55 protein-coding genes and 2 tRNA genes (2 of these 57 running past the window's edge) are annotated in these 57,254 nt (G+C 39.7%); 25 read left to right on the top strand and 32 right to left on the bottom strand.

Annotated features, from left to right (window positions below):
• Both BVC88_RS16490 and BVC88_RS16485 read right to left on the bottom strand, forming a co-directional pair.
• On the bottom strand, positions 1-644 hold the 5' portion of the coding sequence (locus BVC88_RS16490) for an amidohydrolase (RefSeq protein WP_075351818.1). The gene continues 1,063 nt to the left of window position 1, outside the view; the window shows 644 of its 1,707 coding nt (coding positions 1-644); it begins with the start codon at positions 642-644; the stop codon falls past the left edge of the window.
• A gap of 260 nt (positions 645-904) precedes the next feature.
• Positions 905-2,989, bottom strand: coding sequence for a T9SS type A sorting domain-containing protein (locus BVC88_RS16485; RefSeq protein WP_075351817.1), 2,085 nt, complete (start codon positions 2,987-2,989; stop codon positions 905-907).
• Positions 2,990-3,082: 93 nt separating this feature from the next.
• Here BVC88_RS16485 and BVC88_RS16480 point away from each other — a divergent pair, with 93 nt between their 5' ends.
• From BVC88_RS16480 to BVC88_RS16470, 3 genes are all read left to right on the top strand, one after another.
• On the top strand, positions 3,083-4,378 hold the full coding sequence (locus tag BVC88_RS16480; RefSeq protein WP_075351816.1) for a UDP-N-acetylmuramoyl-tripeptide--D-alanyl-D-alanine ligase: 1,296 nt from the start codon (positions 3,083-3,085) through the stop codon (positions 4,376-4,378).
• A 93-nt stretch (positions 4,379-4,471) separates the two neighbouring features.
• Positions 4,472-5,002, top strand: coding sequence for an REP-associated tyrosine transposase (locus tag BVC88_RS16475; RefSeq protein ID WP_075351815.1), 531 nt, complete (start codon positions 4,472-4,474; stop codon positions 5,000-5,002).
• A gap of 191 nt (positions 5,003-5,193) precedes the next feature.
• Positions 5,194-5,871 (top strand): DUF2461 domain-containing protein, encoded by a 678-nt coding sequence (locus BVC88_RS16470; RefSeq protein WP_075351814.1) that lies wholly within the window; start codon positions 5,194-5,196, stop codon positions 5,869-5,871.
• Positions 5,872-5,927: 56 nt separating this feature from the next.
• Here the strand turns inward: BVC88_RS16470 and BVC88_RS16465 are convergent, their stop codons facing one another.
• The 7 genes from BVC88_RS16465 to BVC88_RS16435 form a co-directional block, all read right to left on the bottom strand.
• Positions 5,928-6,737 (bottom strand): Cof-type HAD-IIB family hydrolase, encoded by an 810-nt coding sequence (locus BVC88_RS16465; protein WP_075351813.1) that lies wholly within the window; start codon positions 6,735-6,737, stop codon positions 5,928-5,930.
• Between the two features lies 1 nt (position 6,738).
• Positions 6,739-7,011 (bottom strand): hypothetical protein, encoded by a 273-nt coding sequence (locus BVC88_RS16460; protein ID WP_075351812.1) that lies wholly within the window; start codon positions 7,009-7,011, stop codon positions 6,739-6,741.
• 20 nt (positions 7,012-7,031) lie between these two features.
• Positions 7,032-7,457, bottom strand: a complete 426-nt coding sequence (locus BVC88_RS16455; RefSeq protein WP_075351811.1) for a hypothetical protein — start codon at positions 7,455-7,457, stop codon at positions 7,032-7,034.
• Positions 7,458-7,500: 43 nt separating this feature from the next.
• Positions 7,501-7,923 (bottom strand): hypothetical protein, encoded by a 423-nt coding sequence (locus tag BVC88_RS16450; RefSeq protein WP_075351810.1) that lies wholly within the window; start codon positions 7,921-7,923, stop codon positions 7,501-7,503.
• A gap of 296 nt (positions 7,924-8,219) precedes the next feature.
• Positions 8,220-8,296, bottom strand: a tRNA-Ala gene (locus BVC88_RS16445).
• A gap of 111 nt (positions 8,297-8,407) precedes the next feature.
• Positions 8,408-9,028 carry a recombination mediator RecR gene (recR, locus tag BVC88_RS16440; RefSeq protein ID WP_075351809.1) on the bottom strand — a complete coding sequence of 207 codons (621 nt, stop codon included), beginning with the start codon at positions 9,026-9,028 and terminating at the stop codon, positions 8,408-8,410.
• 14 nt (positions 9,029-9,042) lie between these two features.
• Complete coding sequence (locus BVC88_RS16435; protein ID WP_075351808.1) at positions 9,043-9,336, bottom strand: ATP-dependent Clp protease adaptor ClpS; 294 nt, start codon at positions 9,334-9,336, stop codon at positions 9,043-9,045.
• A 52-nt stretch (positions 9,337-9,388) separates the two neighbouring features.
• Here BVC88_RS16435 and BVC88_RS16430 point away from each other — a divergent pair, with 52 nt between their 5' ends.
• Entirely contained in the window at positions 9,389-10,831 is a 1,443-nt protein-coding gene (locus tag BVC88_RS16430; protein ID WP_075351807.1) for a sodium:solute symporter, read from the top strand.
• Here BVC88_RS16430 and BVC88_RS16425 read toward each other — a convergent pair whose 3' ends face one another.
• Both BVC88_RS16425 and BVC88_RS16420 read right to left on the bottom strand, forming a co-directional pair.
• The gene (locus BVC88_RS16425) at positions 10,832-11,170 is read right to left on the bottom strand and encodes an MGMT family protein (RefSeq protein ID WP_075351806.1); all 339 of its coding nucleotides are present in this window, start codon (positions 11,168-11,170) and stop codon (positions 10,832-10,834) included.
• Positions 11,151-12,044 carry a mechanosensitive ion channel family protein gene (locus BVC88_RS16420; protein WP_075351805.1) on the bottom strand — a complete coding sequence of 298 codons (894 nt, stop codon included), beginning with the start codon at positions 12,042-12,044 and terminating at the stop codon, positions 11,151-11,153. The genes BVC88_RS16425 and BVC88_RS16420 overlap by 20 nt, the downstream gene beginning before the upstream one ends.
• A gap of 59 nt (positions 12,045-12,103) precedes the next feature.
• Between BVC88_RS16420 and BVC88_RS16415 the strand changes: the two genes are divergently transcribed.
• Genes BVC88_RS16415 through BVC88_RS16405 form a run of 3 tightly spaced genes read left to right on the top strand, consistent with a single transcriptional unit; the run spans position 12,104 to position 13,714 of the window.
• Positions 12,104-12,781 carry an SDR family NAD(P)-dependent oxidoreductase gene (locus BVC88_RS16415; RefSeq protein WP_075351804.1) on the top strand — a complete coding sequence of 226 codons (678 nt, stop codon included), beginning with the start codon at positions 12,104-12,106 and terminating at the stop codon, positions 12,779-12,781.
• Between the two features lie 11 nt (positions 12,782-12,792).
• Positions 12,793-13,254, top strand: coding sequence for a nuclear transport factor 2 family protein (locus BVC88_RS16410; RefSeq protein WP_075351803.1), 462 nt, complete (start codon positions 12,793-12,795; stop codon positions 13,252-13,254).
• Positions 13,255-13,258: 4 nt separating this feature from the next.
• Positions 13,259-13,714 carry a hypothetical protein gene (locus BVC88_RS16405; protein ID WP_075351802.1) on the top strand — a complete coding sequence of 152 codons (456 nt, stop codon included), beginning with the start codon at positions 13,259-13,261 and terminating at the stop codon, positions 13,712-13,714.
• On the opposite strand, the gene BVC88_RS16400 is transcribed toward BVC88_RS16405, so the two are convergent.
• Positions 13,711-14,133, bottom strand: a complete 423-nt coding sequence (locus BVC88_RS16400; RefSeq protein ID WP_075351801.1) for an META domain-containing protein — start codon at positions 14,131-14,133, stop codon at positions 13,711-13,713. The genes BVC88_RS16405 and BVC88_RS16400 overlap by 4 nt on opposite strands.
• A 407-nt stretch (positions 14,134-14,540) precedes the next feature.
• On the opposite strand from BVC88_RS16400, the gene thrA reads away from it, so the two are divergent.
• Genes thrA through thrC form a run of 3 tightly spaced genes read left to right on the top strand, consistent with a single transcriptional unit; the run spans position 14,541 to position 19,269 of the window.
• A complete protein-coding gene (gene thrA, locus BVC88_RS16395; protein WP_075351800.1) occupies positions 14,541-16,991 on the top strand; it encodes a bifunctional aspartate kinase/homoserine dehydrogenase I in 2,451 nt (816 codons plus the stop codon).
• Positions 16,991-17,923 (top strand): homoserine kinase, encoded by a 933-nt coding sequence (locus BVC88_RS16390; RefSeq protein WP_075351799.1) that lies wholly within the window; start codon positions 16,991-16,993, stop codon positions 17,921-17,923. The genes thrA and BVC88_RS16390 overlap by 1 nt, the downstream gene beginning before the upstream one ends.
• A 44-nt stretch (positions 17,924-17,967) precedes the next feature.
• A complete protein-coding gene (thrC, locus tag BVC88_RS16385; RefSeq protein WP_075351798.1) occupies positions 17,968-19,269 on the top strand; it encodes a threonine synthase in 1,302 nt (433 codons plus the stop codon).
• On the opposite strand, the gene BVC88_RS16380 is transcribed toward thrC, so the two are convergent.
• Both BVC88_RS16380 and BVC88_RS16375 read right to left on the bottom strand, forming a co-directional pair.
• Complete coding sequence (locus tag BVC88_RS16380) at positions 19,264-20,232, bottom strand: Fic family protein (RefSeq protein ID WP_075351797.1); 969 nt, start codon at positions 20,230-20,232, stop codon at positions 19,264-19,266. The two genes, thrC and BVC88_RS16380, sit on opposite strands and share 6 nt — an antisense overlap.
• Before the next feature lie 82 nt (positions 20,233-20,314).
• Positions 20,315-21,289: a polyprenyl synthetase family protein gene (locus BVC88_RS16375; protein ID WP_075351796.1), complete on the bottom strand. Its 975-nt coding sequence runs from the start codon at positions 21,287-21,289 to the stop codon at positions 20,315-20,317.
• 151 nt (positions 21,290-21,440) lie between these two features.
• On the opposite strand from BVC88_RS16375, the gene BVC88_RS16370 reads away from it, so the two are divergent.
• From BVC88_RS16370 to BVC88_RS16360, 3 genes are all read left to right on the top strand, one after another.
• Positions 21,441-21,920 carry a DUF4199 domain-containing protein gene (locus BVC88_RS16370; RefSeq protein ID WP_075351795.1) on the top strand — a complete coding sequence of 160 codons (480 nt, stop codon included), beginning with the start codon at positions 21,441-21,443 and terminating at the stop codon, positions 21,918-21,920.
• A gap of 85 nt (positions 21,921-22,005) precedes the next feature.
• Positions 22,006-23,700: a 1-acyl-sn-glycerol-3-phosphate acyltransferase gene (locus BVC88_RS16365; protein WP_075351794.1), complete on the top strand. Its 1,695-nt coding sequence runs from the start codon at positions 22,006-22,008 to the stop codon at positions 23,698-23,700.
• Positions 23,675-24,733: an NAD(P)H-dependent glycerol-3-phosphate dehydrogenase gene (locus BVC88_RS16360; protein WP_075351793.1), complete on the top strand. Its 1,059-nt coding sequence runs from the start codon at positions 23,675-23,677 to the stop codon at positions 24,731-24,733. The genes BVC88_RS16365 and BVC88_RS16360 overlap by 26 nt, the downstream gene beginning before the upstream one ends.
• 109 nt (positions 24,734-24,842) lie before the next feature.
• On the opposite strand, the gene BVC88_RS16355 is transcribed toward BVC88_RS16360, so the two are convergent.
• From BVC88_RS16355 to fbp, 3 genes are all read right to left on the bottom strand, one after another.
• Positions 24,843-26,003: a PQQ-dependent sugar dehydrogenase gene (locus tag BVC88_RS16355; protein ID WP_075351880.1), complete on the bottom strand. Its 1,161-nt coding sequence runs from the start codon at positions 26,001-26,003 to the stop codon at positions 24,843-24,845.
• A gap of 138 nt (positions 26,004-26,141) precedes the next feature.
• Positions 26,142-27,305: a PQQ-dependent sugar dehydrogenase gene (locus tag BVC88_RS16350; RefSeq protein ID WP_075351792.1), complete on the bottom strand. Its 1,164-nt coding sequence runs from the start codon at positions 27,303-27,305 to the stop codon at positions 26,142-26,144.
• A gap of 60 nt (positions 27,306-27,365) precedes the next feature.
• Complete coding sequence (gene fbp, locus BVC88_RS16345; protein ID WP_075351791.1) at positions 27,366-28,412, bottom strand: class 1 fructose-bisphosphatase; 1,047 nt, start codon at positions 28,410-28,412, stop codon at positions 27,366-27,368.
• A gap of 56 nt (positions 28,413-28,468) precedes the next feature.
• Here fbp and BVC88_RS16340 point away from each other — a divergent pair, with 56 nt between their 5' ends.
• Positions 28,469-29,743 carry an aspartate kinase gene (locus BVC88_RS16340; RefSeq protein ID WP_075351790.1) on the top strand — a complete coding sequence of 425 codons (1,275 nt, stop codon included), beginning with the start codon at positions 28,469-28,471 and terminating at the stop codon, positions 29,741-29,743.
• Positions 29,744-29,897: 154 nt separating this feature from the next.
• The gene (locus tag BVC88_RS16335) at positions 29,898-31,016 is read left to right on the top strand and encodes a Gfo/Idh/MocA family protein (protein ID WP_075351879.1); all 1,119 of its coding nucleotides are present in this window, start codon (positions 29,898-29,900) and stop codon (positions 31,014-31,016) included.
• A gap of 8 nt (positions 31,017-31,024) precedes the next feature.
• Here BVC88_RS16335 and BVC88_RS16330 read toward each other — a convergent pair whose 3' ends face one another.
• Genes BVC88_RS16330 through BVC88_RS16320 form a run of 3 tightly spaced genes read right to left on the bottom strand, consistent with a single transcriptional unit; the run spans position 31,025 to position 32,875 of the window.
• Complete coding sequence (locus tag BVC88_RS16330; protein ID WP_245803662.1) at positions 31,025-31,519, bottom strand: GNAT family N-acetyltransferase; 495 nt, start codon at positions 31,517-31,519, stop codon at positions 31,025-31,027.
• A gap of 2 nt (positions 31,520-31,521) precedes the next feature.
• A complete protein-coding gene (locus BVC88_RS16325; RefSeq protein ID WP_075351788.1) occupies positions 31,522-32,397 on the bottom strand; it encodes a fructosamine kinase family protein in 876 nt (291 codons plus the stop codon).
• On the bottom strand, positions 32,390-32,875 hold the full coding sequence (locus tag BVC88_RS16320) for a low molecular weight protein-tyrosine-phosphatase (RefSeq protein ID WP_075351787.1): 486 nt from the start codon (positions 32,873-32,875) through the stop codon (positions 32,390-32,392). The genes BVC88_RS16325 and BVC88_RS16320 overlap by 8 nt, the downstream gene beginning before the upstream one ends.
• Before the next feature lie 183 nt (positions 32,876-33,058).
• On the opposite strand from BVC88_RS16320, the gene BVC88_RS16315 reads away from it, so the two are divergent.
• From BVC88_RS16315 to panB, 4 genes are read left to right on the top strand one after another with little or no spacing between them, the layout of a single operon-like run.
• Positions 33,059-34,300, top strand: coding sequence for a 3-deoxy-D-manno-octulosonic acid transferase (locus tag BVC88_RS16315; protein ID WP_075351786.1), 1,242 nt, complete (start codon positions 33,059-33,061; stop codon positions 34,298-34,300).
• Positions 34,297-35,220, top strand: a complete 924-nt coding sequence (rsgA, locus tag BVC88_RS16310) for a ribosome small subunit-dependent GTPase A (protein WP_075351785.1) — start codon at positions 34,297-34,299, stop codon at positions 35,218-35,220. Before BVC88_RS16315 ends, rsgA begins: the two co-directional genes overlap by 4 nt.
• Positions 35,221-35,279: 59 nt before the next feature.
• Positions 35,280-35,774 carry a phosphoribosyltransferase family protein gene (locus tag BVC88_RS16305; RefSeq protein WP_075351784.1) on the top strand — a complete coding sequence of 165 codons (495 nt, stop codon included), beginning with the start codon at positions 35,280-35,282 and terminating at the stop codon, positions 35,772-35,774.
• A 4-nt stretch (positions 35,775-35,778) separates the two neighbouring features.
• Positions 35,779-36,600, top strand: coding sequence for a 3-methyl-2-oxobutanoate hydroxymethyltransferase (gene panB / locus BVC88_RS16300; protein ID WP_075351783.1), 822 nt, complete (start codon positions 35,779-35,781; stop codon positions 36,598-36,600).
• 71 nt (positions 36,601-36,671) lie between these two features.
• Here the strand turns inward: panB and BVC88_RS16295 are convergent, their stop codons facing one another.
• The 6 genes from BVC88_RS16295 to BVC88_RS16270 form a co-directional block, all read right to left on the bottom strand.
• Positions 36,672-37,757 carry a hypothetical protein gene (locus BVC88_RS16295; protein ID WP_075351782.1) on the bottom strand — a complete coding sequence of 362 codons (1,086 nt, stop codon included), beginning with the start codon at positions 37,755-37,757 and terminating at the stop codon, positions 36,672-36,674.
• A gap of 293 nt (positions 37,758-38,050) precedes the next feature.
• Positions 38,051-39,262 carry a glycoside hydrolase family 57 protein gene (locus BVC88_RS16290; protein WP_075351781.1) on the bottom strand — a complete coding sequence of 404 codons (1,212 nt, stop codon included), beginning with the start codon at positions 39,260-39,262 and terminating at the stop codon, positions 38,051-38,053.
• On the bottom strand, positions 39,259-40,548 hold the full coding sequence (locus BVC88_RS16285; protein WP_075351780.1) for a glycosyltransferase family 4 protein: 1,290 nt from the start codon (positions 40,546-40,548) through the stop codon (positions 39,259-39,261). The genes BVC88_RS16290 and BVC88_RS16285 overlap by 4 nt, the downstream gene beginning before the upstream one ends.
• Positions 40,549-40,558: 10 nt before the next feature.
• On the bottom strand, positions 40,559-42,475 hold the full coding sequence (locus BVC88_RS16280) for an amylo-alpha-1,6-glucosidase (RefSeq protein WP_075351878.1): 1,917 nt from the start codon (positions 42,473-42,475) through the stop codon (positions 40,559-40,561).
• A gap of 341 nt (positions 42,476-42,816) precedes the next feature.
• Positions 42,817-42,892: transfer RNA gene (locus BVC88_RS16275), tRNA-His, on the bottom strand.
• Positions 42,893-42,970: 78 nt separating this feature from the next.
• The gene (locus BVC88_RS16270; RefSeq protein ID WP_075351779.1) at positions 42,971-44,314 is read right to left on the bottom strand and encodes a dihydroorotase; all 1,344 of its coding nucleotides are present in this window, start codon (positions 44,312-44,314) and stop codon (positions 42,971-42,973) included.
• Between the two features lie 50 nt (positions 44,315-44,364).
• Here BVC88_RS16270 and BVC88_RS16265 point away from each other — a divergent pair, with 50 nt between their 5' ends.
• Genes BVC88_RS16265 through BVC88_RS16255 form a run of 3 tightly spaced genes read left to right on the top strand, consistent with a single transcriptional unit; the run spans position 44,365 to position 48,066 of the window.
• Positions 44,365-45,738: a DEAD/DEAH box helicase gene (locus BVC88_RS16265; protein WP_075351778.1), complete on the top strand. Its 1,374-nt coding sequence runs from the start codon at positions 44,365-44,367 to the stop codon at positions 45,736-45,738.
• A gap of 58 nt (positions 45,739-45,796) precedes the next feature.
• Positions 45,797-46,906 (top strand): DUF4221 family protein, encoded by a 1,110-nt coding sequence (locus BVC88_RS16260; RefSeq protein ID WP_075351777.1) that lies wholly within the window; start codon positions 45,797-45,799, stop codon positions 46,904-46,906.
• On the top strand, positions 46,903-48,066 hold the full coding sequence (locus BVC88_RS16255) for an alpha/beta fold hydrolase (RefSeq protein WP_075351776.1): 1,164 nt from the start codon (positions 46,903-46,905) through the stop codon (positions 48,064-48,066). Before BVC88_RS16260 ends, BVC88_RS16255 begins: the two co-directional genes overlap by 4 nt.
• Before the next feature lie 37 nt (positions 48,067-48,103).
• Here the strand turns inward: BVC88_RS16255 and BVC88_RS16250 are convergent, their stop codons facing one another.
• Positions 48,104-49,600 (bottom strand): M28 family peptidase, encoded by a 1,497-nt coding sequence (locus tag BVC88_RS16250; RefSeq protein ID WP_075351775.1) that lies wholly within the window; start codon positions 49,598-49,600, stop codon positions 48,104-48,106.
• Positions 49,601-49,792: 192 nt separating this feature from the next.
• Between BVC88_RS16250 and gcvP the strand changes: the two genes are divergently transcribed.
• A complete protein-coding gene (gcvP, locus tag BVC88_RS16245; RefSeq protein ID WP_075351774.1) occupies positions 49,793-52,690 on the top strand; it encodes an aminomethyl-transferring glycine dehydrogenase in 2,898 nt (965 codons plus the stop codon).
• Positions 52,691-52,760: 70 nt separating this feature from the next.
• Here the strand turns inward: gcvP and lipA are convergent, their stop codons facing one another.
• Together lipA and BVC88_RS16235 are read right to left on the bottom strand one after the other, a co-directional pair.
• A complete protein-coding gene (lipA, locus tag BVC88_RS16240; protein ID WP_075351773.1) occupies positions 52,761-53,639 on the bottom strand; it encodes a lipoyl synthase in 879 nt (292 codons plus the stop codon).
• 53 nt (positions 53,640-53,692) lie between these two features.
• Positions 53,693-54,421, bottom strand: coding sequence for a hypothetical protein (locus BVC88_RS16235; protein WP_075351877.1), 729 nt, complete (start codon positions 54,419-54,421; stop codon positions 53,693-53,695).
• A 72-nt stretch (positions 54,422-54,493) separates the two neighbouring features.
• Here BVC88_RS16235 and BVC88_RS16230 point away from each other — a divergent pair, with 72 nt between their 5' ends.
• Together BVC88_RS16230 and sdaAA are read left to right on the top strand one after the other, a co-directional pair.
• Positions 54,494-54,898, top strand: coding sequence for an OsmC family protein (locus BVC88_RS16230; protein WP_075351772.1), 405 nt, complete (start codon positions 54,494-54,496; stop codon positions 54,896-54,898).
• 57 nt (positions 54,899-54,955) lie between these two features.
• Positions 54,956-55,864 (top strand): L-serine ammonia-lyase, iron-sulfur-dependent, subunit alpha, encoded by a 909-nt coding sequence (gene sdaAA, locus BVC88_RS16225; protein ID WP_075351771.1) that lies wholly within the window; start codon positions 54,956-54,958, stop codon positions 55,862-55,864.
• On the opposite strand, the gene BVC88_RS16220 is transcribed toward sdaAA, so the two are convergent.
• The 3 genes in view from BVC88_RS16220 to upp are tightly spaced (at most 7 nt apart) and all read right to left on the bottom strand, a layout consistent with a single transcriptional unit that may run on beyond the window.
• On the bottom strand, positions 55,853-56,311 hold the full coding sequence (locus BVC88_RS16220) for a hypothetical protein (RefSeq protein ID WP_075351770.1): 459 nt from the start codon (positions 56,309-56,311) through the stop codon (positions 55,853-55,855). The genes sdaAA and BVC88_RS16220 overlap by 12 nt on opposite strands.
• Entirely contained in the window at positions 56,308-57,237 is a 930-nt protein-coding gene (locus tag BVC88_RS16215; protein WP_075351769.1) for a calcium/sodium antiporter, read from the bottom strand. Before BVC88_RS16215 ends, BVC88_RS16220 begins: the two co-directional genes overlap by 4 nt.
• A 7-nt stretch (positions 57,238-57,244) precedes the next feature.
• Positions 57,245-57,254, bottom strand: the 3' end of a protein-coding gene (gene upp / locus BVC88_RS16210) for a uracil phosphoribosyltransferase (protein ID WP_075351768.1). It continues 635 nt past the right edge of the window; only the last 10 of its 645 coding nucleotides appear in the window; the start codon falls outside the window, past its right edge; its stop codon occupies positions 57,245-57,247.

The following is a 57,254-nucleotide window of genomic DNA, read 5'->3' as shown; positions in this document are numbered from 1 at the left end:
ACACCCGTAGGATTTCCCAATTCATCCAGAATGATTTCACCACCTTCTACTTCACCCGGTCGTTCGCCTTTAAGATTGGAGATGCCTGCCAATTCCAATGCTTTTGCATTGGTAAAGGAAGCATGTCCGGAAGCATGACTGAGGTAGACTGGATTATCGGCAGAAACTTCGTTTAGTTTGTCGTTGGTTTGGAATCCTTTCACCATTTTTTCGGGCTTTTCGATCCACTTGTCCTGATGCCAACCCCGCCCGGTGATCCAGTCGCCTGGTTTTGCTTTGGCCACAGCCTCGGCCACTTTCTCGACCAGTTCATCGTAGGTTTTCACGTACATCAGATCAAGTTCCAGCTTGTTGTATCCAATACCCATAAGGTGTGCATGGGATTCGATTAGGCCTGGAGTCATGGTTTTGCCCTGTAGATCGATCACTTCGGTTTGGTCACCGATATGCTCGCTAATTTCTGCAGTAGTACCTACAGCTAGGATCAGTCCGCCTTTTACGGCTACCGCTTCAGCAGTTGGATTAGCTTCGTTTACTGTGTAAACTATACCATTGGTAAAGACTAGATCGGCCGGTTCGGCTTTTTTGGAGGAGCAGGAAAAAAGGATTATTCCTAATATTCCTAATAAGTAAAAATACTTCATGTGTTTTTAATAATTGTTTTTGAATGGTCACAAGGAAACTCGCAGAATATAATCATCAGTGTGTGATTTTTTAGTCATGCTCGATTTCTTATGGTTATAATTTGTTTTCTATGGTTCATATTTCTCGTCAAGAGAATTGGGAGAATCTCGCATTTTTAATACATCTCAGTTGGACTATCCGAGTTATGCTCGATTTCATGTTTGGTTTATTTGCTGAAAGCTAAAAGTTTTGGATCAATCCCCCAAAACCAATCCTATAATTACCGAATCCAAACCTTCCGGGATTCGGTAAATCTTCCATCCACTTCTAAGTTCAAAATATAAAGCCCTGGAGTTAAAAATTGAGCTTGAATTTCTACTGTAGTATTGGCGGGGATTTCAATATCCGCTAAAAGTATTTGCCCCAAGGCATTAACCAAGCGACCTTTTGCAGCTAAGTTGGAGATAATTTTGATTGGACCCTCGCTTGGATTGGGATAGACTTTAAGTTGGAATTCATCTCCACCGGAATTGGAGTCTCCTACAGCTTTGAGGTAGATCATCCCTCCAGCTTTTGTTCCCAAGATTAAATCAGGAGCCTCACTGAAAAGTGGATTCACTACCGCGATCCAGTTATTTCTCCCAAGACGGGTTGGGAAATTTTGAATTCCCAATGTCACCAAAACGTCTTTTCGCGAGTCAGAATTCATAAAGTCTTCCACTTTCACCAAAAGCCCTCGCTGGTCGATTGCATAGAGGTCAGGATTGTCTTTTTGGAGTACGGCTACATTCAAATTCCGATTGGCAGGATTATCCGCAAATCCCAAGAAGTCCCGTTCCTGAATAGTTGCGGCTAAGGAATTGAAATTGACTTCATACAAATCCAAGCCTCCATTTTGCTTTGCTACGAGTAGGTAATCATTTTGAGAATATCCAAAAAACTGGAGATAGTCCCCAATTCTTGGTTCGTATCCGGAAATGGATATCGGCTGAATTCCATCTGAAAAAACTTCAAAAAGTTGCTGTTTCGGAACATTTCTTTCAAAAATAACCCCATTGTAAAACTGGTAGGATTGGTTGGTCTTATCTTTATATTCTAAATACTGGGCATCGAGGAGTTTTAGATTGCTTGGTAAATCGGAGCCAACGGTTTGGCTTTTAAAACTTTTATTTTGAAAAACAAATGTGGAAAGAGCGGATTTGATTTCTCCATTTTTGAGCTGATTGCTAGTGAAAATCAGCGTTCCTCCATTTTTATTTCCTTTGAAAAAAGGCCGGGAATTCTCCCCTAAATCAAGAATTTGATCTTGGAGAAGAGGTTTAATTAAATCTCCATTTGGAGCCAATTTGACAATTGAATTCTGGAAATCGATATCATAATTGAAAGCAGATTCATTTGTGTTTAGGGAAATAATCAGTTCCTTATCGATCAACTGACCAATGTGGAAAAGTGGAAATTCGGGAAATTTACCAAAGTCGGGAATTTCAGTTTTGAAGCTTTCAAAAATTGGATTTGCATTTGTGCCAAGATTGGGAAGGAAATAAAGACTGCTGCACTCATCTCTTCCGAGCACTAAATCATAAACCCCATCTCCGTCAAAATCTTGGTAAAGAATTGAATGTCCGCCAGCATGCTGAATGCGCTGACTTTCATCGATCCGGGAGTTTGGGGCTAACGGCGAGCCTTGGCAAGTCTGCCCAAAGGTGAATTCGCTGCAACCACAAAAAACAAAATTCCCCCAGAATCGAACCGGAAAAGCAAAGCCATCGATGTCACTAACGCCCTTTCGCTCAATGGACGTGTTTTTGTAAAACTCCAAAAAATCACCTGAAGCAAAATTGAAGATCACTAAATCCAAATCCCCGTCGGAATCCAAATCCTGAATCAATGGTGTATCCAGATTATTCACTTGAATATTGCCAGAGCCATCTAATCTCAGGAAATTTTGTGCGATTGTCCAAGAAAGTTGGTTCCCCTGGCTGGTATTTTTGTAGGCTTTAATCCCTAATGCTGTGGCTGTAAACAAATCCTTTTTTCCATCTCCGTCATAATCTACCAATTTCAAAAAACCTGAAATATCTGCAGGGAATAAATAGCTGAGGTCTGGTAAATGTCTGAAAGTATCACCTGACTTTTCAAAGACCTGAAGTTGTCGGGAATTGATGTCCCAGATCACCCATTCCTCGGTCCCATCACCTGTGAGGTCGATGGTCTGAATCTGAGCTGAATTGATCCCTCCTGCGAAAGGAGCCGTCAGGATTTCGCCAGATAAATCTATACTTAAGTCATTTTTGAGGTTATAATTTTCTTGCGCTTTTACCCCAGTCGAAAGAAGGAAAAGAAATACAAGATAAATTTTGCGCATAAATTGGAGGTATTCAGACTAAAATTAATACGGCTGTCAGGCCTCAAAGATGTGAATGATTCGTTTATTTTGAGAATAATTTTTGAAAAACCTATGAATATCTCCGACCTCTATCAACGCTATTTAGCCAGTACTGGCGTCAGTACGGATACTCGAAAAATCAATCCAGGAAATATCTTCTTTGCCCTAAAGGGGCCAAATTTCAATGCAAATGATTTTGCTGCAAAAGCTTTGGAGATTGGGGCAAGCACAGTAGTGATCGATGAAGCAGCGTATTTGATCGAAGGGGACGAGCGGTACTTTTTGGTAGAGGATGCCTTGATTGCCTTGCAAAAACTGGCAAATCATCATCGGCATCAGTTGAATATTCCGATTATCGGTTTGACCGGTTCGAATGGGAAAACTACCTCAAAAGAACTGTTGAATGCGGTTTTAAAGCAAAAATTCAATACGCTTGCCACAACAGGGAATCTGAATAATCATATCGGAGTGCCTTTGACTTTGCTTCAGATTAAGCCGGAGCATGAAATTGCCATTGTCGAAATGGGGGCAAACAAGCAAGGCGATATTCAAGAGCTTTGTGAGATTGCTGAGCCCACGCATGGTTTTATCACCAATATTGGAAAAGCGCATTTGGAAGGAATGGGTGGCCCCGCGGGTGTTTTGAAAACGAAGACTGAGCTTTACCAACATTTGTTAGCAAATCAAGGAACAGTGTTTATCAATTCGCAGGATCCAATTTTGTCCAATATGATCAAGCGATTTGAAAAGCCGGTTTTGTATCCTGCCAAAGGGGATTTCTGTGAAGTGGAGTTTAAGGGAGCAGATCCATTTGTCAAGTTTTCTGCTGAGGGCTCAGAGAAGGTTTTTCTGACTTCGATGATTGGGGCTTATAATTTTGGGAATATCGCTACGGCGCTGACTTTGGGAAAATTCTTTGGTGTCCCAATGGATAAAGCTATTGCAGGAATAGTGAATTACCGGCCAGAAAATATGCGGTCTCAGTTGGTTGAGAAAAGAAGCAATTTGATCATTCTGGACGCATACAATGCCAATCCTTCGAGTATGGAAGTAGCGATTCGTACCTTTGGGGCGATGACTGGCCGAAAGCATAAGATGATTATCCTAGGCGATATGTTTGAGTTGGGGGATCATGCTGAGGCTGAGCATCGAAGGCTAGGAGAGATCGTGAGCGAGTACGCGATAGATAAGGTTTGTTTTACTGGAAACTTGATTGTTTCAGCCTTGGAGACTGCGCCGAAAGCACTTTATTTTCCTGATCCATTTTCATTTCGGAACTGGCTTGAGGATAGTAAACTTGAGGATTACCTGATTTTAATCAAAGGCAGCCGTGGAATGAAACTGGAGACTTTGGTTGACTTTATTTAAACCTGTGAGTCTTTGCCTTGTTAATACGCAGCTCCTCGAAATTTGTAATTTCGAGGTCCTATCATTAGATTTTTAATCTTTTTTTTAAGACTTATGGGGAATGAATATGTCGTTAAAGATCAAGGGGGAGTTTATTTTGTGACATTTACGGTTCATCAATGGGTGGATATTTTTACAAGAAAAATATATGCTGAAATATTGCTAGATAGTTTGAAATACTGTCAACTTTCCAAGGGCTTGGAGGTGTTTGCTTGGGTCATCATGAGTAATCATTGTCATTTGATTTTAAGAGCTAAAAATGAGGATCTATCAGATATAATCAGAGATTTGAGAAAATTCACTGCTAAAAAAATCTTTAAAGAAATTCAGCAGAACCCGGTTGAGAGTAGGAAAAAGTGGTTAGAAATGACACTCCGTTTTGAAAATCAAATTTGGTTTTGGGAAAAGGGTTATCATGGAGAGGAGATTTTTTCTAATACCTTTTTTCAGACAAAAGTGAATTATATTCATGAAAACCCAATTCGAGCTGGGATTGTGGAGAAGGCTGAAGACTATTTATTGAGCAGTGCAGGAGATTTTCATGGAGTTAGAAGAGGTCCTTTGGTCTTAGCTCATTTTGGATGATTGGATCTAGGATTGCAAATCTTTTGATAGGTTCTCGAGGTTACAAACCTCGAGTAGCTTAGGACTACCTGATTTTGATCAAAGGCAGCCGTGGAATGAAACTGGAGACTTTGGTTGACTTTATTTAAACCTGTGAGTCTTTGCCTTGTTATTACTTCTGAATTTCACATTCTTCAATTTAAATTAAATCTATGCGGCCCTATCTCAAATTTTTGTCAGCCTTAGCAGCCAACAATTCCAAAGAGTGGATGGATGATAATAAGAAATGGTATCTCGATTCTAGAGAAGAATTCATTGAGGATGTGGCTGTAATGCTAAAGGGTGTGGAGGCATTTGAGCCTGCAATGGCTACCTTTAAGCCAAAGGATTGCATATTCAGGATTAATCGGGATGTTCGGTTTTCAGCCAACAAAAACCCGTATAAAAATAACTTTTCAGCTTATTTCTCTGCCAAAGGGAAGAAAGTAGAATGGCCTGGGTATTATGTTCATGTTCAGCCCGGAGCATCTTTTATTGGCGGAGGACTATGGATGCCGAGTTCGCATTCTTTGAAAAAAATTCGAAGGGAAATTGACTACTCTGGAGCTGAGCTGAAAAAAATATTGGAGAGTAAGGCAATTGCTGAAGTTTACACTGGAATAGAAGGAGAAAAATTAAAAACCAGTCCTAGAGACTATGATGCAGATCACGAATTCATTGAATTTTTAAAATTGAAAAGCTTCATCCTTAGCAAACCGATGACAGATCAAGATATTAATTCGGGAAATTTTATCAATGTGGCTTTGGATGGATTTCAGCGAATGAAACCTTTTCAAGAATTTTTAAGCCGTGCTATTGAAGATGTGGAAGATGGATCAGGTATTCTTTAAAGTTAGAAAGCTAAAGTTAGAAGTCTGAAAATTTCAGATTTGTAATTTCAGACTTCTCATTTTTCCAGTAGTTTCTCGAGGATTGCGGCGACACCGTCTTCTTTGTGATGTAGTGTTATTTCCTTTGCTACTGCTTTTACTTCCGGTCTGGCATTGTCTACCGCTACTCCCCATCCCACAGATTGAAGAAGGTCTATGTCATTGTAATTGTCTCCGAAGGCAATGACAGATTCCATTCCAAAATCAAATTCATGAGCTAAGATTTTTTTCAGCCCTGTTGCTTTGGAAATTGCTTTTGGAGCGATTTCTAAATACGTATCACTGGATCGGTAGAGATGCAGATCCAATGCATGTTCGAAATGTAATTCTCCAAAAAGCCAAGAGATGTCTTGAGATGAGCCCATGCACATAACTTTATGAGCTCCTGAAACCCCTTTGCTCCACATATCGACTACCTCAAAGCCCTTCATCCAAGTGCATTGTACTTTGGTGTTTCTCACTTCACGCTGAGACCAATAGTCATCTTTCTCTTCGTACCAATTTTCTCCTTGATATAAGCTGATATGTATATCAGATTTTTCTGTGAGGCGCAGGATTTTCTCCACCAATTCAATTGGAATTGACACGTCTTCCAAGACCTCGCCTTTTGAACTCAATACAAAGCCACCATTGTAGGCTATCAAAGGTTGGGGATTCTTTCCGAGATCATTGACCAAATGCCGCATTGCATCTGGCATTCGCGAACTCGCTAGGATGACAGGGAAGTTTGCCGGAAATCGGTTCACTACATCTTTCAATCGAGGAGAAAGATCCCGAATTGAATTCAGCAGTGTCCCATCAATATCAGAACATAACGCTTTAATCATATTAATCGAAGTCTGACCAATCCACTTGATCAGCAAAGTTGGTGAAGAAGCCAATTCCTATAATGGCTATGAAAATGATTACGATCAAAAAGCCAATCAACTTTACGATCAATTCTGCTTTTGCCCAATTAGCTTTGTTTGGATCAGTATTCTTATCTACTGCCCAAACTATGAGCATAATAAATCCTATAAGGGGGATTTTTGTAACAATTACAGATATTATCCAATCGCCTAGAGTTACGGGAGGCTTTTTAAATTCTTCTGGAATATTCATAGCGCTTAGTGGTTAAGTTTTTAAAAATCGGAGGTATCAAAGGTGTATTCCTGCATTGCAAAATTTTCCGGGTTGGAAGGGTCACCTTGAAGGAATTGCACTGTAATCTGTTTATAATTATCAGCGTTTTCAAAACCGCTGAGGTAGATCTCAGCACATTTTCTGGCTAGGACTTCAGGTTGATTCCCAAGGATAAGCGGATCTCCATTTTCGAGTTTGAGAAAAATAGTAGACTCTACAGTGTCATCTGTTTTGTTGGTGCTTAAGTTGACACTCATACTTTGGAAGTCACCCAGTTGCCGGATTTCATCTGAAGGAAGGAAACCTTCCCCGATCATGGATTCCATTCCTTTTGCAGCAAACTTGATTAGACCTTCAGGATTGCAGGAGCAGGAACCTAAAACCAATAGCAAGGGAAGAAGAAAAATCAAATTTGAAGTTTTCATTAATTTGGTTTAGATGAAATTGAAACTTCAAATTAATAAAAAATCAGGAAGAAGCTTTTTCTACCAGTAAGACGACCCTAAATTGATTCGGGTCAATTCTGACATTAGTGGCTGGGTAAGGAGTCACATCGATCAGTTTAATGGAGTAATCGCCAACCTTATTTTGGACAGGTAAGCCTGATACATTTGGCTCTGTAGATAATTTCAACATGCTTTCCTTGCCTTTTTGATTGATCAGTAATTCTACTTCTACAAATCCAGCCCAAATGCAAGTGACATCAGAAGGGCATCGGGAGTCATTGGGATAAGCATTGAAGGTGATCGAAAGGTTTTCACTGCAATAGGCAGCGGTATCAAAAACTTGAATCGAAATCTCCTCCCCAATCTTGTTATCAATGCAGGCTGGATCTTCAGCACATGAAAAGAATAGTAGAATTGAAAAAAGGATTGCCATCTGTGCTTTCATTGGGTTTTGAGAATTAGCTTTTAGACGAAATCTGGCTTAGTTAAGTTGCTCTAATTATTGAAGTGAAGTGGTAAATCTCAGGGTCATATCTCATACAAATATACTTTTTGCATGATCTTATAAACAAAAATAGCAAGTGCGAAGGCTTGCTATTGTGGAGCCCCGAAAGCTTTCGGGGGAAGTCGAACCGATAGCCTGTCCCGATTGATCGGGAACCTTCCCGCTAGCTAGCGAATCGCTTTAGTCAATAATTAATCTTCTATGGAAAAAAAAAAGGCAAGTCAAAAGACTTGCCTTGGTGGAGGATAACGGAGTCGAACCGATGACCTCTACACTGCCAGTGTAGCGCTCTAGCCAGCTGAGCTAATCCCCCTTGTATTTTAATGTTTGCCGCTCTAGCCTCCCGATAGCTATCGGGATGAGCTAATCCCCCTTTTTATGGTTTGCAAATATAGACCTCAGTTTCTTGTTTACAAGAGAATATTTACTCCGTCGAATAATTTATTCTAGTTAGAATGCTTCGACCCAGAGTTACCTCATCGGTAAACTCAAGTTCGCCACCAACAGGGATTCCCCTTGCTATCGTACTTACTTTTATAGATTTTTCCTTTAATCTTTTAGCTAGATAAAATGAAGTTGTATCACCTTCCATAGTAGCAGAAAGTGCCAAAATAACCTCTTGAACCGGCTGATCTTGTGATGCTTTTTCGATTCGATCCATTAAAGATTCAATCTTCAACTCTTCTGGACCTATCCCCTGAATAGGAGAAATGACGCCTCCAAGAACATGGTATTTTCCTGAAAATTGGTTGGTGTTTTCAATGGCCAAAACATCTCTAATGTCTTCAACCACACAGATTAAACTTCCGTCTCTTCGATGACTAATACAAATACTGCATTCTTCATCGTCTGAAATGTTGTGGCATGTTTTACAATACTGTATTTCAGATCGCATCCGTGTGAGGGCTAATGCAAGCGCCTCGGTGTTCACTTCGTTTTGCTTTAGAAGATGTAAAGCAAGCCTCAATGCAGTTTTTTTACCGATACCGGGAAGTCTGGAGATTTCGGTTACCGCGTCTTCGATGAGTTTGGAGGGGATGTTCACTAGATAGGGATTAATTAAACTATTGCAGCTTGAATTCCAGCGTCTAAAATAGCTTCACAAAGTGGTTTTAACTCTTCGTAACCTCCTTTTTTCACGGCGCATTTCCCTTTATAATGGATAATTAGGGTGCATTGTTCTGCTTGTTCGACAGTATGCTTGCAAACTTTTACTAAAATATTGGCGACATGATCAAATGTGTTGAAATCATCATTATAAACAACCAAATCATAGGCGTCCAAATCGACTAATTCCTCCACTAATACTTCTTCTTCCTCAAACATCGGATGGGGTGTGTTCATTTGATTCATTTTGCAAAATTAAGAATATTAGACAACTTAGCGAACCGTCAGCTCCTCATTTATGAATCCCCAAATAGTTCTCGTAGTAATCTCATGTTATTTCTTACTGCTTTTTCTGATTTCCTGGTTTACATCCAGGAAAGTTTCTGCTGACACTTTTTTCACAGGGGACCGCCAATCACCCTGGTTTTTGGTCGCTTTTGGAATGATCGGAGCATCGCTTTCCGGAGTGACTTTTATTTCTGTTCCAGGGGAGGTGGGTAATTCTAACTTCTTTTACTTTCAAGTTGTTTTAGGCTATACATTAGGTTATTTCACCATTGCCAAGGTTTTACTACCGCTTTATTATCGCTTAAATCTGGTTTCGATTTACTCTTACCTAGAAGATCGATTTGGGTTTTGGTCTTATAAGACTGGTGCTTTTTTCTTTATTCTCTCCCGGACTTTGGGTTCATCCCTTCGGGTGTTTCTAGTCGCCTCAGTATTGCAGTTGATTCTTTTTGATTCCCTTGGCATTCCATTTTGGGTTTCTGTATTGATTACCGTTGGGTTGATTTGGCTTTATACCCATCGTGGAGGAATCAAAACGGTGGTTTGGACAGATACGCTTCAGACTTTCTTTATGCTTGCAGCAGTGGTGGTTTGTATTATTCTGATTGGGAACGAATTGAATTTTGAGGGCGTCAAAGACTATTTTACCGCAGTTTCAAATGACCCGAGATCGAAGATTTTTAATTGGGATTGGAAAGCAGGAACCAATTTTTTCAAGCAGTTTATATCAGGGGCATTCATTACAATCGTGATGACTGGACTTGATCAGGATATGATGCAGAAAAACCTGACTTGTAAGAATATCGGAGAAGCACAGAAGAATATGTTTTGGTTTACCATCATTCTTGTAATCGTGAATTTGCTTTTTCTCTCACTTGGGGTCATGCTTTATTTGTATTCGGAGACGAATGGGATTTCACTTCCAGCTAAAACAGATGAGCTGTTTCCAATGCTTGCAACGCAGCATTTTTCCGCTTTTGCAGGGATTGTTTTTGTACTTGGAATCACCGCCGCAGCCTATTCCAGTGCAGACTCTACTTTGACCGCATTAACAACTTCTTTTTGTATTGATTTCTTGGAGCTTGAGCGAAAATATCCTGCAGAAAAGCGAGTGAGTATCCGCAAAAAAGTACACTTGGTATTTACTTTTGTGATGTTTTTAGTGATCCTTTTATTCTATTGGATCAACGATCAAAGCGTCATTAATTCAGTATTTATAATTGCGGGCTACACCTATGGGCCCCTTTTGGGATTATATTCATTTGGGCTTTTTACAAAATGGCAAGTTCAGGATCGTTGGGTTCCATACATAGCAGTAGCAGCTCCGGTTTTAGCCTATATCATCAGCTCCAATTCAGAGGCTTGGCTTTGGGGCTACAAATTTGGCTTTGAAGTACTGATTTTGAACGGACTCCTAATGTTTACTGGATTGTTTTTGCTTCGCAAAAAATAATTAGACTGTAAGTTCAATCTCGGGATTCCAAAAATGCTTTTCAAAATTCTGAATTTGATCATTCTCAATTTTCACGCCTTCTTTTTCGAGCAATTCCTGCATTTCTGTTGGGGTGGAAAAATGATTTTTCCCCGTCAATAAACCAACTCGATTTACCACTCTATGCGCTGGCACATCGGCCATGGTATGGGCTGCATTCATAGCATAGCCCACCATTCGGGCTCCACTTTTCAGTCCCAGATAATGTGCAATTGTGCCGTAGCTAGTTACTCTGCCTTCTGGGATCAATCGCACCACTTGGTACACTAAATCAAAGTAATTAGGCTTTTCTTCTTTCATCGGACCAGTTTAGTATGGCTTGGTTAATTGCTTTTTTTGCATTTTTTTCGATTTCTTTTTCCCCCGATTTGATTGGGAATTGGAAACGGACTACCAGACTTTCGGGCTTTCTTTCCAGGACATTTAATTGAGCTCCATCTACAAAAACCCGCTCTGAAAATGGGGCTAATTCTTTGGAAAGAAATACCTCTAGCTCTTGTAATTTGATATTTGAATGAAATGGAATTTCTGAATCAATAATAACTTGATGTGAGTCGTTTTTGGAGTAATTCACTACGTCAGAGCTGAAAATCAGGTTATTTGGCACCAAGATAATTTCCCCCGACTCTCCTTTCAATACCAGGTTGACCAAAGTGATGTCTCGAATAAAACCGGTATTCTTCCCTACTGTGATTTTATCGCCTATCTCCAGCTGCTCAGAAAACATGATGATTAACCCGTTGACAATATTAGTGATGTAGTCTTTTGTCAAGAGGGCAATAGCTGCAGCGACAATAGTGATGCTCGTCAGAAACTCTAAAGGTTTAATATTGAAGGCAAGCATAATTGCTATCAATAAGATATTCACATTCAGAATCCAGCTGATCCGGTCTATTCCGATCATAAAATTTGGCTGGACTTTGTGATCATCAGTTTTTTGAAGGTAAAATTTCAATACTGCAATCCTTCCCAAAGAAATGATAAGGTTTGCACTCAGCAAGAAAATTAAAGCTCGGAGTCCTGCCTGGATGAAAACGCTTTCTGAAATGTACCTAGTCAAAAAGGAATTTCCTTCATACAAAAATTCCAATCCGAATAAAATAGTGAGTTTTATTACGAAGTTTCGTCTCCTTACATTTTCCTTACTCTTTATGATCGATTTAAGTTGGTTCATGCCTTTTTTTAAAAATTAAGCCTAATTTTAGGAATAATACGAGACAAATTTTAATTAGTATGAGCAGAAATATAATCATAACTGGAGCAGCCGGAAATCTTGGAACAGCCGTAGTGGAAAAGTTTAAGCGTGAAGGTTATCATATCATCGCTTTGGTTCAGCCCAATAAAGATGAACAAGTAGAAGAGGCTGACGACATCTACGAGGTGGATGTGACGGATGAAAATGCTGTGGCTGAATTCATTAAGGAATATCAAATGCAATATGGTGAATTGGATGCGCTGGCAATGATCGTTGGGGGATTTGCAATGGGCTCTATTACGGAGACTAATCAGGAAGATTTTGAAAACATGTTCAAGCTCAACTTTTTTAGCGCCTTCCATCTTGTAAAAGGCTTTTTACCAATCATGAAAAATCAGAAAAAAGGAACAATGCTTTTTGTTGGGGCTCGTCCGGCATTGCAATTAGAAGATGCAGTCGGCAAACTCGCCTATGCGATGAGCAAGAAATTAATTTTCGATTTGGCGGAAATAGTAGGAGAGGAGACCAAAGAGACTTCAATTCGATCCCATATCTTTGTGCCAAGTATTATAGATACTCCACAGAATAGGGACTCGATGCCTGATGCGGACTATAGTAAATGGGTGACTCCAACCGATATCGCAGAATCCATGCATTTCGCAGTGAATACTCCAGCACTTCAAAACACTACTTTCAAACTTTACGGTGAGGTCTAACTTATTTTAAGATGAAAATTAAACTAATTTTAGCATTTGTATTTGCAGCTTTCTTTTCAAATATCTGTCTAGCCCAAACTGCCGAGCAGGAAGTTCAGCATCTGATCGAATCGCTTTTTGATGGAATGAGAGCCAAAAATACGGATCAAATTGCTGCTGTTTTCTCAGGAAATGCGATTATGCAGACTATTGCTATGTCAGCTGATGGGCCTCAAGTTAACGCGGGCTCTGTTCCAGATTTCTTAAACCGGATAGGTACGACCCCAGCAGATACCCAACTTGATGAGCGGATTTTAGATTATCAAATCAAAATAGATGGTCCGATGGCAACAGCCTGGACACCTTATGAGTTTTATGTCAATGGTGATTTTAGTCATTGTGGGGTGAATTCCTTTCAGTTGGTCAAATTTGCCGAAGGCTGGAAAATAGTATACATCATTGATACCCGTCGCAAGGAGCCTTGCAACCCCTAAGAATATGAATGAATTAAAGGCAAAGGTTTATGAGACCGCCATTTCCAAGGTGAAGGAAAAAATTAAAATGCTTGATGAAGAACGTCGAGCGATTAATCTTGGGATTCTCGAAGACACCAAAAGTAGTGCAGGAGATAAGTTTGAGACTGGTCGTGAGACTATGACTCAAGATTTACTTACAGTTGAAAAACAACTGAAGCAAGCTAAATTTGAGTTTGACGAACTCTGTAGACTCCAATCTATAAAGGGTATATCTCCAACTGTGCAAGAAGGTAGTTTGGTCCAATTGGGAAATGATGTTTTCTTGATTTCTCTAAGTCTTGGTCAGCTTGATGTGGATGGACAAAAAATCTTTTTACTAAGTGAAAGCTCTCCACTTGGACAAACTTTGATCGGGCAGAAAAAAGGTGGAGAGGTCAATTTTAGAGGTAAGATGATGAAAATCGAAGGCCTATTTTAATCATTCTTTGGAATAAAGCTCATTAATTCTTCTTCTCCATCAAGAAGAGTTAGTTTGTCTTTTCCAATTTTCAAATTTCCCACTTTACTCAAAGCTCCCAGAAAATCTTGTTCACCAGTTCCCGGACAAGCTTTTCTGGTAACTGCACCCGGATCGAGTTTGATAGATGTGCCCTCAAGAGCAAAGCTGCCGGATAAATTGTTGCAGCCCGTGAAACCTGCTAGTTTTCCGCCTTCAAGAAAATTAAGGGAAGGAACGCCATCTGCAAATTGACTTAGATCCAGACTCTTTCCCATTAGGGAAGACAGTGCCCATGAATTTCCCATCAAAAGACTGAGAGGGTTTATAGCGTTTAAACTTCCACAGCTACTTACAACAAAGAAAATTAATCCTATACTGAATGACTTGATTGCTTTCATAGTGTTTTATTTTGATGGGAAAGTTGAAAATGTAAAGATCTAATTTAGCCAAAATTCAGATTAATGGAATTCCCCAAATAAGATCTTATAGTAATAATTGACTCCTTTTTTGATTTTTTTCTAATGTTTAGGCTATTTTTTTTAAAAAACTCTAATGAATTGTTTGGCTAATTGAGATTTAGGCAGTAAGATTGTCAAGTCAATTTTCCAATCATGGTATTTGCAGCGAAATTTTCTTCCAATGAAACCCAATTTCCGATCTCGGCGACTGGCGCATGCACATTTTTTTCTATGACCACCGGAATGTTCACGATGATTACGGGTTGATCCCGTTCGATCTATAAAGTACCCGCCTCCGAGGCCTGAAAAGGCATAATCAATTACAGAAATTAATTTCCAGTTTATTTATGAAAATCATCAAGTTTGGTGGCTCATCCGTAGCGAACCATGATAACATTAAACGAGTTTTTTCAATTCTTCAGGAAAAACTGAAACGGAGCGAAATCGCTGTTGTTTTTTCAGCTTTTGGGGGTGTTACTGAGAGCCTTTTAGAGATTGCCAGATTGGCTAGGGAAGGCGATGAAACGTATCGAGACCTTCTTCAAACCTTGGAAGAAAAACATTTGATGCTTGTCAGGCAGCTCATAGGAGTGCATAATCAGTCTACTGTCATGACTTATGTCAAGGTCCGATTCAAAGAATTAGAGGATCTCTTTCACGGTATCTATTTGATCAAGGAAAACTCACCGCGTACACTAGATTATGTCGCGAGTTTTGGAGAGCGTTTGTCCGCATTTATTCTGGCAGAGGCCCTTTCGGCTCAGGGAGTGCGAACTCAGTTTTTGGATGCAAGGGATGTGATCCGGACAAATGATCGATTTGGGCAGGCAAAAGTGGATTTTGAAACTACCAACTCTCAAATCAAATCCTACTTTGGAAAACATGAAGGTCTGAAAGTGATCACAGGATTTATTGCTTCTACAGCAAAGGGAGAAACTACCACATTGGGCAGATCTGGTTCAGATTATACAGCAGCAATTTTTGCAGGGGCTTTGGAAGCCACAGATTTAGAGATTTGGACCGATGTTTCCGGAGTTTTAACCTCGGACCCAAGGTTGGTTTATACTGCATTTACCATTCCCCAGTTGAGTTATAGTGAGGCTATGGAGCTTTCGCATTTCGGTGCCAAAGTGATTTTCCCTGCAACTATGCAGCCGGCGATGAAGCGGAGTATTCCGATTTATATCAAGAATACTTTTGAGCCAGAAAATCCAGGAACCCTGATCAATGGTGAAGTAAGTGCAGGACCTTTGATAAAAGGGATCAGCTCTATTTCAAACATTTCCATGGTCACTGTCCAAGGCGCTGGACTGATGGATTCTGCCGGAGCAAGTAGTAGGGTTTTTAAGGCTTTGGCAGAAGCAAAAGTTACTATACTTCTGATTTCACAAGCATCTTCAGAGCATAGCATTTGTCTTGCGATAAAGTCTCACGAGGCATTACTGGCCAAAGAGGCAGTAGAAAAGGAATTCTACTATGAGATCAAATCCGGCGAAATGGATGAGGTGACTTTGCTTCATAATCTAGCAACTATCGCGGTGGTAGGAGAAAATATGAAGCATAATCCGGGAGCTTCTGGAAGAATGTTTCGTGCCTTGGGAAGAAATAATATCAACGTCGCTGCGATTGCGCAGGGAAGTTCGGAATTGAATATTTCCGCGGTAATTCCACAAGCAGATCTTCAAAAAGCGCTGAACGCCTTGCACGAGGCATTTTTCCTCTCTGAGAATAAAGTTCTTCACGTGTTTCTGGTAGGGACAGGCTTGATTGGGCAGGCATTAATTAAAATGATTGCTAATCAGCAGGAGAAATTGCGTGGCGACAACGAATTGGATATTCAAATTCACGGCTTGGCCAATAGTCGGTTTATGGCTTTTCATGAGGATGGATTCGACCTGAAAAACCCGTATCAACTCAGTGAGGCAGATGAGAAAACTAATCTCAATCGATTTATAGCAAAGATGGAAGAGATGAACTTCTCCAATTCTGTTTTTGTGGATTGTACCGCGAGTCAGGATGTAGCTGAGCTTTATTCTGAAATTCTGGAAGCGAAAGTTGCTATCGTGACTCCAAACAAAAAGGCAAATTCCGGATCGATGGAGAATTACTTGGCCTTAAAAAGAATCGCAAAAAAGCGAGGAGTCAAATTTCTCTATGAAACGAATGTCGCGGCTGGTCTTCCGGTGATTAATACACTACAGGATTTAATGCTTTCTGGTGATAAAGTCATTCGGATCGAAGCAGTATTGAGTGGTTCGATGAATTTCATTTTCTCTGAACTCGAAAAAGGGGACCCATTCTCCGAAGTAGTGAAGCTTGCCAAGGAAAAAGGGTATACAGAGCCCGATCCAAGAGACGATCTCAGCGGAATGGATGTTGCCCGAAAAATATTAATTCTGGGTAGAGAGGCTGAGCAGACTTTGGAGTTTGATAATATCACGATTCAAAGTATGGTGCCTGAGGACTGCCAAAAGGCTGATACAGTGGCTGAGTTTTTCGAAAAACTAAAAGGGCACGATCAATCCTTTTTAGATCTATTGAAGTCCGCCGAAGCAAATGGAGAAAAACTTCGATTCATGGCGACTTTAGAAAATGGTGAGGCTAAAGTAGGTTTGAATTCCCTTCCAAATTCGCATCCTTTCAGTTCCTTGAGTGGAAGTGATAATATGATTCTTTTAACCACAGATCGGTACCTTGATCGACCGATGATTATTCGAGGGCCAGGAGCGGGAGCAGATGTGACCGCTGCAGGAGTTTTTGCAGATGTGATTCGAATCGGTAACTATACTCGAGAATAATGAAATCTGTCAAAGCCTTTGCCCCAGCCACTGTAGCCAACGTTTCCTGCGGTTTCGATATTCTTGGATTTGCCATCGATGCGATGGGAGATACCGTAGAGCTGGTGCTCAAAGATGAGCCTGGACTTCGGGTAGTTTCTATCGAAGGAGATCAAGGAAGGTTGCCTTTGGAAACTTCCAAAAACACCTGTGCAGTAGCAATTCAAGCTATGCTGGACGAGATGGGGATAAATCCCGGAATAGACATATATCTTAAAAAGGGTTTGCCGCTAGGATCAGGAATGGGATCGAGTGCAGCTAGTGCAGTGGCAGCAATAGTGGCTGCAAATGAACTTTTGGGAAATCCATTTGAGAAGAAGGATTTGCTTCCCTTTGCAATAGTCGCTGAAAAAGTGGCTTGCGGAGCTGCTCATGCAGATAACGTGGCCCCGAGCTTATTAGGAGGATTTGTATTGATTCGAGATTATCATCCTTTAGATGTAATCAAATTACACGTACCTGATCAGTTGTATTGTACCTTGTTGCATCCGCATTTTGAATTGAATACCGCTGATTCCAGATCGGTATTGCGGGATCAGATTCCAATGAAAGTATCCACTATTCAGTCTGGCAATGTGGCCGGTTTGATAGCAGGACTGTATCAGGAGGATTACGATTTGATTTCAAGATCACTAAAAGATGTGATTGCGGAGCCCTATCGGGCAGTTTTGATTCCCGGGTTTTATGAGATCAGAGAAACCTTAAAAGATGCAGGTGCATTAGGTATGGGTATTTCAGGATCAGGACCAACTTTATTTGCCCTTTCCAAAGGGGAAGAGAACTCCAAGAAAATTGCAGCCGCCGCACAAGAAATCTATCAAACTATCGGTTTGGAAGTAGATACCTATTTCTCAAAAATCAATACGCAAGGGTCATATGTGATTCAGGATTAATCCTGAAAAATCTGATCCATTTTTTTTAGAAGCACCAAATACAAATGAAATTTTATAGCACTTCCAATCGATCTAATCAAGTTTCACTGTCTGAAGCTGTCATCAAAGGTTTGGCTCCAGACCAAGGGTTATATATGCCAGAAGAGATTCCTGTTTTGGAAGAATCGTTCTTTGTTGACTTTTCGAAAATGACTTTTCGAGAGATTGGTTATAAAGTCATTGGTGCGCTTTTTTCTTCTGCGTTAAGCGATTCTCAAATCAAGGAATTGGTAGATCATACGCTGGTCTTTGATGCGCCGCTGGTGGAAGTGGAACAAGATGTCTATAGCTTGGAGCTTTTTCATGGGCCAACGCTGGCATTTAAGGATTTTGGAGCTCGGTTTTGTTCGAAATTGATGAGTATGCTACTGGCGAAATCAGCCCAAAAAGTTCGGGTATTAGTAGCGACATCCGGAGATACAGGAAGCGCAGTGGCAAATGGTTTTCTAGGAGTAGATGGAGTAGAAGTAATTATTCTTTTTCCGAAAGGAAAAGTAAGTGAGCTACAGGAAAAGCAGTTCACCACTTTGGCTGAAAATATCACCTCGCTGGAAGTGGAAGGTGTTTTTGATGATTGCCAGCGAATGGTAAAGCAAGCATTTCTAGATCCTGAATTGAATGTGAAACTTCTCCTGACCTCGGCAAATTCAATCAATATTGCGCGCTGGATTCCGCAATGTTTGTATTATTTCTATGCCTTTTCAAGACTTCCACAAAATGGCAAAAAGGTTGTTTTTTCTGTGCCAAGCGGGAATTTCGGAAATCTGGCTGCGGGTATTTTAGCCCAAAAAATGGGTTTGCCAATCGATCACTTCGTGGCTGCTACCAATGAAAACAAAGTAGTTCCTCAGTTTTTGGCTGGAGACGCCTTTTTAGCGAAGCCATCTGTTCAGACGGTTTCCAATAGCATGGACGTAGGAAATCCCAGCAACTTTCCTAGACTGTTGGCTTTGTATGATTTCGATGAAAATCGCTTAAAGCAGCACGTATCTGGTGCTTTTTATTCGGATTCAGAAACAGTGAAAGCGATTCAGAAAGTCAATGAAATCGGATACACGCTAGATCCGCATGGAGCTGTGGGGTATTTGGGGTTAGTGGATTTTATGAAGGTTAACCCGGGTTATCAAGGCGTGTTTTTAGAAACTGCACATTCCGGAAAATTCAGAGACGTGGTGGAAAAAGCATTGGGAGAAAAAGTGGTTTTACCCGAGCGATTAGCGGCTTTCTTGGAAGGAGATAAGAAAGTGATTCCGATGGGAAATGATTTTGAGGAGTTTAAGGGATTTTTAACTAATCTAAAATCATAAATTGTTGTTCTTATTTAAGAAATACCTCATTTGATTTCCCTCTCCTTTAGCTAAAAAAAATTCTTTCTCTAAGGCCTTTTTCAAATCACGACTTGCCGTGGCGGTGGATAAGCTTTTGAATACTCCCATGTAATCTTTTCTGCTGAATTCATTTTTGCCTAAGGTCAAAAAGTAGGAAATGCGCTCATCAGAAGTTAAAGTTCTACCGGTAATTTTGAGTAGGTTTTCAAGTGAACTATCGATGATTCGAAGCATGTATTCAATGAAAATAGTGGATTTCCCAGCTTTGTCACTTGCGGCTAAAGCTTGATAGTACTCTTCTTGGCTTTGACTGATTAATGTTTCAAATGGAAGAAATTCAAAAACTGAATACCGTTCTTTTAAAATTATTGTTTGCCATAGTCTTCCCATTCTTCCATTTCCATCTATAAACGGGTGAATGAATTCCATTTCATAATGAAAAACACAGCTTTTGATCAATGCCAGTTCTTGGTCATTTTTAAGATTATTGAACAGATCCTTCATCAATCCCGGGACATTTTGAGCCGGAGGAGCCAAATGCGCTACCTGAGAACCTTTTACAACTCCAACACCTGAAGTCCGGTATGCTCCAGCTTGAGTTATTAATCCTTTCATCATTAAGCCATGAGCAGAAAGGAAGGATTTCTCTGAAACAGATTTTAGCGAGTCCAAACTTTCATAAACAGCAATCGCATTGATGACTTCGATAATGTCCTTTTGTGGACCAATTATGCGTTTGTTTTCAACTATGGCAGTTATTTGTTCTTCAGAAAGTGTGTTTCCCTCAATCTGTAGAGAGGAATGGATGGTCCTTATTTTATTCTGCTTCCGAAGTTGAGGCGATTGTTTGTCTAAAAAAAGTGAATTTGCCTCGCCGATTTTCTCTGAAATCGAACTTACTAAACTTAAAACTTGAGAAGTGATTTCGTAAGGAGGCCTCATTGATAGTATCATTTGATACTATCAAAGTTAAAATAATTGGCAAGAAGTAATAAAAAAATAAAACTAGTTTTTAGGAGCTGACTTACTTCTTCCGCTCAATGGTATAATCCACCAATGCTGCCATTGATGTTTTATATTCCGATTCCGGGAATTGATTCAAGATTACCATCGCCTCTTCGTAAAACCGATACATGGCTTCTTTAGCATAGTTTAATCCGCCACTTTTTTTCACGAAGTCAATCACTTCGTTGACTGCTTTTTTATTGTCGCTTTTATTTCGGATCAAACTAATAATCCGTCTTTTCTCAAACCAATCTGCCTGAGAAAGTGCGTAAATCAATGGCAAAGTCATCTTTTTTTCTTTGATGTCTATGCCAACCGGTTTTCCAATTTCATCATCACCGTAGTCAAAAAGGTCATCTTTGATCTGAAAAGCCATTCCTACTTTTTCCCCGAAAGTCCGCATCTGTTGGATGGTCTCTACACTGCTGGCTGTACTAGACGCTCCGACCGCGCAACAGGAAGCCATCAGGCTAGCAGTCTTTTGGCGAATGATCTGATAATAAACTTCCTCAGTAATATCGAGTTTTCGGGCTTTGGCAATTTGAAGGAGTTCGCCTTCTGACATTTCCTTTACCGCATTGGATACGATTTTCAACAAATGAAAATCATCATTGTCTACGCTAAGTAAAAGTCCTCGGGATAATAGGAAATCCCCAACCAACACGGCGATCTTATTTTTCCACAAGGCATTTACGGAGAAGAAACCTCTTCGATAGTTTGCGTCATCGACTACATCATCGTGAACAAGCGTGGCAGTGTGTAATAGCTCAATAAGCGCTGCTCCCCGATGTGTTGACTCGTTAATACCACCTGTCAATCCAGCGCTCAAAAAAACGAACATAGGCCGCATTTGCTTACCCTTTCGCTTCACGATGTAATTCATGATATGATCGAGAAGTTTGACTTTGCTTTTCATCAAGTCTTTAAACTTGAGTTCAAACTCAGTCATTTCGGAAGCAATCGGATGTTGTATTTGCTTGAGGTCTGCTTTCATCAGGTCTTTGATAGCGTAAAAATACTACCCTTTCTTTCTTGGGCAATAGTAATCAGTATATAGACATTGAAACAGTCTAAAATCGTTATCGTTTTCAAAATTTCGTATTTTGTTTATGATATCCCAGTATCTATCACAAAACCTACGCATTATGAAAAATCTTAAAATTGAAATTAAGTGGGCGATTATCTTTTCCTTGGCCACATTGGCTTGGATGCTAGTTGAGAAATCCCTCGGCTGGCATGATGAAAAAATCGCCGATCACGCTTCTCTAACCAATATTTTTGCAGTAGTAGCGATTACCATTTATGTTTTTGCATTGCTGGATAAAAAGCGAAATTATTTCAAGGGAGTCATGAATTACAAACAAGGCTTTACTTCTGGCGCGATTCTATCGGTGTTTGTGGCGATTCTCAGTCCTTTGACACAGTACATTATCAATAAATTTATAACACCGGATTATTTCAACAACGTGATCGATTATTCGGTAAGTGCGGGGGAATTGAACCGCGAAGCAGCAGAAGCCTATTTCAATATTCAAAGCTATATGATTCAAGCGGCTGTTGGAGCATTGCTTATGGGGTTGGTAACAACTGCTATTTTAGCCTTTTTTTTAAAATCAAAAAGTTAATTTCAAATCTTCTCTCTTTTGATAATTCGGGGACAGAAGGTCTTTTGATTATCTTTGATGAAATTTTTAAAAATAGAAACTCGCCTTGGAGGAGAAATACATCAAACATCGATACGAACCAATACTTCCAAGTAAGGAAGAATGGCCGGTGGTCAAACTGGCTAGAGAGCGTAAAGAATTTGTAAAAAAAGTCGCTGACCTTGCCGAAAATAGAATTCTCAAACAAACTGGAAATAATCCTGAAATCCTTAGAGAAGAACTTGAGACTACCCTTTATAGAGAAAAGCTCCGCATCAAGCAAAACCCATGGGTAGTAGATCCGGATGATGAGGGGGAGTTTTGGGGAGAAGTGAAGTCCTCCTTGCTACATATCAGTAGTGAAGAGAAAAAGACTAGTCGATTCGAAGGCTATAAGTCTGTTCTCAACAAAATCACGAATAGATACGCAGAGGAAATCGCGAGTAATTTCAAAGCGACTCATTATAAATTTACGCGTAGTGTGGTAACCTATGGGTTTTCCAGATTGCTGAATGCGGCTAGGGTAAAGGGTATTAAGTCTATTTTTAGTAATCAATATACCCTCCAGGATAAAATCCAGATTACTGGAGAAACTGATCAGATTCGAGATCTGGCCACCAAGGGAACGATCGTCATGGTGCCTACACATTTTAGTAATTTGGACAGTATTCTCATTGGTTGGATTATTTCCGTTTTGGGACTGCCTCCATTCATCTATGGAGCAGGATTAAACCTATTCAATATTTCCATTTTTGCATACTTTATGAATGCCCTTGGTGCTTATAAAGTTGATCGCAGGAAAAAGAATCTGATGTATTTGGAGACTTTGAAGACTTATTCAAAAGAAGCTATTCAGTTTGGTTGTCATAGTTTATTTTTTCCTGGAGGCACAAGATCCAGAAGTGGCACGATCGAATCCAGGCTGAAGCTAGGTCTGCTCAGTACTGCAATCGAAGCTCAGCGTGCCAATTACCAGGCAGGAAATAATGAGATCTCAGGAAAAATATTCATTGTTCCTGTTACGATCAACTATCATTTTGTGCTGGAGGCTCCAAGTTTGATCCGCGATCACCTGAGTTCTACTGGTCAAGAGCGTTATTACAAAGAGAACGATGAGTTTTCGACTTCATATAAAATTTCTAAATTTTTGGTCAAGTTTTTCACCAAAGGTTCTGATATCTCTGTGTCTATTGGCAAAGCGATGGATGTTCTTGGGAATTATGTAGACAAGGATGGTCGAACTATTGATAAGAACGGAAGACAAATCCATACTCGAGACTATTTTATGTCTGACGGAGTAGTGACGGTAGACCAGCAGCGTGAGGAAGAATACACGAATATGCTTGGGAAGCGAATAGTGGAGGAATTCCATAAAATCAATCGCGTTTTTAGTTCACATTTAGTTTCTTTCACTGCTTTTGAAATGATCAAGAGGAAAAATCAAAAACTGGATTTGTTTGAATTATTGAGACTTCCAGAAGAAGATTCAATTATCCCCTATGAAGAATTCAAAAAAGAATGTCAAAATGTTTTGAATGCAATTTTTGAATTAAAATCTCAGGGCTTGATCAAAACAGCTCCTCATATGAACCGAGATATTGAAGAGATTATCTCTCATGGGATGGACAACGTAGGGATGTATCATGCCAAACGCCCTCTGGTGATGGATTCTTCAGGAAATATCACCACTCAGGATATGAGTTTACTCTATTTTTATCACAACAGACTGACAGGTTATGGACTCGAAAAACTCTTCAAATGAAAAGGTAATCGGTGTAGTCGGGGTTGGTAGCTTTGGTACTGCAATTGCAAATATGTTGGCTGAGAAAAACAATGTCATTGTATATGCCCGCAAGAAAGAAGTAGTCCATGAAATAAATAGCAATCATTCTGCTCAAGGCAAAAAGCTTGACTCCTCTATTTTAGCTACGAATGAGCCTAAAGATATTTGCGAGCGTTGCGATATTTTGTTTTTCATGATCCCTTCTTCGGGATTCTTGGAGGTAGTACGAACTTTTGCCCCCTTTCTTTTCCCTTACCATCTGATCATACACGGGACCAAAGGGCTCAGCTTAAATCTTAAACCAGGTGAAACACTGGATACTGTGAAAAGACTAAACCGGAATCAAATTCTGACTATGAGCGAGGTGATTCTGCAGGAGACTGTCGCAGTGCGGGTGGGATGTCTGGCAGGTCCAAATCTCTCCAAAGAATTGATTCAAGGCCAACCGGCTGCGACTGTCATTGCCAGTAAATACAACGAAGTGATTTTGGAAGGACAGCGACTGCTTCGTTCTGAAAAGTTTCAGGTTTATGGAAATTCTGACATCATTGGGGTTGAGCTTTCGGGGGTTTTGAAAAATATAATTGCGATCGCAGCGGGAGCATTAGCAGGTTTAGGCTTGGGAGAAAATGCGAAAGGACTATTGATCTCCAGAGGAATGGTAGAAATGGTTCACTTAAGTAATGCGCTGGGTGGAAGCGTGAAGTCCGTATTTGGATTAGCGGGAATTGGAGACTTGGTAACTACCTGCAATTCGGTTGACTCAAGAAATTATACTGTTGGATATAAACTGGCAAAAGGAGAAAGTTTGGAGGAGATTTTAGCAAGTATGGATGAGGTAGCTGAAGGAATAAATACTGTTCTTATCATCAAGGCTTTCTTAGAAACTACCGGACTTCGAGCACCTATCACCGAGAATTTGTATAAAGTATTGTTTGAAGACCTTGAAATCGAGGAGGCACTTCAGTTTCTGATGAAGTATCCATTTAGCGTGGATGTTGACTTTGTTTAAATCGAATCTGGTCTAACTGAGTTGGTCTTTCAAAGCAAAAAAATAAGGTTGTCAGTAGTAATTCTGACAACCTTATTTTTTTAGAGATTTTTTCAAAAAAGAAACACCATCATCTCGCTGGAATCATTTTCACAAGCAAGCCTGTACCTTCAGTAATTGCATATAGATAGCCATCTGGACTTTGGGAGACTTGTCTTACTCGTCCGATATTTTGGAATAGCTTTTCTTCTTTTGAAAAATCAGATCCATTGAGTTCTATTCTGGCGATGTGTTGCTTGACCAATGCTGCTACTAGGAGATTACCTTTCCACTCGGGGTAGCGATCAGAAGTTACCAGCGTCATTCCGCAGGTTGCTATTGAAGGTGTCCAGTAATGAACAGGCTGTTCCATTCCTTCCTTTTCTGTGATGTTGGTGATGGGAGTTCCGTTATAGTTGATGCCATAGGTGATTACAGGCCAACCGTAATTTTTCCCTTTTTCAATTAGATTGAGTTCATCTCCTCCTTGAGGGCCATGCTCTACAGACCAGATCCGATTAGTGGCTTGATCATAAATCATTCCTTGAGGATTCCGGTTTCCATAGGTCCAGATCGACTTTATTGCATTTGGACTGTTCACAAATGGATTGTCACTTGGGATTGTTCCGTCATCCTTGATCCGATGAATCTTACCATGGGAATTGGTGAGGTTTTGGGCATTGTTTTGTGATCCCCTTTCACCATTAGTGAAAAAAAGGAAATTGTCTTTATCAAAAACTATCCTGCTGCCATAATGTGTGCCTCCATTCCAAGCGGGAACGGTAACGATTAAGTCTTCAAATCCGGTCACCTGATTGCCATTGAGTTTAAATCTAGCAATACTCGTGGCGCCTCCTCCTGGAACGGCCTTTGCGTAGGAAATGTAAATCCAGCCGTTTTGTGAGTAATCAGGATGCGGAATAATATCTAATAAGCCAGCCTGCCCATTGACATACATCGCCGGAAGGCCTTGTACTTTTTGACCGGTGAATTTATCATCTTCAAAAATGAGAATTTCACCTTTACGCTCTGTGATAAGCATTTTCTCATTTTCGAGCCATGTCATACCCCAAGGATTTTGTAAACCAGTGAATAAGGTATCAAGCTTGATGGCAAGTTTCTCCGTTGGGATTGAAAATTCAAGTTCTTCTCTTTCCGCAATTGGCATTCCATCTTCTGTTTTTTGCGAACAGGCCACATTGACAAAAGAAATAAGGATAAATAATGGTAAAAACTTGAATTTCAATTTCATACTATTGTTATTTTGATATTTAAAAAACGATGATGAGTTGAATTGGTTTAATTCGATTTTAAAAACCTTGAAATTAATCTGCATAAAAAAGTCCCTTCGATTTCTCAAAGGGACTCCATTACTTTATTTAAAAAGAGATTATCTGATTGGAATCAACTTAATTAATAAGCCTGTTCCTTCAGTAATTGCATAAATATATCCATCAGGACTTTCTTTCACTTGTCGAACACGTCCAATATCCTGAAGCATGATCTCTTGCGCTCCTGCTTTTGCGCCATCCATATCTACTCGATTGATGTGCATTTTAGCCAAAGCTCCGATTAGTATGTCGCCCTTCCAAGCAGGATATCGATCAGAAGTCACCAATGCTACCCCGGCTGTGGCAATAGAAGGGACATAATAGGTAAGAGGTTGTTCCATTCCTTCTTTTTCCGTGATTTCCGTGATAGGAGTTCCATCATAATTCTGACCGTAGGTAATCACTGGCCAGCCATAATTTTTTCCTTTTTCGATCAAGTTTAGCTCATCTCCACCCATTGGGCCGTGCTCAGTTTCATACAATCGATTATTTGCTTTGTCGTAAACCATTCCTTGAGGATTTCGATTTCCATAGGTCCAGATCGAACCGATAGCACCTTCAACTCCTACAAAAGGATTGTCGGTAGGGATTCTTCCATCATCATGAATTCGGTGGATTTTTCCATGAGAATTAGTCAGGTCTTGTGCATTTTCAGGCATATTTCCTTTGTCACCATTGGAGAAATAAAGGTAGCCATCGTTGTCAAACACGATTCTGCTTCCGAAGTGACGTCCGCCTTTCCAGGCTGGACCAGCTGTAATCAATTCTTCCTGCTGTACAGCATTGTTGCCTTCTAGCTTGAATCTCATGATTGTGGTGGCTCCAGTACTATCCGGCATATTTTTACCATAAGCAATATAGATCCATCCATTTTCTTCGAATTGAGGATGTGTCGTGATATCCAATAATCCTGACTGACCGACATTCCAAACAGCGGGTAAGCCTAGTACTTTTTCACCGGTAAATTTATCGTCTTGAAAAATGAGGATCTCTCCTTTTTTCTCGGTTACAAGCATTTTCCCATCAGAAAGCCAGGTCATTCCCCAAGGATTTTCGAACTCGGTGTATAGGGTGTCTACATTTAGTAGAAGCTTTTCTGTCTGAACAGCAAAAGTCTCATCGATAGGCTCTTCTACAACTTGATCTTTGGTCTCACAATTTGTGTAAAGAAAGATTGTCCCGGCAACAAGGGCCAGTGACCAACTTAATTTAATAGATTTCATAGATTTTGATTTTAGAACCACAAGATAATAACTCTTTGTAAGACTAATCGCAATCTTTTCTCAATGGTGATATTCCTTGATTTGGCCGTTTGTATTTAGGATCATAGATTGAATCTCATTGACCATCTGTTCCGAACCGATAAAAAGCGGAGTCCGCTGATGAAGGGAAGTCGGTTCAATTTCGAGGATTCGTTGCTTTCCATCTACTGCCATCGCTCCAGACTGCTCAGCTATAAATGCCAAAGCATTGGCTTCATATAACAATCGGAGCTTTCCTGAAGGATTCTTTTTTGTAGCGGGATAAAGGTAGATCCCACCTTTCAGGAGATTTCTATGAAAGTCGGCAACCAAAGACCCAATATATCTTGCAGAATATTTTCTAGTCTTGCATTCCTCGATATAGCTTCGGATGGAAGGATCAAAATCATTGTATAAGCCTTCGTTTACAGAGTAAATTTGCCCTGTTTTTGGAGCTTGGATGTCGGGATGGGAAAGAAAAAATTCACCCAAGGAGTTTTCGTAGGTGAAGCCGTTGACTCCAAATCCAGTAGTGTATACCAGCATGGTGGATGATCCGTACAGCACATAGCCAGCCGCCACTTGTTCAGTACCTTTCTGCATGATGTCCTCTTTTAAAATGGGACTCCCAACAGGAGTTTTTCTTCTGTAAATTGAGAAGATAGTTCCGATGCTGATATTCACATCAATATTAGAACTTCCGTCTAATGGATCAATTGCAACCACATACTTACCTGATTTATTTTGAAGATCAATGACGGCATCTTCCTCTTCTGAAACAATGGCACAAACTTCGCCTCCTTTGCTGAGCGCTCTCATGAAACGAATATTTGCGATCACGTCTAGCTTTTGCTGCTCTTCGCCTTGTACATTTGTCTGCCCGAAAGCACCTCCAATAGAAGATAGTCCTGCTCGGTTTGTTTCGCGATTGACTATCTTGGATGCAAGTGCAATGTCACGCAGAAGTTGCGAAAGCTCTCCTGAGGCATAGGGAAAATCGCTTTGCTTAAGTTTGATGAATCGATCTAAAGTGGTGCCGACCGTGTAAGCTAAACCGCTTTGGTCGGGCTGGTAAGGAAGAATTTTCATGCTTAGAAAAATACAATTAATTGGTTTATACTTTCGAAAAGTAAGAAATATTTCTTATGGCAAAAACTGTAATTTTCAAATTTGGAGGGGCATCAGTTAAAGATGCGGCTGGAGTAAAAAACCTAGCTGATATTTTACGTAATCGATTGCGAAAAAAATTGATAATCGTAATCTCTGCAATGGGAAAAACAACAAATGCATTAGAAAATCTCCTCGGTGATAAATTAAGGAATAAAGATTTTTCTTTGAATAGTTCAATTTTAAAATCTTACCATCTCGAGATTTGTAAGGAATTGTTTCCGGAAAATCATCTCATTTTCCCTAAGGTTGAAAATTATTTTGTCCTTTTGAATCAGGAACTACAAAAGCCTATCTCTCCCACAAATTACGATGAATATTACGATCGGGTAATTTGTTTTGGGGAATTACTCGCAACTCACATCGTCATGGAATACCTCTGTCTTCAAGAAATATTGGTTGTTTGGAAGGATGCAAGAGAATTGATTCAGACAGATAGTAGTTTTCGCTTTGCGAAAGTTGATTGGGTGAAAACCAAGAAAAGATGTCAAGCTCAACTTCTACCAATTTTGGATCAATATCCAGTGGTAACCCAAGGATTCATAGGAGCGGATCAAAAAGGAAGGACGACCACATTGGGAAGGGAGGGGTCAGATTTCACCGCAGCTATTTTGGCAGCTTCTTTGGATGCGGCTTCGGTGACTATTTGGAAAGATGTTCCAGGGATTTTAAATGCTGATCCTAAGAAATTTTCAGATACACAGCTTTTTGAGGAATTGGAATACAAACAAGCAGCTGAAATGACCTATTATGGTGCTTCTGTAATCCATCCAAAAACGATTAAGCCTTTGGCGAATCTGAAAATCCCGCTTTTTGTCAAATCATTTTTAGACCCGGAAGCTGCCGGTACCAAAATCCATGAAAACTCTAAGGCTCATCAAATTCCAACCATTATTCTGAAAGAAAATCAAGTGTTGGTAAGCTTTAAAGTAAAGGATTTTACTTTCATTGAGGAAAGCCATATCCATCAAGTTTATGATCAGTTGCAGCAATTGAAATTAAGGGTGAATATGCTCCAAATTGCTGCAATTAGTATTTCAATTGTAATAGATAGTCAGTTATTTAAATTAGAAAATCTTATAAAGTCACTTCATAACTCTTTTGAAATCCGGTATAATGAGAATTTACAGCTTTTGACGATTTTGCATCCTAATGAGAAGACCATCTCAGCACAACTCGAAGGATTTGAATCACTATTGGAGCAAAGTACCCGAAATACTTATCAAGTGGTAAGAAGACCCAAATTAAGTTAGCCAGTTTTTTTCATTAGCTCCAGAAAATTAATACTTTACATTATTCCAAACCTAATATTAACCCTTATGAAATGCACATGAGAAAAGTTCTCACACAGGGTGATGATTATCTAGGGCATTCCAAATGACCATTAAAAAAACAAACTATAATCATATGAAATCAAGAAGAGTTTTTTTACAAAAAGCAAGTTTGTCGGCATTAGCGATTTCAATCCCCAGCATTGCGGCATTGTCAGCGAAAAATAATCTTACTGAATCAATACTTAAGGAAGATAAAATACTTCGAGTTGCAATCATGGGACTGGGAAGTTATGGCACCCGAGTAGCTGAGGCGATGCAGGATAGTAAAAGAGCAAAGTTGGTTGGAGTAATCAGCGGGACACCTTCAAAAGTGGAAACTTGGAAGGCTAAATATGGAATACCAGCTGAAAACTGCTACAACTATGAGAATTTTGATGATATAAAAAATAATCCAAGCATCGATGCCGTATATGTAATCACTCCAAATGCCCTCCATAAGGAACAATCAATCCGTGTGGCAAAAGCTGGAAAACATGTTATCTGTGAGAAACCAATGGCAATAAATGCTAAAGATGGTCAAGAAATGGTAGATGCCTGCAAGGCTGCCGGGGTAAAATTATTGATCGGATATCGGATGCATTTTGAAGCAAATACGCTTGAGGCAATTCGGATGAGAAAATCCGGAGAACTTGGAGAATTGAAATTTTTCCAAGGATTAAGTGGCTTTGTGATAGGCGACCCGACTCAGTGGCGCTTAAATCCAGCACTTTCGGGTGGAGGCGCCATGATGGATATTGGAATCTATTCGATCAACGGAGCTAGATATATGTTGGGGGAGGAGCCTATTTGGGTGACTGCACAGGAAACAAAAACTGATCCTGTCAAATTTAAGGACGGGATTGACGAGACGATTCAGTTTCAAATGGGATTCCCTAGTGGAGCTGTTGCCTCCTGCTTATCGACCTATGCCATGAATGGATTGGATAAATTTTTTCTGAACGGATCAAAAGGTTGGGTCGAAATGCAACCTTCAACGGGTTATGGCCCGATCAATGGAAAAACAAATAAAGGCCCATTAGAATTGCCTCACGTGACTCATCAAACTGTACAAATGGATGAAATGGCTGCGATTATCTTTGATGGAAAAGTGCCTGAGGTCCCTGTAAATGGAGAAGAGGGTGTAAGGGACATGAAGATTATCGATGCAATATTTAAAGCTGTCAAAACCGGAAAAAAAGTAATGCTTTCCTGATCAGGGAATCAGTCTAAGATAAGCTGCATAAAAATAATATCGAGCCAGCGACCAAATTTATGGCCCACTTCACTGAAGCGGGCCACTTCTTTGAATCCAAGTTTTTGATGAAATAAATAGCTTCCCTGGTTCGAGCTATCGATTCCCCCGATCATGGTATGGAATCCAGCTTCTTTGGCAGTTTTTATCAGTTCGCTCAGTAAAAGAGTCCCAATTCCTTTTCCCCGGAAATTTTCCCCTAAATACACAGAGTGCTCTACCGTGAAACGGTAGCCGGGTTTCGGTCGGAAAGTGCCGTAAGTCGCGAATCCTGCAATTTTCCCATGCGAAACAGCAACTAGGACAGGGAAACCGGCAAGATTTTTTTGGTTAAACCAGTCGGTTTGCTCCTTTAAAGTTTTTGCTTCAAAGTCATAATTGATCGTCGAATGGAGGATTTCATGATTGTTGATTTTTAGAATTTCTTCCAAATCTTCCACTTCTGCCTTTCGTAAAATGATCATGATTACTTTACAAAACGATTTACGATTCGCTCTATTCCCGGTAAATATGCAGATCCAAAAAGATTCAAATGAACGAGCAAAGGGTAGAGATTATAGATGCCCATTCTGGAATCAAAGCCAGGTTCCAAAGGGAATACCGACTCATAAGCCTCATAAAAGAGCGAATCAAATCCTCCAAAAAGCCGGCTGAAAGCCAAGTCCATTTCCCTATGACCGAAATAAACCGCGGGATCGATCAGACAAGGTTCTCCGGAAGAATTACTAAGTACGTTTCCTGACCAGAGATCCCCATGAAGCAAAGCAGGTTTTTCATCTGGAAAAATGGATTCGATCTTTGGGTAGATCTCTTGAAATTTTTTCAGAAACTCCAGCGGAATTAATTTATCAAAATAGGCCTTTCCTGCCAGTGGTTCCAATCTTTGTTCTATAAAAAAGTCTGCCCATTTCGAGCATTGATTGTTTTTTTGATGAATCGAAGCAATGTAATTATCCTCTTCAAAACCAAATTGATCCGAATCGGTCAGATGTAAATGAGCCAATCCAATCCCAAGGTTTTCCCAATAATCAAGTTGATATCTCCCCGTGGTAATAAATTCAGAAAGGAGGTAGTTATAATCACCTATTCTACCTGATCCATAGGTTTCAGGTACTTTTAAAAATGTCGATTTCTTGAGAATTCTTAATCCATTTGCTTCTTTCGCTAGAATATCACGCTCATGATCAAAATTTAATTTCAGGAAAAATGCTCCAATTGAAGATTTTAATTGGATTCCTTGATTGTGATTGCCGGCTGCAATTAGTGATGCAGATTTTAAAGTAGCCTCTGCTCCAAGGCATTCGAAAAGTACTTGTTCGTAGATCTCATTGAGATCAAACATAGAGTTGATGAGTTTGGATCACTTTTCCTAAGAACCCCTCTATTGATTCATCGAGTATTGTGTAGATTTCTTCAAACCCCTCTTCACCTCCGTAATAAGGGTCCGGTACAGATTGTCCCTCACTTCCTTCGGCAAAATCCCTCATGAGATAAATCTGTTTTGTGTGGAAACCAAATCGCTCTTTGAGATTATTTAATGTTCGTAGATTGCTGTCATCCATCGCAATGACGTAATGAAAATCTCTTAAATCAGTTCGGTTGACTTGTCTTCCTCGATGTTTAATTATAAGGTTATGTTTACTCGCGCACTTAATGGTTCGTTCGTCAGGGAGCTCACCGATATGAAAATCCGATGTACCAGCACTATCTGATTTGAATTGGTTGTGAATTCCAGCCTCCTCAATTTTCTTATTGAAAATTGCCTCTGCCAAAGGCGATCTACAGATATTTCCAAGACATACAAATAGCACTTTAATCATATTACATCGAACGGAAGACTAAATTAGGGTACGAAAAATTTGGGCTTTGAAATTACTGATTTTTAGGAGGAATTGCATGTAGTTGAGATCTTTTTTCATGAATTAATACAAAATCTTTGGAATTTGGCGGGAAAGGAAAAGCTGATGAAATAGGTTTTGCCTCTGATTGTCTACTTTTGGAAAATGAAATTGATTTATCGGTTTGGGATTTTATTAGCACGCTTGTTTCTGCCTTTGGCAGCGCTTATGATTCCCCGGATAGCTCATTTTTTAAATGGTCGCAAAAGCCTGTTTGAGAAGTTAAGTAAATTCAAAGAAGGTAAATCTTCCAAAACGGTATGGTTTCATGTCTCCTCACTTGGGGAATATGAGCAGGCACGACCCGTAATTGAATCATTGAAAAGAGTCTCTCCGGACTATCAGATTGTTGTTAGTTTTTTTAGTCCTTCTGGCTATGATCATGTGATCAAGAAACCGCAGCATGAAGTAGATTTCATTAGCTATCTACCCGTCGATAGTAAGCGAAATGCTGAAAAATTTGTACAAATACTTAATCCTGACTTAGTGTTTTTTGTCAAATACGATCTGTGGTATCATCACTTAAGCGCAATTAAAACTCGAAAAATCCCGCTTTATCTGATTTCAGCTTCTTTTCGTTCAGACCAAATTTATTTTAAAGGGATTCCATTTTTCAGGAATTTACTTTTCTTCTTTGATCAGATTTTCACTCAAAATCAAAATAGTATTGACTTACTTCAGTCAATAGATTATAAGAATGGGATACTGGCTGGAGATACTCGATTTGATCGAGTTGTGGAGATAGCAAGGGAGCCTAAAACTTTTGAGGATATCAAAAGATGGAAGGGAGAGAAACCTGTTTTGGTGGCTGGATCTATCTGGGAGGAGGATATGAGTTTGTTAATTCCCTTGATTAATTCAAACCCAGATTATCGATGGATAATAGCACCTCATTCGCTTGATTCGGGGCCTATGGCAGATTGGGCAGCGAAAATTAAGGCGTCAAGTGTTCGGTATTCGGATTGGGATAAGAGTGTAGATTACCAGGTTCTATTTATAGATAATATCGGAATGCTAAGTTCACTTTACCAGTTTGCTAAGGTGGCCTACGTGGGAGGTGCCTTTGGGAAAGGTCTTCATAATATATTGGAGCCGATTGCTTTTGGGGCGCCGGTAATTTTTGGAAAGTTGAAAAAAGAATCCAAATTCCCGGAAGCAACTCAGAGTCAAATGCAAGGTTGTGGTTTCGAAGTAGCAGATTTTGAGGAATTAAATAGTGTATTCGAGAATCTTCAAAACTCTGAATATTATAGAAAAAGTCAAGATTCTGCAATGGACTGGGTGGATGCAAATAGAGGAGCTGCAGCCAAAATAGTATCCCAAATCAGCTTAAAAAACAAATTATGAAAGGAAGAGTAATCAAATCTACCGGGAGCTGGTATATTGTTCAGACAGATTCAAGTTTAGTTTCTGCAAGGCTAAAAGGGAAGTTTAAGCAAGATGAACTGAAGTTGACTAATCCAATAGCCGTAGGAGATTGGGTGGAAATGGAAAAGGAGGAAAATCAAGATACTGCGGTTATTAATGAGATTCTTCCTCGCGAAAATTATGTTATCCGAAAGTCTACACGAAAGCAGCATTTCTCACATATTATTGCAAGTAATATAGATCAGGCAATGCTGGTAATTACCATGAAAAATCCACGAACTTCTTTGGGATTCATTGATCGGTTTTTGGTGAGTACAGAAAGTTTTAGAATCCCGGCCATCCTTGTGGTCAATAAAATGGACTTATTGTCTGGAGAATCCGCCGAAGATTGGTTGTTGGATATTCATGAAATTTATGAGCCACTTGGCTATAAAGTAATTGAAGTATCAGCACTCTACACTGAAAACCCTAAAGAACTTTTTCAACCATTTCTAGAGGGAAAAACAACGCTTATTTCCGGTCATTCCGGGGTAGGTAAATCAACCTTGCTAAATGCATTGATTCCTAAAGCAGCACAGAGTACCAAAGAGATATCCTCCTTTAGTGATAAAGGGGTTCATACGACTACATTTGCTGAGCTTTTTCCATTGGAATATGAGGGAAGTCTAATCGATACTCCAGGAATTAAAGAGTTTGGAATATTGGATATAGAGGATAATGAACTTTCTCATTATTTCCCTGAAATGCGGAAGTATCTTGGTCAATGCAAATACAACAACTGCCAGCATGTGAATGAGCCCGGATGTGTGGTTTTGCAAAAATTGGAAGAAGGCTTTATTCATCCATACCGCTACCAAAGCTATCTGAATATTCTAAATGAAGAGGATAACCGTAGATAGCAGACGGATTAAATTTTGAATCCGCACATAAATACTTAATTTTCATTTTTAAAAGAATTATGAGCGAAGTACTCAATCACGAGCAAATCAAGAAGAAAATCACTCGAATGGCTTATGAGATTTATGAAAGAAATCTCGGTTCTAAAGCGGTCGTTTTAGCTGGTATTTCCGGTATGGGGATGACATTGGCAGATCTTTTAGCAAAAGAACTTCAAGCTATATCCCCTTTGAAAGTGGAGGAAGTGGAAGTGATCTTGGATAAATCTAATCTTGCGGAGGCTGAAGTAAAGCTTTCTAAAAACATCGATCTACAAGGGAAAACCTTACTGATTGTGGATGATGTCCTGAATACTGGAAAAACACTTGCATATGCGATGAAACCATTTTTAGACAAAGAGTTGTATAAAATGGAAGTTGCAGTATTGGTTAACCGTAGTCACGGCTTGTTTCCAATTCGGCCTGATTACACGGGATATGAGCTTTCTACTACCTTCAATGAGCATATTCGCGTAGACTTTTCTACCGAAAACAATTATTCCGTACATCTCCACTAGCCTTATGTCAGTTTATTCTTCCGCTACAATAAAGCGAATCACTACACATATACTCCAGGAAATGAAGGATCGTGGAGAGAAGATTTCCATGCTGACGGCCTATGATTATTCGATGGCCAAAATCGTGGATGCTGCAGGTATTGATATTATCCTAGTAGGGGACTCCGCCTCCAATGTAATGGCAGGTCATGAAACTACCCTTCCGATCACCTTGGATCAGATGATTTATCATGCATCTGCAGTCGTGAGAGCAGTGAAGCGATCATTTATCGTGGTGGATATTCCTTTTGGAAATTATCAGGGCAATAGTTCTGAGGCATTACGATCTGCAATCCGGATTATGAAAGAATCTGGTGCGCACGCAGTCAAGGTGGAGGGCGGAGCAGAAATCAAAGAATCCGTGATTCGTATCCTCAGCGCTGGAGTTCCTGTGATGGGGCATTTAGGATTGACTCCACAGTCAATTTATAAATTTGGTACTTATACCGTTCGGGCAAAGGAAGAGGCAGAGGCAAACAAACTCCTGGAGGATGCCAAAATTCTTGAGGCATGTGGATGCTTTGCGATTGTTTTGGAAAAAATACCCGCTGAGTTAGCAACACAGGTGGCTCAGACTGTTTCTATACCTGTGATTGGTATTGGTGCTGGAGGCGGAGTAGATGGTCAGGTTTTGGTAATGCATGATATGTTAGGAATCACTCAAGAATTCAAGCCAAGATTTTTACGGCAGTATGCCGATTTGCAAGGGGTCATGATGGAGGCCTTTACGAATTATATCAAGGATGTGAAAAGCCAGGATTTTCCGAACGAAGGAGAGAGTTATTAAGCTTCAGATCGGACAAAAGCAAAAGGCTGGAAAATTTTTCCAGCCTTTTGCTTTTTAGAGAAGGAGAGCATCTAGTCCTTCACAAGAGTCTTGAAATTATAGATTCCACTTCCAATCAGCTCTTGAATCGATCCTTTGGCAGCAGTGAGGTAGGTCTCGGTATCGCAAGCCACATAATGTGATGCTAAATTTAATTCTCCGCCCGAAACCATAACTAATTGTGGATAAGCAGTCTTACTGAAAGTAGCTACTTCTGCTGAAGTCACTTCTACCAGCTTGTCTTCTTTAAAGACTCCGCCAAAATACACATCCCTTTTGAGACCTGTACTGGAATCGAAAAGCGGTGAACTAGCCATATGACCTGCCACAAAGCGAACTTGGGAAGCTAACCGTCCCTGAGTAGGTGAGGTAGTAAAACCTTTGGCAAATTTCCCTAAACTCATTTGTTCGTTATCTTGAGTTCCGACCGCAGCGGCTAATCTTAGATTAATATCGGCCTTCACTTTTGATGATGCATAATTTGCAAAGCTGGTTGAACTTGCATCCAAATTGACAAAAGGAAAAATAAATGTTGCTTCCGCTACATAGGCATCATTTAAGTCTTGTGAAAGTTTTGAACTGGTATCAACGAATGTTCCTTTTTCTCGACCACTATTTGAAATTCCTTTCACCCAATAATCATAGCCTGTAGGAGTGACCATGACGTACCCTGTTGCTTGATCTGTAGATGAGGCTCCGCCTTTCACTTTTTCATAACCAGAATAATAATCTGTCTTTCCTGCTTCGTCAGCTGTGATTATTTCAAAACCATCTGCTTCCAGCTGTGCTACAAAATCAGCATAAGCTTCATCTACTATTTTTTGAAAATCAGGAATATCCACTCCACTCAACTGAACACCCATACTTGTTTTGGTTCCTGAAACAGTTGTAGTACGATTTGCACGTTCGTTTTTAGACCCTGATGTACTGGCAGAAGCCTCTTCATAAACCTCGAATAAGGCGCGGAATTTTTGGATGTAAACTCGCTTTGGAGATTTCGAAGATTGTTTGTTTCTGTGAAAGGCGTTTACATCGTAATCTTTTGAAGAGATGTAAGGATCTGCTGGCTGGAATAACCCCAATAAAACGAAGAGAATGGTTATTAGTGATGTTTTCATTGTAGTCAATGTTAGAATTAGAAAATTATGATCGTTTTTTCTTCCAAAATAGGCTACAAATAGTTGAAAAGTAAACTTGTTATCAGAACCACAGAATTTCTAAATAATCAAAAAAAAACATTTAAAAGACTTTAAATCAAATGGTTGAAATTAATTTTTGACAAAACCTAACAATTAGTTTATCCTGAAAATACGACAAATGCCCTATGAAAAAAATCTACTTCAGCTCCAAAATCGGCATATTGAATGAGATGAACACCAATAAAAAAAGACCGGCTAAACCGGTCTTTTTTCTAGGCTTCTGCCTCTTGTTCTTTTAATTTTTCTTTAAGCCTCAGCACGAAATCACTTAACACATTCATATAGTTGATGAACGCATCGTAAGGAGAATCATAAGGACTGAAGTAAGAGTGAATATCTCCGTCAGAAAAGAACTTCGTACACATGTAGTAGAAATGATCCGAAGTCTGGAGGTAAGTCCAATCGCGCTTAATTTCTGCATCGTCGATTTGATTGACCATTTTCTCTAATTCATAGAGCTTGCCAAATGCTTCATCCTGAAGATCGTTGCCCAGCCAAGCGGTTAAGTCCCGCTCTTCATCGGCCCAAGATATAGGCGTAGGAACATGGATTTTACCTATCGGAGGAACTTTAGCTACCACTTCGGAAGGAGTTGAGAAACCATAATTGGTATGCTTAAAAACTGCCTCCGGTAAGTGCTTCATGAATTCAAAAATTCCTGTTTCTGCCCACTGATGCTCTCCGAAGGTCTCGTAATCCATGAAGAGATTAATTACCTCCTCTGATTGAGGCACATTATTGATCCATTTTACAAACTTATCCGTCGTCAATGGATAATCAGCCCAGGTCTTATTTCCAAAACGGAATGCGATATCATCACTTAGTTGGAAATTCTTTAAAAGGACTTTCAATTTTGGCTCAATACTATTGCAATACACATAGTTGGGGCTTTTCCAGCCCAAGATATGCTTAGCACCTTCTGTCAGTGTTGCCTCAAAACCCATCTCTGCGATCATTTCTCCTATTTGATCTGAATAGATCAATTCCGTATTACGAAAGACCTTTGGAGTATAGCCATTGAAAAGTTTTTTTATTTTCTCCTGGTGATCTCTCACCATAGTCTTAAACTCATTCTTACTTTTCAGAGAAGCAAGTGAGTGCCCATTAGTTTCATTTAATAGTTCTACATGTCCTGTATCAACTAATTTCCGAAAGCTTTCAAGTACATCAGGAGCATAGGATTCCATCTGATCAAGGAATGTTCCAGACATTGAAAAACAGATTTTGAAACCACCATCATACTTGTTGATCAGTTCTAAAAGAAGTGCGTTCATCGGCAAGTAGCATTTTTGAGCTACTCTTCGCATCACACTTCTGTTTAGGAAGTCATCCCAATAATGATGATCCTCACCAATGTCAAAAAAACGATAAGGTTTTAAACGATAAGGTTGGTGCACCTGGAAGTAAAAACAGATAGTTCTCATGATTTCTCAGCTAATATTTTTTGATAGATGGTGACAAGTTTGGCAGCCACATGCTCCCATTTCAATTTTTTCAATTCTTCAGTACCCAACTCTTTGAACATTTTGGAAATGCCTTCATAGTGAAGTAGTGCAAAAGTGGCATCTGCCATTGAATCAATATCCCAAAAGTCAACTTTGATTGCATTGTCAAGTACCTCTGCTACTCCTGATTGCTTGGAGATGATTACAGGTGTATTATGCCTAACTGCCTCTAAAGGAGAAATGCCAAATGGTTCTGAAACTGATGGCATAACATACACATCACTGATTGCATACATGTGATCTACGTCATCTCCTTTCAAGAAGCCCGTAAAATGAAACTTGTCAGCAATCCGAAGTTCTGCAACTCGGTCGATCATTCTGTTCAGTAGGTCTCCAGAGCCAGCCATCACAAAGCGCACGTTAGGATCTCTTTCGAGCACTTTCTTTGCTGCTTCTACGAAGTATTCAGGACCTTTCTGAAAAGTGATTCTACCTAAGAATGTCACTATTTTCTCAGGGACTTTTTTGTTGTAGGTAGATTTGATTATAGAGGCATCCAGCACTGCATTGTGCAATACACTGATCTTATGTGCAGGAACTCCATACTTATCAATAATAATGTTTTTAGTCAGTTGACTTACTGCGCAAACGTGATCTGCAGCATGCATACCAGCTCTTTCGATTTCGTATACCGGTTTGTTTACAGATTGACCTGATCGATCAAATTCAGTAGCATGTACGTGTGCTACCAAAGGTTTACCGCTTATTTCTTTAGCAGCAATTCCTGCCGGGAATGACAGCCAGTCGTGGGCGTGAATGATATCGAAGTCACTTCGATCTCGAGCAATTTGGGCTCCAGTAAGTGCGTATCGAGAAACCTCTTCCAGAAGATTTTTCCCATACTTTCCACTGAATTCATATTTGGTTGTGAAAATACTTTCATCCACATCTGCTCGATCATGGATAGCATAATCAGTGAATTTTTGGTACTCTTCCGGGCCAAGATAGGGTACCAAGAAACTGCTAACTTCCAGGTAGGTAAGATTTTTCCAAATAGATTTAAATTTTTTCTCCCGGTAGTCAATAGAAATATCACTGGCATTCACAAAATCGGCCATTTGTTCTTCATCACCCCAAAGTTTTGGGACAACAAAAATGACTTCTTGCTTATGGTGAACCATTCCTTTTACTAAGCCGTAGCAAGCTGTACCTAGGCCTCCTGAAATATGTGGTGGAAATTCCCACCCAAACATTAATACCTTCATAAAAAGTCCTTTAAATCTTATTGATCAAATCCATCATTCGCAGTAGTTCTGCCACACTCCAAGCCTGTGATATAGCTCCTTTAGGACGGTGAGGAGGATCTCCATCGTATATTTCAGCTACTGTGCCTATACCATATTGTGTCATCACTCCGTCAAACCCCTTTATTATCTTTTTGATAAAATTACTTGCGGATTTGCCATGTAGCTTAATATAACCTTCTACAAAATGGCCCATGGGCCAAACCCAAACTGTTCCGTTGTGGTAGGCATTATCTCTACTGATTTGATCTCCAAAATAATATCCTTTATAAGCAAGATCATCCGGTGAAAGAGACCTTAGTCCTCGGTTGGTCAATAGTTTTGATTTGACAGTCTCTAGAATCTGATCATTTTGGTTTTCATTAAGCATAGTATAGGGAAGTGATGTTGCAAAAACCATATTTGGCCTAATTGCCCAATCTTTCTCATCATCATTTACCAAATCTGCCAAGTACCCATGATCTATAGACCAAAATTCTCTTTCAAAAGAGTCGCGAACTTTTTCAGCCAAGGAAGCAATTTCCTGATCTCCTGTTAGTTCGTGATAAAAACATAAGGCATTGTACCAAAGAGCTTGAATCTCAACTGGGCAACCTATCCTTGGCGTTACAGGTCCGTCAGGAGTTACAGCATCCATCCAAGTCAAGGCAATACCTTCAACACCTCCATAAACCAATCCATCTTCCCTGACATGAATATTGAAATCAGTTCCGGCTCGATAACCGTCGATGATTCCCTTCATTTTCCCGAGATAACGCTCTTTTATGGTTTTACTATCACCTGTATAAATAATGTATTGCTGCAAGGACCAAAAATACCATAGAGGTGCATCTATTGAATTCATATTGGTCATCACGCCGCTTCCTACATTAGGGAAAAGTGGTCCAGTTAGATCTTTGGACATTGTGTCCATGATGTTGAGAAACGTTTTAGAATCTCCTTTGGTAAGCGTAAGCCCAGGAGCTGCAACGAAAGTATCTCTTCCCCACCATCCAAACCAAGGGTACCCTGCGATTACTCTGGTTTCCCCATCTCTATTTCGGAGAAATTGACCTGCAGAATTTTTAAGACAATTTTCAAAATTGTTCCTCGGGATTCTTCGTGCAATTTCCTTTTGAAAAGCGTTTTGTCTGGTTTTCGGGTCTGCCTCTGTCAATCCTGCAGAAAAAATAACAGATTCTCCCTTTTCAATATCAAACTCGAAATATCCGGGAACATATAAGTCCTCTTGGTAGTCGTAGCCCCGCTCTCGCTCCATTATATACTCAATATTGTAATACCAATCCGGAGCAGGAACATATTCACATTTCTTTGAGAGCTGAAGGAAAAGCGGATCGTATTCTTTATATAGATGGAAACTAGCGCCATTTGGCACCTTTTTAAATTTTTGGTTAATGATTGTATTCGCTTTAGAAAGGTTGTGATAACTTCTAAAAGCCAAGAATGGGGATATTCTTATTTTGGTTGGAGAATGAGCATCCAATAATGTGTACCGGATCATAACCCTATCACGGTTAGTATCAAGTATTAATTCTTTTTGCAACAAAACCCCACCTACGCGATAGGTCAGTTTTGGGATGGGTTCTGAGTCAAAATCTTCAAGATATTTATGCCCTCTTGGAGAATAATTTCCTGGAAACTTGCTAATGCCTAGGTTGAAACTAGCACCATGTTGTATCACCGTTTCGTGAACGGTTGAGAGCATTACATGATTTTGTGAATCAATCTGAGGTTGAGGTACCACCAGTAAACCATGGTATTTTCGGGTGTTGCAGCCGATGATAGTAGTGCTTGTGTAGGTCCCTGATTGATTAGTCCTGATGATCTCACGATCTAGGGAATAATTCAAGTTTACCAGTTGTGTCTTATCGAAATGGATATAACTCATAGTAGAAAATTCTAAGGAGTTAAAAATAGAGTTTTGCATCCATAAGAAAAATGAAAAACAAAAAAATAAAGGTTATGTCTCCATAACCTTTGTTTTAATTGTGATTTTTTAAGAATGAATCGCTTCTTTTTGTACTTCTTCGAAATTTTTCAACGATTCTTCAAATTTCCGAAGGTAATTTTTCGCTTGCCGGATGTTGATTGGCTTTACCACCGGAAATTTTGGGGAAGTTTTGAATAACGGAAACATCTGAAATTGGTTTAGTTTTTTGTTTTTTAGTCAAATGTTGTGCCAAAAGGGCCTCGTATTTAAAAGTAAAGCCCCTCAATATGAGGGGCTTTGGGTGAAAGACCGGGTTCGAACCGGCGACCTCCGGATCCACAAACCGGCGCTCTAACCAGCTGAGCTACAATCACCATTTTGTGTTTGTTGTGGAATGTTTTCCTTAACGGTTGGCAAAGGTAATAATTAAGATAATTTGGTACAACACTGATTCTAATTATTTATTAAAAATTTCAGCCGCTCTCCTTTTTTAGTTTCGTCAAACTTACCATTCTCATATGCTAAATGTCCTGAAACAATCGTATGAGTCACATTTGACTTAAATGTATGTCCTTCAAAAGGTGACCATCCACACTTAGATAAGATATTTTCTTTTGACACAGTCCATGGGGAATTAAGATCTACCAATACCAAATCAGCAAAGTAGCCTTCCCTGATGTAGCCCCTTTCTTTAATCCTGAATAGCTTTGCTACGTTATGACACATCTTTATAGCAATCTTCTCTAGGCTGATTTTGCCAGCATGATAGAAATCCAACATGGCGACCAAACTATGCTGATTTAGCGGTCCTCCAGATGGAGCCTTGGTGTAAATCTGTGCTTTTTCTTCTAAAGTGTGCGGAGCATGATCGGTAGCGATCACATCGATTTTATCATCCAAAACTGCCTGAAAAATAGCATCCCGATCTTTAGAAGTTTTGATTGCGGGATTCCATTTGATCAAATTTCCCTTTTCAGCATAATCCTCCTCCGAAAACCACATGTGGTGAATGCATGCTTCAGCTGTGATTTGTTTCTCTTCCAACGGAATAGTATTATCAAAAAGCTCTAGTTCTTTTGCTGTGCTGATGTGTAAAATATGAAGACGAGTACCATATTTCTTTGCCATGGCCACAGCGCGACTTGATGCATCATAGCAAGCTTCTTCAGAACGGATTTTGGGATGGAATTTTACCGGAATATCATCTCCATAGATTGCTTTGAATTCGGCGAGATTGGCAGCAATAATGTGATCATTTTCGCTGTGTATGGCGATGAGTGCTTTGCATTCTCTGAAAATTCCTTCTAGCGATTCAATATTATCAACTACCATGTTTCCTGTGGAGGAACCTTGAAAAATCTTCAACCCGCATACATTTTCAAAATCAACTTTGAGGATTTCGTCTAAGTTATTGTTCGTAGCGCCAAAGTAGAACGAATAATTCGCTAAGGAAACTTCAGCTGCACGAGCATATTTGTCATCAAGAAGAGGTAAAGTGACTGCTTGAGGGACAGTGTTTGGCATTTCCATATAAGTGGTAGTTCCACCTGCCACTCCAGCCTTTGCCTCTGTATAAATTTCACCCTTATGAGTCAATCCAGGTTCTCTGAAGTGTACTTGATCATCAATCAGACCAGGAAAAAGATACTTTCCACTCGCATTTATATGGATGTCAGCCTTCTCTTTTGAAAGATCTGCACCTATTTTGGAAATTCTTCCATCTTCCACTAATAGGTCATTCGGACTTATCCGGCCTTCATTGACTATATTTGCACCGGTGATTAAAATACTTTTCATTTTTTTCGCTGATTAATCAGGTTTATTACTCCTTTCAAAAATAACGAATCATGTCCAATGAAACCCCATCTTTTGACGCTTTTAAGCTAAATCGTCAGCTACTGGAAGCGATAACAGCTGCGGGTTACAAGGCCCCGACGCCTATTCAGCAAAAGGCAATTCCTTTGGCTTTGGCTGGGCATGATGTCTTGGGAATAGCTCAAACAGGCACAGGCAAAACCGCCGCTTATATTTTGCCTCTATTAATGAAAGTGAAATATGCTCAAGGGATGCACCCGAAAGCGCTAATTTTGGCTCCAACCAGAGAGCTGGCAATGCAGATTGAGGAAGTTGCCATTCAGATGGCAGAAAATACTGATTTACGAATCGTCTGCCTTTATGGTGGATTAGGTCCAAAAACCCAAATCGAATTGATAGAGGCTGGGGTAGATATTATTATTTCTACAACTGGTCGCTTTTTAGATCTTTATAAAAAAGGGAAAATCTTCACCAAAGAGATCAAAACGATGATCTTGGATGAGGCTGATAAAATGATGGATATGGGCTTTATGCCTCAGATTCGAAATATTTTAGAAATTATCCCTGTGAAGCGCCAAAACTTACTCTTTTCTGCAACCTTCAGTGATCGAGTAGAAAAGTTGGCTTCGGAATTTCTGGAGTTTCCAGAGCGAGTAGAAGTGACTCCTTCTGCAACCACAGCGGAGACCATCGCACAGGTTAAATATTTAGTCCCAAATATTCGAACCAAAATCAACTTACTTGGAGAGCTACTAAAGCAAGAGGAAATTGCTCGGGCGATAGTTTTTACAAGATCAAGGAAAAATGCCGAAGAGGTCTATGCATATTTAAAAAATCGGGTTGAAGGAGAAGTTCGGGTAATTCACGCAAACAAAGGTCAAAATACGCGGATCAATTCTATCGATGATTTTAAATCTGGGGATGTTAGACTTTTAGTGGCTACTGATGTGGCTTCCCGCGGATTGGATGTGACCTTGGTATCGCATGTGATTAATTTTGATGTGCCTCTCATCTATGAGGATTATGTACACCGAATCGGTCGTACCGGTAGAGCGGAGCATGAGGGAAAGGCCATCACTTTCGTAAATCCAGCGGAGGCTTACCATTTCCAACGAATCGAGGAATTGATCCGAATGGAAGTTCCAGAGCTCGAAATTCCGGCTCAGGTGGATGTGCCTGAAACGCCTTTTGCAGAGCGACAAGCTTATGCTCGGGAGTTAGATCACTTGATGCAGCGGGATAATCCAGATTACAAAGGAGCTTTCCATGATAAAAAGGAGCGGAAGAAGCCGAATCTGTTCAAGGAAAAAGCGAAAGAAGAAAAGAAGCGTGGCAACAAAAACTCCAAAGCCAAGACCAATCGAAACCAGCTAAAGACTAAACATCAAAAGAATAAAGGGAAGTAATACAAGTTAAATTTCTTTAAGGAAATAATTTTTATTGCTGTAGTTCTTATTTTTCGAAATGAATAAGTGTTTAGTACTACTTTGTTTCCTTTCATTCGCCTGCACTAGGAAAGAGGTATCCACTGAACTCAATTTCGAACAGGAGCGGATAAGTATCCCGATTTCTTCAGGTCAGTTGAATAGCTATCAGGAATTCAGTGTTTATAAAACTGAAAACAATAGGATGGTAGGGTATAACTATCTCCGCCATACACTTGATTTTTTTGATTTAGATAAGCAAAAGCTAGAAAGATCGCTATCACTTGCTTCAGATGGGCCAAACGGGCTTGGCCAAATCCAATCGCTCGATTGGCATAATGAAGATTCTATTTTTATGTATGAGCGAGGAAAGCTTCACATCGTCTCAAGCAAAGGTGAAAAAGTGGACACCTTTGATTTGTATGAGATTTATGGAAATTTGAACCTTGGGGAACCTGTTTGCAACTTTTATTTCAAATTGAATTATTCTAAGGAAACCAAAGAGGTTTACTTTTTTATGATAAATCCAACTATTGATTTAAAGGAAAAAATTGAACTTTCCTTAGTCACTTCATTATCCATTGAAAATAAGACTGTGAAACAATTCTCTATAAAGCATACGGAGCATTTTAAAAATCTGAATGGTCATGTTGGGTTTATCTCCTATCTGGGATTCTCCGGATTTTTGAAAGAAAAGATGATCTACAACTTCCAGTATGAATCACCTATTTATGCTTATTCTCCAGTTGACGGTAAGATTGACCAAAGTAAAATTCATGAAGAGAAGAAGATTAATGAACTTCTCACGCAGGACGACTCAGAAATCTTTGATCGACACGCTATTGAAAACCCTCACTTTCTCAGTCCAGCGCCCGACCCTTGGAAGAATTTGATTTATAGGTTCACTTGGGGGGCTCCGGATCCTAGTCTTGTAGATAATGGCTTTACCGAAAAATCTTTTTCGATTTCTGTTTTTGATTCCGAATTAAATTTTATCCAGGAGTTTTCACTTCCAAGTTATACTTATCAGATCAACAATTGGTTCGTCAATGAAAATGGAATCTATTTGAATGTAGCGCATCCTAAAAATGAAACAGTTTCTGAGGATTTTTTAGTGTTTGATGTATTCAAATTCAAAGAAAATAAATGATGCTTGGTATATGTCTTGGATTGCTTTTGGTACTGCAAACTGGGATGGAGAATATCTTTTCGATTCAAGTTCCCCTAGATCATTTCAATTCCGGTAGTAGGGAAATCACTATTGATTATTCGATTTCAGGAATATTTGACAGTTCAAAGCCAACAGTTTTTTATTTGGAGGATCCTGTAGATTCTGCCTTTGGCTATTTAGGAATACCAACTGAACTCAAAAGCCAATTTAATATTGTCTCTATTCAGGGAAGATATCAGTCTAATGAATTGATTGATTTTCTAGAAAATCGGAATGAATCCGATTGGGAATTAAATTATATCCTACTCAATCAAAGACAAGTATCAGAGGACCTGGAATTGATCAGAAGGAAGCTACTTGGAAATGAAAAAGTGACACTTTTAGGTTACTCCTCCTCCGCTACAGTTTTACACTATTACCTTTCGCTTTATCCTGATCAAGTTTCAACTATGATCAGCTTAAGCCCAATGTTTTTTGATGTGGAAGGTAATTTGAGCTTTTGGAATCAATTCAGTTTCATTGAAGAAAAAGTTGAATACCTAGGTGCAGACCAGATAGCAGATTTTGCCTATTATTCAAAAGAGGATTTTTTCAACAGTTCAAAATCAGAAAAAGACAGTTTGTTATTTTCAGCTTTAAACCAATTTAAAACTGACAAAAGATTAGGGTTTTCTGAACTTAAGTTTAAATCAATTCCATTAAGAGTGAGAGCATTTGAACTCCTTTATCCAACTGCTCCTTTTTCAGAAACAACTTCAAAAACACTTAAATCTTTTCTTAGAATGGCTTCGCCTATTTTCGATACCTTTAAGAAAAAAACATTCCTGGTCTACGGGTTAAACTTTGACAAAGGGCTGGAATTTGAGGGTAAAGTAGTGTTTATTGGAGGTGCTTTTGATCTTTTACTTAATCCAAAAATACTCGATGTGATGGCAGAATTCTACCCAAATAGTACGCTGTTACAATTAAGGGATGGGCATGCTTTGAGGACATTTCAATCCTGGGATTGTTACTCCGCCTTTTTAGAAGCTTTTATTTCAAATCGACAAGCTTCCAAAATTCGAGTTTACGAAGATCTTAAGAAAGCTCATTTGCTTTATTTAAAAAGTGATTACAATTCCGTTAAAGTAAAAAATTAAATAAGCCCTGAAAATTTAAATTTTCAGGGCTTATTTTTTATCGTTCTGTTCTAGTATTAGTACCGTCCACAGGGGTTCGCTTGTCGCGATTTGCCAGGTCCCAAGCAGTATGGAAAATAAGTTTTGCTCTTTTTTCCATCAATGGGAATTCAATTTTTTCCACCGTATCAGTTACCTGATGGTAATCATCATGTACACCATTAAAGAAGAAAATCACAGGAACATTATGCTTTGCAAAGTTGTAATGATCAGATCTGTAGTAGAATCGATTTGGATCGTCTTCCGCATCATATCTATAATCTAAGATCAAGTCGGTATAAGTGATATTGTTGTATTCGTTGATCTTTTTTAATTGAGAAGAAAGCATCTCTGATCCAATCACATAGACGTAATCTTTGTTCTCAGCATTTTGATATTCGTAATCAATTCGTCCCACCATGTCGATGTTGATATTATTCACCGTGTTTTCCATTGGAAATATCGGATGATCACCATAGTATGCAGATCCCAAAAGCCCTTTTTCTTCTCCAGTTACATTTAGGAATAGGATTGATCTGCGCGGTCGTTTCCCATCTTTAGTCGCTGTTGAAAAGGCTTGAGCGATTTCCATCACAGATACCGTTCCGGAACCGTCATCATCTGCTCCGTTGAAAATCTCACCTGTACTGCTCACCCCTACGTGATCATAGTGCGAGGAAATCACCAACACTTCATCTTTAAGGTCTGTGCCTTCCAAGTAGCCCATCACATTGGAGCTTTCTACAGGATTTACCGTTTTCTTTACTTGAAAAGTTGCTTTTTGAGAAGGAATAGATTCAGGGTTTGTCTTTGCGGCTTCTTTTAAAGTTTCTACAGGTTGCCCGAATAACTCTCCCATTTTGTCAGAGCTCACGGTGAAAATTGGACGTTGAGTCACTTCTTTTTCAAATCCTATTCTACCTTTTCCTGCAAGCGTTTTGGCTCGGTTTGCAATTCTGTCAAAGTTCGACTGGCCTTCCATGCTCACCAATACAATTCCAGCAGCACCTGCATCCATTACTTTGGTGACAAGGTCATTACTTCTTACCCCGACTGCCCAGATTCCAACCAATTTATCCTTTACAGACACCTTCGCTAGATTTTCGTCATTTGCTAATCCAAGGAAAACTAAATCAGTTTTCATAGACTTTGCCATATTCCCATCTCCAGAAAAGACAAAATCTTCGTTCATGACCAATTTTGACTTCCCGACTTTTAAGTCCACTTGATCAAAAGAAACACTCACTAAAGGTACTTGCTGCATGTAACTGCCATTGACTGGTCCGGTAAAACCAAGACCTTTATAGAAATCAGCAAGGTATTGAGCTGCAATTTTTTGCTCCTCAGAACCTGTGTCTCGCCCTCTCATTTCATCGGATGCTAGGTAAGTAAGGTATTCTGTAAGATCAGCAGCAGTAATAGTATTGGCATATTTTACTTGAATGGGATCTTGAGCTACTGCACTTAGTGTCAGGCCCAACGCCAAAGTCCCGGTTAATAACAGTCCTTTTTTCATTGATTTTTTTTTATTCTGGCCCTAAACTAGATAAAATTTTAACCCTGCAATAAACCGTTTGTAAATTATACATGTTAAGGGGTAAATTATTGAGGTTCATAAGGGCTAATTCTTTTTAGAAATTATACCTTTGCACCTTTAAAAATCTTTAAGATTCCATACCCAAATACTTCATTATTCCTTAAGTTCTTTATGCAGATCAACCTTTCAAACGCTGTCAAATTTGAGAGCAGACACAATGGCCCGACTGAAGCGGAAATCGCAGAGATGTTGGAGAAAATCGGTGCCTCATCAGTAGAGGAATTAATCAATCAGACTGTACCAAAATCAATCCAACTGGAGAGGCCTATGAATCTCCCGGCAGCAAAGTTGGAATCTGAGTTTCTTAAGGAATTCAAAGTTTTGGCTTCAAAAAACAAAGTTTTCAAATCATTCATTGGATTGGGTTATTACGATACCCTAGTGCCAGGTGTGGTTTTGAGAAATGTCTTGGAAAATCCGGGTTGGTATACAGCTTATACTCCTTACCAAGCAGAAATTGCACAAGGTCGGCTAGAAGCTCTGATTAACTTTCAGACAGTAGTAATGGAGCTTACCGGAATGGAGCTTGCCAATGCTTCGCTTTTGGATGAAGGAACGGCAGCAGCCGAGGCAATGACTATGCTGTATTCGGTAAAGCCAAGAGAAAAGAAAAATGCGGTTAAGTTTTTCGTAGATGAAAAAGTTTTTCCTCAAACCAAAGCTGTCTTAGTTACAAGAGCAGAGCCACTTGGAATTGAATTGGTGTATGGATCGATAGATTCACTTGACCTTACCGACGAAGATTTATTTGGGGTTTTGTTCCAATATCCAAATTCGGATGGAGAAGTACGGGATTATTCAGCGATAGTAGCTGCAGCAAAAGAAAATCATGTGACTACTGCATTTGCAGCTGACTTGCTTGCATTGACGCTTTTGACTCCTCCAGGTGAGATGGGTGCTGACGTAGTAGTTGGTTCGGCTCAGCGATTTGGAGTTCCAATGGGTTATGGTGGTCCTCACTCGGCATTCTTTGCTACTAAAGAGGCTTACAAAAGACAAATCCCAGGAAGAATTATCGGAGTTTCGATTGATAGAGCTGGAAATAAAGCCTATCGAATGGCTTTGCAGACGAGAGAGCAGCACATCAAGCGTGAGAAAGCCACTTCGAATATTTGTACCGCACAAGTGCTTTTAGCAGTAATGTCAAGTTTTTATGCGGTTTATCATGGCCCACAAGGTTTGAAAAATATAGCGCTTAGAACTCACGGTCTAGCAAAGTTGACAGGAAAAGCATTGCAACTTTTAGGCTATGAAGTATCCTCTCAAACGTATTTTGATACGCTGAAAGTAGCTATTGAAGCTAAAACTTTGAACACGATCAAATCCATCGCTGTAGATTCAGAAATGAATTTCAGATACGATTATGACACGGTATTCATGACATTTGATGAGGCAAAAACCTTAGATGACGTAGCTCATATCGTAGACGTATTTGCGAAGGCTCAAGGAATTGAAAGTCCAGATTTAACCAGTTTGGCTAATGACCTGACTTTAGAGCTTCCTGATTCTTTGATGAGAAAGTCCACTTATTTGACTCATCCTGTTTTCAATAATTACCACAGCGAGCATGAAATGCTTCGCTATATCAAAAGGTTAGAGGCGAAAGATCTTTCGCTTGTTCATTCCATGATTTCATTGGGTTCTTGTACCATGAAGTTAAATGCGACTGCTGAAATGATACCGGTTACTTGGCCTGAGTTTGGTCAGATGCACCCATTTGCTCCAATCGATCAGACAGCTGGATACCAAGAGCTTTTTGCTCACCTTAGACATTGGCTGAATGAAATTACGGGTTTTGCGGATACCTCACTTCAGCCTAATTCAGGCGCTCAAGGAGAGTTTGCAGGCTTAATGGTAATTCGTCAATATCACCTGAGTAGAGGAGATGCTCATCGAAATATAGCTTTGATTCCTACTTCAGCCCATGGGACTAACCCTGCTTCCGCAGTAATGGCGGGAATGAAGGTTGTATTAGTGAAATGTGACGAAAAAGGAAACATTGATTTGGTTGATCTTAAAGAAAAAGCAGCTGCTCACGCAAATGACTTGGCTGCCTTGATGGTTACTTATCCTTCAACTCACGGTGTATTTGAGGAGGCTATTCAGGAGATTTGTGCTACCATTCACCAGTTTGGAGGACAAGTTTATATGGACGGAGCAAATATGAATGCTCAGGTCGGATTGACCAGCCCAGGAAGAATTGGTGCTGACGTTTGTCACCTTAACCTACATAAAACTTTCTGTATTCCCCATGGTGGTGGTGGACCTGGTATGGGACCGATTTGCGTAGCAGCGCATCTTGCACCATTCTTACCGGGAAATCCTTTGGTGAAAACTGGTGGCGAAGATCCAGTGTCTTCGATCTCTGCAGCGCCTTATGGAAGCGCAAGTATTTTGCCTATTTCCTATGCATACATCGCAATGATGGGTGGTGATGGTTTGACCAACGCAACCAAAATGGCGATTTTAAATGCAAATTATATTAAGGAAAGACTTAAAGGTAATTTTGAAATTCTATATACAGGAACAAAAGGAAGAGCTGCACACGAAATGATTGTGGATTGTAGAGCTTTCAAAGAGTTCGGAGTAGAAGTAGAAGATATTGCAAAGCGATTGATGGACTATGGGTATCATGCTCCAACAGTTTCGTTCCCAGTAGCAGGTACTTTGATGATTGAGCCAACTGAGTCTGAGACTAAGTCTGAATTGGATAAATTCTGTGATGCACTTCTTTCAATCCGAGAGGAAATCCGTGAAATAGAGAATGGAAAAGCTGATCGTGAAAATAATGTCTTGAAAAATGCTCCTCATACGGCTACCATGGTCTTGACCGGAGAATGGGATTTGCCTTACTCCAGAGAGAAAGCAGTTTTCCCGTCAGAGAATGTGAAAGCCAATAAATTCTGGCCAAGTGTTAGAAGGATTGATTCTGCTTATGGAGACAGAAACCTAATCTGTAGCTGTATTCCAGTAGAAGAATATGCAACTTCTGAAGAAGAGATTGCTTAATATTTTATCCATCAACATAAAAAAAGCCTCGTGAAAGCGAGGCTTTTTTTATGAACTTATTTTCGGATAATTAAACGTTTACGTGTCTTTCGGCATGGTAGGATGACCTAACTAATGGCCCGGATTCTACATATTTCAATCCTTTAGAAAGGCCGATTTCTCGATATTCATCAAATAGATCAGGGTGAATGAATTCAGCAACTTCAATGTGCAACTTGGTTGGTTGTAAGTATTGGCCAAGTGTAAGAATATCACATCCATGGGCTACGAGATCGTCCATTGCCTGAAGCACTTCTTCCTTTTTTTCGCCCAAACCTAGCATTATCCCAGTTTTAGTACGCTTTCCATATTCTTTTGTCAATTTGATTTGCTCTAAGGAGCGTTCATATTTTGCTTGGGGACGTACTCTTCGGTATAGACTTCCGACAGTTTCCATATTATGTGAGACTACCTCTTGGCCACCCTCAATCATCCGATAAAGAGCATCCCAATTCGATTTTACATCGGGAATCAATGTCTCAATGGTGGTAAAAGGGGAAAGCGCTTTGGTTTGAATCACGGTCTGATACCATATTTCAGCACCTCGGTCTTTTAATTCATCCCGATTAACAGAGGTAATTACAGCATGTTTTACGCCCATTAATTTGATAGCTTCAGCAACCCTTCTAGGCTCGTCCGTATCATACTCCGGTGGTCTTCCGGTCGCTACAGCACAGAATGAACAAGATCTTGTACAGACATTTCCTAGGATCATGAAGGTAGCAGTACCAGCTCCCCAGCATTCACCCATATTAGGGCAATTGCCGCTTTCACAAATAGTGTGGAGCTTATGTTCGTCGACTAGTTTTCGGACTTTAGCGTATTCTTTTCCAACAGGAAGCTTTACTCGGAGCCAATTTGGCTTTTTCCTTCTTGTTGCTTCTTCTGATATAACTGGTAATTCGATCATGTCTTTTGATTTGTGTCAAAGGTATGGCTTATCCTAAAAAAGCCAATGATTGCTTATTGTCTAAATCCGTAGAAAAAGGTGAAATAAACTGATTGAAATAACTGCTTGTTTTCAACCGTTGGAATTAGTGGTATTTCTTTGGTAAAACCCTCAAGCATGTAACCAAGTTCCAGTCCAGTGACATTTGATCTGAAAACTCCAAACTCAAAAGACATAGCTGCTTTTAAGTTTGCACCAAATGCAAACTCCGATTGACCTAATCCCTCAAATAGTCTTCCAGTCCCAAGGATATTGAATCTGCTTTGATGAATCTCAGGGTCATATTGCTCTCTCACAGTTTCTATCCGATTGATAGCGTATTCTATGTAATATGGTGCAATCAAGCCAAATGTGGGGCCTACCGCAGCTAGGGCAGATACTTGCACTCCCTGATTTGGTGCTTTTTTGAAAAGAATAATTTCTCTCCCGTATTGAGGCCGTATGGAATAGAGGTAATTGGATTTGCCAAAAATATAGCTATTTCCCAAAACGGTATTGAACCGGACTTCCTTTGGGTTTTTTACATTAGAAAGTTCTATGGCCCAAAAGCTAAATTGGTTGTCATCTATTCGGGTTCCGGATTTAAATACAAAACCACCAATCAATCCCCCATTGGTGTTTTTATTCAATCCAAATGTATATTCCTTATCATAATCGTAGTTCCCAGCATCTTCTCGCTGGGCCCACGACTCAATTGAAAGGAAAAATAAAATTAGCGTTAGAATTAAATTCAGCTTCTTCATTCGAGTTGGTCGAAAATATAGCCCTATTTTTGGGTTCATTTATTTTAAACTGAAAATTAAAAGTAAGAGTTTATGCCGACTATAAAAAGTTCGTATTTAGGGAATTTGAGGACCGAGTCCGAGCATCTTCAATCTGGCACAAAGATCCTGTCTGATGCGCCAGTTGATAATAATGGAAAAGGGGAGGCCTTTTCCCCTACTGACTTGGTAGCAAGCGCATTAGGGAGTTGTATGGTCACTATTATGGGTATTATTGCTGACAGGGACAATATTTCCTTGGAGGGTCTTAATTGGGAAGTAACCAAAATCATGCAAGCAAATCCTAGAAAAATTGAAGAAATAAAAGTTGATTTTATCTGGGAAAACCCGGTGAATGATTCTGTTTTTATTCAAAAATTAAAGAATGCGGCAAAGACTTGTCCAGTTGCTTTAAGTTTAGATCCCGCGATTAAGCAAACCTTAAATTTCAATTTTTAAGATTGGAACAAAAACTCAAATTCCTACATTACAAAATTACATAAACCCAAATTTACTATGTGCTATCTTTTTGAAGACTTCAAAGGCTGGAAAGCCTATTGCGAATTGAATAATATAAGTTTGCCTCAGTCTGTCATCGAATACGAGGTCGAGCAAAAAAATGGTGAAGAGGGGAAAATAAAAATCGGATTACTCCATGCCTTTCAAGTGATGAAGGATGCTGTGAAAACAGGCTTGGAGGAAGACATGGTTTCTAGATCAGGAATGATTAATAATGGGGCAAAAAAAGTTTTTAATTATCCACTTGCAGTCCTTTCACCGGAATTCCAAAAATTAATTTCCAGAGCTTTGGCAGCTAAGGAGGTCAATTCTTGCATGGGAAGAGTGGTGGCTGCTCCTACAGCTGGAGCAAGTGGAATTTTGCCTGGAACTTTGGTAACCCTGCAAGAGATTCATTCGCTTTCGGACGAGCAGATTGTAGAAGGGCTTTTAGTTGGTGCAGGCATCGCGCTAATTATTGAGGAGAAAGCCAGTTTGGCAGGTGCAGTAGGTGGGTGTCAGGCAGAAACAGGTTCGGCGGCTGCAATGGCAGCTGGAGCAATAGTATACTGTCTTGGAGGGAGTATTGATCAGATTTTTAATGCAGTTGCGATTACTATTCAATGTATGCTTGGTCTAGTTTGTGATCCTGTGGCAGGTTTAGTAGAAGTGCCATGTGTAGTCCGAAATGCCAGTGCGGCAGCGATATCCTTTAGTTCCTCCCAGATAGCTCTCGCTAATGTAAGCGCGGTAATCCCCGTTGATGAATGTATCGAGGCAATGGGAGAAATTGGAGCTTCCATGGAAAGCCGATACAAAGAAACTGCTATGGGTGGCCTGGCCGCAACCCTTACTGGTCAGGAGATTTCAAATCGTGTTTTAATTCAAGATATAGAGATACTCCCTGATCAGGACCTAGAGGAATAGATTGTTGAAAAAGGGGATTTTTAATATTGAATCAATCGTTAGAGAAAAAAACGTTGCCCAGAAAAATGCACTGATAAGCATTTGAATAAAAATTCTTCTTTTTTTAACTCCAAATGAAACCATAATTAATGTCCCACCAATCGGAGTCAAAAGAAGTGGTGTGATCGTTGCTATTCCAATTTCCCCGTATTTTTTCCAAATTTTCACGATACCTCGATTTTTTTTTGAAAACTTGGGTTTTGGTTTTGAGAAACGTATTTCAATAAACTTTTTAAATCTTGCGCCAATAAATGTAAATACAATCACACTGCTCATCATTCCAGCGACAGTCACTAGAATAGTCTGAATCACAGTATATCCTGCTGCAGTACCAAGTATCGGTCCAGCAATAAACTTGAACCAAGACAAGAAATAAATCCCCAGAAGTTTGAGGATAGACTCGATCATAACAAGAAAAATATATAGGTAAAGTAGGCCAATAATAGAAATGAACCCTCAACTTTCGAAATTTGCATTTTGGTACGCATCAGAGGAAAAAGCAGAATTGTGATTCCTAGCATCCATAGAAAATCTGAGTTTATGAATTCCTGAGAGACCTCAATAGGTTTAATGATTGCAGTAATTCCTATAATGGAGAGAATATTCATGATGTTACTTCCAAGAATATTGCCTAGAGCTAAATCAGTTCGCTTTGAGAGGGCCGCGATTATTGAGGTAATCAATTCTGGAAGACTAGTTCCAATAGCGATAATTGTCACTCCAATTACTCTTTCAGACACTCCAAATTCTCTTGAAATCAAAACTGCATTTTCCACTAATAACTCTGAGCCAAAATATAATCCTACTATCCCTCCAATGAAATAGATAATGGATTTCATCCAAGAAAAACTTTTTACCTGCTCAATTTCTTCATCAACCTCAGGGTTCTCTACAGTACTAGTTTTGAATAAATAAAAATTGAAAACAATAAATAAAATGAGGAGTAGAATTCCCTCCCAAGTTTCAATTATCCCATTATAGCTTAAGCCATAAAATAGTATGGAGACAAGGAGGGTGACCGTATAATCAAACCGTATGTGAATTCTTCTAATTAATACGCGGTAGAAAAGCCCTGTAATTCCAAGCACGAGCCCAATGTTGGCAATATTTGAACCAATTACATTTCCAATTGATATGTCACTGTTTCCTTTTAATGCTGCATTTACACTTACTAAAAGTTCTGGTGCAGACGTTCCAAAAGCAACTATTGTTAAACCAATGAGTCCCGCACTCATTCCCAATTTGACTGCTATGCCAGATGCTCCATCAACCAGTATTTTGCCACCAGCAAGAAGAATTATAAAACCTAATAATAAAAGAAAGTACGCTGTCATTTTTTGATTAAATTTTT

Origin of the sequence: Algoriphagus marinus, assembly GCF_001936475.1 — a bacterium.
Taxonomy (GTDB): Bacteria; Bacteroidota; Bacteroidia; order Cytophagales; family Cyclobacteriaceae; genus Algoriphagus; species Algoriphagus marinus.
The sequence above is the reverse complement of the archived record's forward strand: the minus strand, read 5'-3'. Positions and strand labels throughout refer to the sequence as shown.

Bases quoted from the DNA above. Each gene is read 5' to 3' on its own strand.
- BVC88_RS16230 (WP_075351772.1), top strand. From the start codon at position 54,494: ATGCCGACTATAAAAAGTTCGTATTTAGGGAATTTGAGGACCGAGTCC.
- BVC88_RS16295 (WP_075351782.1), bottom strand. From the start codon at position 37,757: ATGAAAACATCACTAATAACCATTCTCTTCGTTTTATTGGGGTTATTC.
- BVC88_RS16480 (WP_075351816.1), top strand. From the start codon at position 3,083: ATGAATATCTCCGACCTCTATCAACGCTATTTAGCCAGTACTGGCGTC.
- BVC88_RS16375 (WP_075351796.1), bottom strand. From the start codon at position 21,289: ATGAAAGCAGACCTCAAGCAAATACAACATCCGATTGCTTCCGAAATG.
- rsgA (WP_075351785.1), top strand. From the start codon at position 34,297: ATGAAAGGAAGAGTAATCAAATCTACCGGGAGCTGGTATATTGTTCAG.
- BVC88_RS16415 (WP_075351804.1), top strand. From the start codon at position 12,104: ATGAGCAGAAATATAATCATAACTGGAGCAGCCGGAAATCTTGGAACA.
- BVC88_RS16250 (WP_075351775.1), bottom strand. From the start codon at position 49,600: ATGAAAAAAGGACTGTTATTAACCGGGACTTTGGCGTTGGGCCTGACA.
- BVC88_RS16280 (WP_075351878.1), bottom strand. From the start codon at position 42,475: ATGAGTTATATCCATTTCGATAAGACACAACTGGTAAACTTGAATTAT.
- BVC88_RS16485 (WP_075351817.1), bottom strand. From the start codon at position 2,989: ATGCGCAAAATTTATCTTGTATTTCTTTTCCTTCTTTCGACTGGGGTA.
- BVC88_RS16260 (WP_075351777.1), top strand. From the start codon at position 45,797: ATGAATAAGTGTTTAGTACTACTTTGTTTCCTTTCATTCGCCTGCACT.
- BVC88_RS16380 (WP_075351797.1), bottom strand. From the start codon at position 20,232: ATGAGGCCTCCTTACGAAATCACTTCTCAAGTTTTAAGTTTAGTAAGT.
- BVC88_RS16215 (WP_075351769.1), bottom strand. From the start codon at position 57,237: ATGACAGCGTACTTTCTTTTATTATTAGGTTTTATAATTCTTCTTGCT.
- BVC88_RS16470 (WP_075351814.1), top strand. From the start codon at position 5,194: ATGCGGCCCTATCTCAAATTTTTGTCAGCCTTAGCAGCCAACAATTCC.
- fbp (WP_075351791.1), bottom strand. From the start codon at position 28,412: ATGAAAATTCTTCCTTACCAGCCCGACCAAAGCGGTTTAGCTTACACG.
- BVC88_RS16335 (WP_075351879.1), top strand. From the start codon at position 29,898: ATGAAATCAAGAAGAGTTTTTTTACAAAAAGCAAGTTTGTCGGCATTA.
- BVC88_RS16420 (WP_075351805.1), bottom strand. From the start codon at position 12,044: ATGAACCAACTTAAATCGATCATAAAGAGTAAGGAAAATGTAAGGAGA.
- BVC88_RS16315 (WP_075351786.1), top strand. From the start codon at position 33,059: ATGAAATTGATTTATCGGTTTGGGATTTTATTAGCACGCTTGTTTCTG.
- BVC88_RS16475 (WP_075351815.1), top strand. From the start codon at position 4,472: ATGGGGAATGAATATGTCGTTAAAGATCAAGGGGGAGTTTATTTTGTG.
- BVC88_RS16460 (WP_075351812.1), bottom strand. From the start codon at position 7,011: ATGAATATTCCAGAAGAATTTAAAAAGCCTCCCGTAACTCTAGGCGAT.
- BVC88_RS16400 (WP_075351801.1), bottom strand. From the start codon at position 14,133: ATGAAAGCAATCAAGTCATTCAGTATAGGATTAATTTTCTTTGTTGTA.
- BVC88_RS16235 (WP_075351877.1), bottom strand. From the start codon at position 54,421: ATGAAGAAGCTGAATTTAATTCTAACGCTAATTTTATTTTTCCTTTCA.
- thrA (WP_075351800.1), top strand. From the start codon at position 14,541: ATGAAAATCATCAAGTTTGGTGGCTCATCCGTAGCGAACCATGATAAC.
- BVC88_RS16325 (WP_075351788.1), bottom strand. From the start codon at position 32,397: ATGTTTGATCTCAATGAGATCTACGAACAAGTACTTTTCGAATGCCTT.
- BVC88_RS16360 (WP_075351793.1), top strand. From the start codon at position 23,675: ATGGACTCGAAAAACTCTTCAAATGAAAAGGTAATCGGTGTAGTCGGG.
- BVC88_RS16255 (WP_075351776.1), top strand. From the start codon at position 46,903: ATGATGCTTGGTATATGTCTTGGATTGCTTTTGGTACTGCAAACTGGG.
- BVC88_RS16410 (WP_075351803.1), top strand. From the start codon at position 12,793: ATGAAAATTAAACTAATTTTAGCATTTGTATTTGCAGCTTTCTTTTCA.
- BVC88_RS16390 (WP_075351799.1), top strand. From the start codon at position 16,991: ATGAAATCTGTCAAAGCCTTTGCCCCAGCCACTGTAGCCAACGTTTCC.
- BVC88_RS16435 (WP_075351808.1), bottom strand. From the start codon at position 9,336: ATGAATCAAATGAACACACCCCATCCGATGTTTGAGGAAGAAGAAGTA.
- sdaAA (WP_075351771.1), top strand. From the start codon at position 54,956: ATGTGCTATCTTTTTGAAGACTTCAAAGGCTGGAAAGCCTATTGCGAA.
- BVC88_RS16350 (WP_075351792.1), bottom strand. From the start codon at position 27,305: ATGAAATCTATTAAATTAAGTTGGTCACTGGCCCTTGTTGCCGGGACA.
- panB (WP_075351783.1), top strand. From the start codon at position 35,779: ATGTCAGTTTATTCTTCCGCTACAATAAAGCGAATCACTACACATATA.
- BVC88_RS16330 (WP_245803662.1), bottom strand. From the start codon at position 31,519: ATGATCATTTTACGAAAGGCAGAAGTGGAAGATTTGGAAGAAATTCTA.
- BVC88_RS16290 (WP_075351781.1), bottom strand. From the start codon at position 39,262: ATGAGAACTATCTGTTTTTACTTCCAGGTGCACCAACCTTATCGTTTA.
- lipA (WP_075351773.1), bottom strand. From the start codon at position 53,639: ATGATCGAATTACCAGTTATATCAGAAGAAGCAACAAGAAGGAAAAAG.
- BVC88_RS16455 (WP_075351811.1), bottom strand. From the start codon at position 7,457: ATGAAAACTTCAAATTTGATTTTTCTTCTTCCCTTGCTATTGGTTTTA.
- BVC88_RS16465 (WP_075351813.1), bottom strand. From the start codon at position 6,737: ATGATTAAAGCGTTATGTTCTGATATTGATGGGACACTGCTGAATTCA.
- BVC88_RS16340 (WP_075351790.1), top strand. From the start codon at position 28,469: ATGGCAAAAACTGTAATTTTCAAATTTGGAGGGGCATCAGTTAAAGAT.
- BVC88_RS16265 (WP_075351778.1), top strand. From the start codon at position 44,365: ATGTCCAATGAAACCCCATCTTTTGACGCTTTTAAGCTAAATCGTCAG.
- BVC88_RS16270 (WP_075351779.1), bottom strand. From the start codon at position 44,314: ATGAAAAGTATTTTAATCACCGGTGCAAATATAGTCAATGAAGGCCGG.
- BVC88_RS16370 (WP_075351795.1), top strand. From the start codon at position 21,441: ATGAAAAATCTTAAAATTGAAATTAAGTGGGCGATTATCTTTTCCTTG.
- BVC88_RS16320 (WP_075351787.1), bottom strand. From the start codon at position 32,875: ATGATTAAAGTGCTATTTGTATGTCTTGGAAATATCTGTAGATCGCCT.
- BVC88_RS16220 (WP_075351770.1), bottom strand. From the start codon at position 56,311: ATGATCGAGTCTATCCTCAAACTTCTGGGGATTTATTTCTTGTCTTGG.
- thrC (WP_075351798.1), top strand. From the start codon at position 17,968: ATGAAATTTTATAGCACTTCCAATCGATCTAATCAAGTTTCACTGTCT.
- BVC88_RS16450 (WP_075351810.1), bottom strand. From the start codon at position 7,923: ATGAAAGCACAGATGGCAATCCTTTTTTCAATTCTACTATTCTTTTCA.
- BVC88_RS16430 (WP_075351807.1), top strand. From the start codon at position 9,389: ATGAATCCCCAAATAGTTCTCGTAGTAATCTCATGTTATTTCTTACTG.
- BVC88_RS16305 (WP_075351784.1), top strand. From the start codon at position 35,280: ATGAGCGAAGTACTCAATCACGAGCAAATCAAGAAGAAAATCACTCGA.
- BVC88_RS16405 (WP_075351802.1), top strand. From the start codon at position 13,259: ATGAATGAATTAAAGGCAAAGGTTTATGAGACCGCCATTTCCAAGGTG.
- gcvP (WP_075351774.1), top strand. From the start codon at position 49,793: ATGCAGATCAACCTTTCAAACGCTGTCAAATTTGAGAGCAGACACAAT.
- BVC88_RS16425 (WP_075351806.1), bottom strand. From the start codon at position 11,170: ATGAAAGAAGAAAAGCCTAATTACTTTGATTTAGTGTACCAAGTGGTG.
- BVC88_RS16355 (WP_075351880.1), bottom strand. From the start codon at position 26,003: ATGAAATTGAAATTCAAGTTTTTACCATTATTTATCCTTATTTCTTTT.
- BVC88_RS16285 (WP_075351780.1), bottom strand. From the start codon at position 40,548: ATGAAGGTATTAATGTTTGGGTGGGAATTTCCACCACATATTTCAGGA.